Origin of the sequence: Salinivibrio sp. ES.052 (assembly GCF_900141775.1) — a bacterium.
In the GTDB taxonomy this organism is placed as follows: Bacteria; Pseudomonadota; Gammaproteobacteria; order Enterobacterales; family Vibrionaceae; genus Salinivibrio.
In genome coordinates, this window is the sequence record NZ_FSRI01000001.1 from 748,773 (window position 1) to 806,443 (window position 57,671).

General features: G+C 49.1%; 53 protein-coding genes (2 of these 53 cut by a window edge). 31 read left to right on the top strand and 22 right to left on the bottom strand.

The window, feature by feature from the left end; all coding sequences use genetic code 11:
* On the top strand, nucleotides 1-1,070 hold the 3' portion of the coding sequence (locus BUQ98_RS03520; protein WP_074212516.1) for a sugar metabolism global transcriptional regulator Mlc. The gene continues 145 nt to the left of window position 1, outside the view; 1,070 of the gene's 1,215 nt are visible here — the last part of the coding sequence; its start codon lies off the left edge, out of view; the stop codon is at nucleotides 1,068-1,070.
* A gap of 99 nt (nucleotides 1,071-1,169) precedes the next feature.
* Here the strand turns inward: BUQ98_RS03520 and sstT are convergent, their stop codons facing one another.
* The 4 genes from sstT to BUQ98_RS03540 form a co-directional block, all read right to left on the bottom strand.
* Complete coding sequence (sstT, locus tag BUQ98_RS03525) at nucleotides 1,170-2,387, bottom strand: serine/threonine transporter SstT (RefSeq protein ID WP_074212517.1); 1,218 nt, start codon at nucleotides 2,385-2,387, stop codon at nucleotides 1,170-1,172.
* 306 nt (nucleotides 2,388-2,693) lie between these two features.
* Complete coding sequence (locus BUQ98_RS03530) at nucleotides 2,694-3,365, bottom strand: ChrR family anti-sigma-E factor (RefSeq protein ID WP_074212518.1); 672 nt, start codon at nucleotides 3,363-3,365, stop codon at nucleotides 2,694-2,696.
* Entirely contained in the window at nucleotides 3,362-3,931 is a 570-nt protein-coding gene (locus BUQ98_RS03535) for a sigma-70 family RNA polymerase sigma factor (protein WP_139294705.1), read from the bottom strand. The genes BUQ98_RS03530 and BUQ98_RS03535 overlap by 4 nt, the downstream gene beginning before the upstream one ends.
* 126 nt (nucleotides 3,932-4,057) lie before the next feature.
* Nucleotides 4,058-4,627, bottom strand: coding sequence for an LON peptidase substrate-binding domain-containing protein (locus BUQ98_RS03540; RefSeq protein WP_074212520.1), 570 nt, complete (start codon nucleotides 4,625-4,627; stop codon nucleotides 4,058-4,060).
* Nucleotides 4,628-4,781: 154 nt separating this feature from the next.
* Here BUQ98_RS03540 and BUQ98_RS03545 point away from each other — a divergent pair, with 154 nt between their 5' ends.
* From BUQ98_RS03545 to BUQ98_RS03560, 4 genes are all read left to right on the top strand, one after another.
* Complete coding sequence (locus BUQ98_RS03545; protein WP_074212521.1) at nucleotides 4,782-5,579, top strand: MetQ/NlpA family ABC transporter substrate-binding protein; 798 nt, start codon at nucleotides 4,782-4,784, stop codon at nucleotides 5,577-5,579.
* A 174-nt stretch (nucleotides 5,580-5,753) separates the two neighbouring features.
* The gene (locus tag BUQ98_RS03550) at nucleotides 5,754-6,968 is read left to right on the top strand and encodes a multidrug effflux MFS transporter (RefSeq protein ID WP_074212522.1); all 1,215 of its coding nucleotides are present in this window, start codon (nucleotides 5,754-5,756) and stop codon (nucleotides 6,966-6,968) included.
* Entirely contained in the window at nucleotides 6,965-7,507 is a 543-nt protein-coding gene (locus tag BUQ98_RS03555) for a GNAT family N-acetyltransferase (RefSeq protein WP_254813869.1), read from the top strand. Before BUQ98_RS03550 ends, BUQ98_RS03555 begins: the two co-directional genes overlap by 4 nt.
* 131 nt (nucleotides 7,508-7,638) lie before the next feature.
* On the top strand, nucleotides 7,639-8,061 hold the full coding sequence (locus BUQ98_RS03560; RefSeq protein ID WP_074212523.1) for a VOC family protein: 423 nt from the start codon (nucleotides 7,639-7,641) through the stop codon (nucleotides 8,059-8,061).
* Between the two features lie 82 nt (nucleotides 8,062-8,143).
* Here BUQ98_RS03560 and BUQ98_RS17125 read toward each other — a convergent pair whose 3' ends face one another.
* The 3 genes from BUQ98_RS17125 to bioA form a co-directional block, all read right to left on the bottom strand.
* Nucleotides 8,144-8,494 (bottom strand): hypothetical protein, encoded by a 351-nt coding sequence (locus tag BUQ98_RS17125; RefSeq protein WP_254813908.1) that lies wholly within the window; start codon nucleotides 8,492-8,494, stop codon nucleotides 8,144-8,146.
* A 550-nt stretch (nucleotides 8,495-9,044) separates the two neighbouring features.
* Nucleotides 9,045-11,645: a hypothetical protein gene (locus BUQ98_RS03575; protein WP_371515104.1), complete on the bottom strand. Its 2,601-nt coding sequence runs from the start codon at nucleotides 11,643-11,645 to the stop codon at nucleotides 9,045-9,047.
* 222 nt (nucleotides 11,646-11,867) lie between these two features.
* Nucleotides 11,868-13,142: an adenosylmethionine--8-amino-7-oxononanoate transaminase gene (gene bioA, locus BUQ98_RS03580; RefSeq protein ID WP_217693637.1), complete on the bottom strand. Its 1,275-nt coding sequence runs from the start codon at nucleotides 13,140-13,142 to the stop codon at nucleotides 11,868-11,870.
* A gap of 108 nt (nucleotides 13,143-13,250) precedes the next feature.
* Here bioA and bioB point away from each other — a divergent pair, with 108 nt between their 5' ends.
* The 4 genes from bioB to bioD are packed head-to-tail and all read left to right on the top strand — an operon-like array spanning nucleotide 13,251 to nucleotide 16,982.
* The gene (bioB, locus tag BUQ98_RS03585; protein ID WP_074212527.1) at nucleotides 13,251-14,303 is read left to right on the top strand and encodes a biotin synthase BioB; all 1,053 of its coding nucleotides are present in this window, start codon (nucleotides 13,251-13,253) and stop codon (nucleotides 14,301-14,303) included.
* 6 nt (nucleotides 14,304-14,309) lie between these two features.
* Nucleotides 14,310-15,524, top strand: a complete 1,215-nt coding sequence (locus BUQ98_RS03590; protein ID WP_074212528.1) for an 8-amino-7-oxononanoate synthase — start codon at nucleotides 14,310-14,312, stop codon at nucleotides 15,522-15,524.
* Nucleotides 15,521-16,315, top strand: a complete 795-nt coding sequence (bioC, locus tag BUQ98_RS03595; protein WP_074212529.1) for a malonyl-ACP O-methyltransferase BioC — start codon at nucleotides 15,521-15,523, stop codon at nucleotides 16,313-16,315. Before BUQ98_RS03590 ends, bioC begins: the two co-directional genes overlap by 4 nt.
* A complete protein-coding gene (gene bioD / locus BUQ98_RS03600; RefSeq protein WP_074212530.1) occupies nucleotides 16,308-16,982 on the top strand; it encodes a dethiobiotin synthase in 675 nt (224 codons plus the stop codon). The genes bioC and bioD overlap by 8 nt, the downstream gene beginning before the upstream one ends.
* Nucleotides 16,983-17,064: 82 nt before the next feature.
* Here bioD and BUQ98_RS17020 read toward each other — a convergent pair whose 3' ends face one another.
* The gene (locus BUQ98_RS17020) at nucleotides 17,065-17,238 is read right to left on the bottom strand and encodes a hypothetical protein (protein WP_175566281.1); all 174 of its coding nucleotides are present in this window, start codon (nucleotides 17,236-17,238) and stop codon (nucleotides 17,065-17,067) included.
* Nucleotides 17,239-17,744: 506 nt separating this feature from the next.
* On the opposite strand from BUQ98_RS17020, the gene htpX reads away from it, so the two are divergent.
* Complete coding sequence (gene htpX, locus BUQ98_RS03605; RefSeq protein ID WP_074212531.1) at nucleotides 17,745-18,623, top strand: protease HtpX; 879 nt, start codon at nucleotides 17,745-17,747, stop codon at nucleotides 18,621-18,623.
* A 37-nt stretch (nucleotides 18,624-18,660) separates the two neighbouring features.
* Here htpX and BUQ98_RS03610 read toward each other — a convergent pair whose 3' ends face one another.
* Nucleotides 18,661-19,584 (bottom strand): DMT family transporter, encoded by a 924-nt coding sequence (locus tag BUQ98_RS03610; protein ID WP_074212532.1) that lies wholly within the window; start codon nucleotides 19,582-19,584, stop codon nucleotides 18,661-18,663.
* A gap of 147 nt (nucleotides 19,585-19,731) precedes the next feature.
* Here BUQ98_RS03610 and BUQ98_RS03615 point away from each other — a divergent pair, with 147 nt between their 5' ends.
* Nucleotides 19,732-20,181: an Lrp/AsnC family transcriptional regulator gene (locus BUQ98_RS03615; RefSeq protein WP_074212533.1), complete on the top strand. Its 450-nt coding sequence runs from the start codon at nucleotides 19,732-19,734 to the stop codon at nucleotides 20,179-20,181.
* A gap of 62 nt (nucleotides 20,182-20,243) precedes the next feature.
* Here BUQ98_RS03615 and trxC read toward each other — a convergent pair whose 3' ends face one another.
* Both trxC and BUQ98_RS03625 read right to left on the bottom strand, forming a co-directional pair.
* Nucleotides 20,244-20,675, bottom strand: a complete 432-nt coding sequence (trxC, locus tag BUQ98_RS03620) for a thioredoxin TrxC (RefSeq protein ID WP_074212534.1) — start codon at nucleotides 20,673-20,675, stop codon at nucleotides 20,244-20,246.
* 139 nt (nucleotides 20,676-20,814) lie between these two features.
* The gene (locus tag BUQ98_RS03625) at nucleotides 20,815-21,951 is read right to left on the bottom strand and encodes a M14 family metallopeptidase (RefSeq protein ID WP_074212535.1); all 1,137 of its coding nucleotides are present in this window, start codon (nucleotides 21,949-21,951) and stop codon (nucleotides 20,815-20,817) included.
* A gap of 296 nt (nucleotides 21,952-22,247) precedes the next feature.
* Here BUQ98_RS03625 and BUQ98_RS03630 point away from each other — a divergent pair, with 296 nt between their 5' ends.
* From BUQ98_RS03630 to pgsA, 4 genes are all read left to right on the top strand, one after another.
* Complete coding sequence (locus BUQ98_RS03630) at nucleotides 22,248-23,699, top strand: NAD-dependent succinate-semialdehyde dehydrogenase (RefSeq protein ID WP_074212536.1); 1,452 nt, start codon at nucleotides 22,248-22,250, stop codon at nucleotides 23,697-23,699.
* 281 nt (nucleotides 23,700-23,980) lie between these two features.
* Nucleotides 23,981-24,625: a UvrY/SirA/GacA family response regulator transcription factor gene (gene uvrY, locus BUQ98_RS03635; RefSeq protein ID WP_074212537.1), complete on the top strand. Its 645-nt coding sequence runs from the start codon at nucleotides 23,981-23,983 to the stop codon at nucleotides 24,623-24,625.
* Nucleotides 24,626-24,655: 30 nt separating this feature from the next.
* Nucleotides 24,656-26,491, top strand: coding sequence for an excinuclease ABC subunit UvrC (uvrC, locus tag BUQ98_RS03640; RefSeq protein ID WP_074212538.1), 1,836 nt, complete (start codon nucleotides 24,656-24,658; stop codon nucleotides 26,489-26,491).
* 46 nt (nucleotides 26,492-26,537) lie between these two features.
* Nucleotides 26,538-27,098 (top strand): CDP-diacylglycerol--glycerol-3-phosphate 3-phosphatidyltransferase, encoded by a 561-nt coding sequence (pgsA, locus tag BUQ98_RS03645; protein WP_074212539.1) that lies wholly within the window; start codon nucleotides 26,538-26,540, stop codon nucleotides 27,096-27,098.
* 155 nt (nucleotides 27,099-27,253) lie between these two features.
* On the opposite strand, the gene BUQ98_RS03650 is transcribed toward pgsA, so the two are convergent.
* The 3 genes from BUQ98_RS03650 to BUQ98_RS03660 form a co-directional block, all read right to left on the bottom strand.
* Nucleotides 27,254-28,621 carry an ATP-binding protein gene (locus tag BUQ98_RS03650; RefSeq protein ID WP_074212540.1) on the bottom strand — a complete coding sequence of 456 codons (1,368 nt, stop codon included), beginning with the start codon at nucleotides 28,619-28,621 and terminating at the stop codon, nucleotides 27,254-27,256.
* Between the two features lie 3 nt (nucleotides 28,622-28,624).
* Nucleotides 28,625-29,299 carry a response regulator gene (locus BUQ98_RS03655; protein ID WP_074212541.1) on the bottom strand — a complete coding sequence of 225 codons (675 nt, stop codon included), beginning with the start codon at nucleotides 29,297-29,299 and terminating at the stop codon, nucleotides 28,625-28,627.
* A 101-nt stretch (nucleotides 29,300-29,400) separates the two neighbouring features.
* Nucleotides 29,401-31,080: an aspartate:alanine antiporter gene (locus tag BUQ98_RS03660; protein WP_074212542.1), complete on the bottom strand. Its 1,680-nt coding sequence runs from the start codon at nucleotides 31,078-31,080 to the stop codon at nucleotides 29,401-29,403.
* A gap of 528 nt (nucleotides 31,081-31,608) precedes the next feature.
* Between BUQ98_RS03660 and BUQ98_RS03665 the strand changes: the two genes are divergently transcribed.
* The 7 genes from BUQ98_RS03665 to BUQ98_RS03710 all read left to right on the top strand — a co-directional run bounded on the left by BUQ98_RS03665 (nucleotide 31,609) and on the right by BUQ98_RS03710 (nucleotide 40,007).
* Nucleotides 31,609-32,892: a hypothetical protein gene (locus BUQ98_RS03665; RefSeq protein WP_074212543.1), complete on the top strand. Its 1,284-nt coding sequence runs from the start codon at nucleotides 31,609-31,611 to the stop codon at nucleotides 32,890-32,892.
* A gap of 282 nt (nucleotides 32,893-33,174) precedes the next feature.
* Nucleotides 33,175-33,366: a hypothetical protein gene (locus BUQ98_RS03675; protein ID WP_074212545.1), complete on the top strand. Its 192-nt coding sequence runs from the start codon at nucleotides 33,175-33,177 to the stop codon at nucleotides 33,364-33,366.
* Nucleotides 33,367-33,793: 427 nt separating this feature from the next.
* The gene (locus BUQ98_RS03685; RefSeq protein WP_074212547.1) at nucleotides 33,794-36,868 is read left to right on the top strand and encodes a TrlF family AAA-like ATPase; all 3,075 of its coding nucleotides are present in this window, start codon (nucleotides 33,794-33,796) and stop codon (nucleotides 36,866-36,868) included.
* 531 nt (nucleotides 36,869-37,399) lie between these two features.
* On the top strand, nucleotides 37,400-37,852 hold the full coding sequence (locus tag BUQ98_RS03695) for a GNAT family N-acetyltransferase (RefSeq protein ID WP_074212548.1): 453 nt from the start codon (nucleotides 37,400-37,402) through the stop codon (nucleotides 37,850-37,852).
* Nucleotides 37,853-37,879: 27 nt separating this feature from the next.
* Nucleotides 37,880-38,521, top strand: coding sequence for a LysE family translocator (locus tag BUQ98_RS03700; RefSeq protein ID WP_074212549.1), 642 nt, complete (start codon nucleotides 37,880-37,882; stop codon nucleotides 38,519-38,521).
* Nucleotides 38,522-38,642: 121 nt separating this feature from the next.
* Complete coding sequence (locus BUQ98_RS03705) at nucleotides 38,643-39,131, top strand: GNAT family N-acetyltransferase (RefSeq protein WP_074212550.1); 489 nt, start codon at nucleotides 38,643-38,645, stop codon at nucleotides 39,129-39,131.
* A gap of 60 nt (nucleotides 39,132-39,191) precedes the next feature.
* Complete coding sequence (locus BUQ98_RS03710) at nucleotides 39,192-40,007, top strand: arylamine N-acetyltransferase family protein (RefSeq protein ID WP_074212551.1); 816 nt, start codon at nucleotides 39,192-39,194, stop codon at nucleotides 40,005-40,007.
* Between the two features lie 83 nt (nucleotides 40,008-40,090).
* Here the strand turns inward: BUQ98_RS03710 and BUQ98_RS03715 are convergent, their stop codons facing one another.
* Nucleotides 40,091-40,900: a sulfite exporter TauE/SafE family protein gene (locus tag BUQ98_RS03715; protein ID WP_074212552.1), complete on the bottom strand. Its 810-nt coding sequence runs from the start codon at nucleotides 40,898-40,900 to the stop codon at nucleotides 40,091-40,093.
* Nucleotides 40,901-41,014: 114 nt separating this feature from the next.
* On the opposite strand from BUQ98_RS03715, the gene BUQ98_RS03720 reads away from it, so the two are divergent.
* Nucleotides 41,015-41,815, top strand: coding sequence for an AraC family transcriptional regulator (locus tag BUQ98_RS03720; protein WP_074212553.1), 801 nt, complete (start codon nucleotides 41,015-41,017; stop codon nucleotides 41,813-41,815).
* A complete protein-coding gene (locus tag BUQ98_RS03725) occupies nucleotides 41,812-42,834 on the top strand; it encodes an alpha/beta hydrolase family protein (protein WP_074212554.1) in 1,023 nt (340 codons plus the stop codon). Before BUQ98_RS03720 ends, BUQ98_RS03725 begins: the two co-directional genes overlap by 4 nt.
* A gap of 95 nt (nucleotides 42,835-42,929) precedes the next feature.
* Here the strand turns inward: BUQ98_RS03725 and BUQ98_RS03730 are convergent, their stop codons facing one another.
* Nucleotides 42,930-43,196 (bottom strand): GrxA family glutaredoxin, encoded by a 267-nt coding sequence (locus tag BUQ98_RS03730; RefSeq protein ID WP_074212555.1) that lies wholly within the window; start codon nucleotides 43,194-43,196, stop codon nucleotides 42,930-42,932.
* Nucleotides 43,197-43,442: 246 nt separating this feature from the next.
* Between BUQ98_RS03730 and nfsA the strand changes: the two genes are divergently transcribed.
* Both nfsA and BUQ98_RS03740 read left to right on the top strand, forming a co-directional pair.
* Nucleotides 43,443-44,165 carry an oxygen-insensitive NADPH nitroreductase gene (gene nfsA, locus BUQ98_RS03735; protein WP_074212556.1) on the top strand — a complete coding sequence of 241 codons (723 nt, stop codon included), beginning with the start codon at nucleotides 43,443-43,445 and terminating at the stop codon, nucleotides 44,163-44,165.
* A gap of 254 nt (nucleotides 44,166-44,419) precedes the next feature.
* Nucleotides 44,420-45,013, top strand: coding sequence for an acetate uptake transporter (locus BUQ98_RS03740; RefSeq protein WP_074212557.1), 594 nt, complete (start codon nucleotides 44,420-44,422; stop codon nucleotides 45,011-45,013).
* A gap of 141 nt (nucleotides 45,014-45,154) precedes the next feature.
* On the opposite strand, the gene BUQ98_RS03745 is transcribed toward BUQ98_RS03740, so the two are convergent.
* The 4 genes from BUQ98_RS03745 to pabB all read right to left on the bottom strand — a co-directional run bounded on the left by BUQ98_RS03745 (nucleotide 45,155) and on the right by pabB (nucleotide 50,415).
* Nucleotides 45,155-46,516 carry an L-serine ammonia-lyase gene (locus tag BUQ98_RS03745; protein ID WP_074212558.1) on the bottom strand — a complete coding sequence of 454 codons (1,362 nt, stop codon included), beginning with the start codon at nucleotides 46,514-46,516 and terminating at the stop codon, nucleotides 45,155-45,157.
* 243 nt (nucleotides 46,517-46,759) lie between these two features.
* Nucleotides 46,760-48,028, bottom strand: a complete 1,269-nt coding sequence (locus tag BUQ98_RS03750; protein ID WP_074212559.1) for a serine/threonine transporter — start codon at nucleotides 48,026-48,028, stop codon at nucleotides 46,760-46,762.
* A gap of 249 nt (nucleotides 48,029-48,277) precedes the next feature.
* A complete protein-coding gene (locus BUQ98_RS03755) occupies nucleotides 48,278-49,018 on the bottom strand; it encodes an NUDIX hydrolase (RefSeq protein WP_083605186.1) in 741 nt (246 codons plus the stop codon).
* Between the two features lie 32 nt (nucleotides 49,019-49,050).
* Nucleotides 49,051-50,415: an aminodeoxychorismate synthase component I gene (gene pabB / locus BUQ98_RS03760; protein WP_074213569.1), complete on the bottom strand. Its 1,365-nt coding sequence runs from the start codon at nucleotides 50,413-50,415 to the stop codon at nucleotides 49,051-49,053.
* Nucleotides 50,416-50,671: 256 nt separating this feature from the next.
* Between pabB and BUQ98_RS03765 the strand changes: the two genes are divergently transcribed.
* Nucleotides 50,672-52,189: a fumarate hydratase gene (locus BUQ98_RS03765; protein WP_074212560.1), complete on the top strand. Its 1,518-nt coding sequence runs from the start codon at nucleotides 50,672-50,674 to the stop codon at nucleotides 52,187-52,189.
* A gap of 99 nt (nucleotides 52,190-52,288) precedes the next feature.
* Here BUQ98_RS03765 and BUQ98_RS03770 read toward each other — a convergent pair whose 3' ends face one another.
* Both BUQ98_RS03770 and BUQ98_RS03775 read right to left on the bottom strand, forming a co-directional pair.
* Nucleotides 52,289-53,917: an ABC transporter ATP-binding protein gene (locus BUQ98_RS03770; protein WP_074212561.1), complete on the bottom strand. Its 1,629-nt coding sequence runs from the start codon at nucleotides 53,915-53,917 to the stop codon at nucleotides 52,289-52,291.
* A gap of 652 nt (nucleotides 53,918-54,569) precedes the next feature.
* On the bottom strand, nucleotides 54,570-55,925 hold the full coding sequence (locus BUQ98_RS03775; protein WP_074212562.1) for a dihydroorotase: 1,356 nt from the start codon (nucleotides 55,923-55,925) through the stop codon (nucleotides 54,570-54,572).
* 204 nt (nucleotides 55,926-56,129) lie between these two features.
* Here BUQ98_RS03775 and hinT point away from each other — a divergent pair, with 204 nt between their 5' ends.
* The 4 genes from hinT to BUQ98_RS03795 all read left to right on the top strand — a co-directional run.
* Nucleotides 56,130-56,480 carry a purine nucleoside phosphoramidase gene (gene hinT / locus BUQ98_RS03780; protein ID WP_074212563.1) on the top strand — a complete coding sequence of 117 codons (351 nt, stop codon included), beginning with the start codon at nucleotides 56,130-56,132 and terminating at the stop codon, nucleotides 56,478-56,480.
* Nucleotides 56,481-56,523: 43 nt separating this feature from the next.
* The gene (locus BUQ98_RS03785; RefSeq protein WP_074212564.1) at nucleotides 56,524-56,901 is read left to right on the top strand and encodes a DUF1425 domain-containing protein; all 378 of its coding nucleotides are present in this window, start codon (nucleotides 56,524-56,526) and stop codon (nucleotides 56,899-56,901) included.
* A gap of 77 nt (nucleotides 56,902-56,978) precedes the next feature.
* Nucleotides 56,979-57,563, top strand: coding sequence for a hypothetical protein (locus tag BUQ98_RS03790; protein WP_175566282.1), 585 nt, complete (start codon nucleotides 56,979-56,981; stop codon nucleotides 57,561-57,563).
* On the top strand, nucleotides 57,550-57,671 hold the beginning of the coding sequence (locus tag BUQ98_RS03795) for a phosphotransferase (RefSeq protein WP_074212566.1). It continues 754 nt past the right edge of the window; only the first 122 of its 876 coding nucleotides appear in the window; it begins with the start codon at nucleotides 57,550-57,552; its stop codon lies beyond the right edge, outside the window. Before BUQ98_RS03790 ends, BUQ98_RS03795 begins: the two co-directional genes overlap by 14 nt.

The following is a 57,671-nucleotide window of genomic DNA, read 5'->3' on the forward strand; positions in this document are numbered from 1 at the left end:
TTGTGCGCGAACTGATGGACGCCCACCTTGTTAAAGAGACCCATATTCAGGGTACCAGTATGCGTGGTCGCCCGGCTGTTGGTTTGGTGCTCGATAACGAGGGGTGGCAGTTTTTATCCATGCGTCTCGGGCGGGGTTATCTCACGATGGCATTGCACTCATTAAGCAGTGACATATTGATTCAAGAGCGACATGAATTAACGGTGATGGCACAAGATGCGCTCCTGACAACGGTCGTTGAATACGTGAAATCCTTCTTTTCTCGTCACCAAGAGACCGTTGACCGAGTCACCAGCATCGCGGTGTCTTTGCCTGGCTTGGTCAACAGTGCCCAAGGCACAGTGATCCAAATGCCACACTTTGATGTTGACCATATGCCTTTGGGGCCGGTGTTACATCGTGAGACAGGGCTGCCGGTGTTTGTTGGCAATGATACGCGTTCATGGGCACTGGCCGAAAAGTTGTTTGGTAACGCAAAGGAAGTGGATAGCGCGGTGTTGGTTGCTGTTCATAATGGTGTAGGGGCAGGGATCATGCTGGAGGGCAAAGTTCTTCAAGGACGCGTTGGCAATGTGGGCGAGCTAGGGCACATCCAAATTAAGCCTTTCGGTAAACGCTGCTTTTGCGGAAATTATGGCTGCCTTGAAACGGTAGCAAGCCTGTCTGCCGTGTATGAACAGGTTCAGACGCTGCTCAACGAGGGCCACCCGAGTCAGCTGCATGGCAAACCGTTAACCATCGAAGGAATTTGTGACGCTGCTGTAGCAGGCGATGGATTGGCACATCAAGTGATCACTGAGCTTGGCCATCACTTGGGGACAGCGATTGCTATCGTGGTGAATTTATTTAATCCAGAAAAAATATTGTTTGGTGGTGAGTTTAATCGCGCTAAACCTGTGCTTTACCCTGCGATGATGGAGTGTTTAAAAACGCAAACTATTCCTTTGTATAGTCAGCATTTAACTCTGGAAGAAAGCTATTTTTATACGCAAGCGACTATGCCAGGGGCGGCGATGGTGAAGCAAGCGATGTATGACGGTAATTTATTAATGAAAGTACTGGAAGGCTAGTCGCTAACGGAGTGTATTAGAAGCGCTTGAAGTGACGAAGACAGTAAAACAAAAAGCAGGTGGATATCCACCTGCTTTTTTTTGTTTAGAGGTCGCGGCTTAATTGCTTTTGCGCTCTTCACCTAAGCATGCTGCTGCGGTGAAGACGACGTCTGTTGAGCTGTTTAGCCCCGTTTCGGCTGAATCTTGTAAGACGCCGATGGTGAAGCCAATCCCAACCACTTGCATAGCAATCTCTTGTGGGATACCAAACAAGTTACAAGCTAGAGGGATCAACAGCAGTGAACCACCGGCCACCCCTGATGCACCACAAGCAGATACAGCGGCAACAATACTCAATAGGATTGCCGTTGCAATATCGACTTGGATCCCAAGTGTGTGAACAGCCGCCAGGGTTAAAACCGTAATCGTGATAGCTGCACCACCCATATTAATGGTTGCACCAAGTGGAATAGAAACCGAATAGGTGTCTTCATCAAGATCGAGGCGACGGCACAGTTGCATATTCACCGGGATGTTAGCTGCTGAACTACGGGTAAAGAAGGCGGTTAAGCCACTTTCACGCAGGCAGCGGAAAACAAGAGGGTATGGATTTTGACGCGTTTTGTAAAAAACGATCAACGGATTCACGACTAAAGCGATGGTTGCCATGCTGCCGAGTAGTACCCCAAGTAGGTGCAAATACCCCATGAGGGCATCAAAGCCACTTTTAGCTAACGTGCTTGCCACTAAGCCAAAAATACCTAAAGGAGCAAAACGGATCACAAAGCGCACGATCATCGATACCCCCTCGGACACATCCGAGAAGACACGTTTTGTCTCGTTAGAGGCATGATGCAGGGCAATTCCCAAGCCGATAGCCCAAGCTAAGATGCCAATATAGTTCCCGTTCATCAATGCATTTACGGGGTTATCTACAATGTTGAAAAGTAGGGTGCTTAATACTTGGCTGATCCCTTCTGGCGGTGTAATGCTAGCATCAGTAGCTGCAAACTCTAGCGTGGTTGGGAATAAAAAGCTCATCGTTACCGCCGTCAGCGACGCTGCGAGCGTACCGATAAGATAGAGGCCGATGATTGGGCGCATATTCGCACGCTGGCCTTGTTTCTGGTTAGCGATGGAAGCAGCAACTAAAACGAAAACCAAAATGGGTGCGACTGCTTTCAAAGCGCTGACGAACAGTTGCCCGAGCAATCCGGCGGTACCGGCCAGTTCGGGTGATAGATAGGCTAAAACGCCACCGGCAAGGATACCGATGAGGATTTGAAGTACCAACGAGTTGCCTCGGCTGACACTGGCGAGTTGTGTTTGACTCATGTGATTCTCACTTCACTGTGTTTATTATCAATGGCTGTTAATGAATCGTTAGAAGTGACGAATTAAACCAGTTTGATTCACCCTCTGTAAAGGGATAATTACTACTTTGCACTAGTTATGTAGGACTGAGCCGGAGAGTTGTCATTAAGTAAAGGTTTACCAGGTGTAATTATTCTGTTATCGCGACGAGATTAATGGCGATAACGGGGGACATAGCCGAGTAAATGCACGCATTCCTTTGCCTCTATAGCATAAAAAAAGGCGGCTTCGCAGCCGCCAGAAGGATAACAACTAACACAGAAACCTTTAATAAATCGCATGTCCCACGGTATTTAGCAATTTGCTCATACCTTTCGTGAAATAAAGGGGGGCGTTGGCCACCGTATAGCACAGACAACCTTCTTTTGTCTGTGGAGTATGATGGTGTCGGTTGTCTAACAAGATAAAGTCACCGGGTACGTACCGGCCACTTTCGTCTTCAAACGTTCCATCCAACAACAATGTTAATTCATAGCCTTTGTGGGTATGAGCGGGCACTGACCCGCCTTCATCGATATGAAGGAAGCTTGCTCGTGTTGCTCCCTCGTCAAGGTTCAGCCGTGCTCTTTGCACTTTACCGAAGGACGCCCAAGTCGATGTTCCAAAACGTTGCAATGCACGAGGTAGTGCGTAGGTTTTGTCACCCACGGTGATCTGAGATGACCGTGGCTCACTTTGCGTCATCACTTTATTATCGTTAGCTGCGGTATCTGCAAAGATCGCAGCAAGCATCTCGTGCTCAGCATCCTCATTCCACTCTGAGGGCACTGCGTCATCATTAAACGCATTCGCGGCTAATTTATCTTCCGCAACGGCAACATAGACTTGGCATTCCTGGCAGAGCTCGACATGAGCTGACAACGCAATCGCCATCGAGGTAGGCAGTTCGCCTGCAGCAAACGCATCAAGTAAATCGGTCGATGGGTGATATTTAATCATTGTTTAACCTCCAGGTGATTGCGAAGCTTTTCTAAACCTAAGCGCAATCGGGATTTTACGGTGCCAAGTGGCACGTTCAACTGTTCGGACAGCTCTTGGTGAGTCAGTTGCTTGAGATAAACACCTCTTACTACCTGCTGCTGTACTTCCGGTAATTCGTCAATGAACGTTAACAATTCCTGATCCATCATGTACTGAGCGCCGGGATCAACATCATTATCTTGTTGCCCTGATTCAAGAACTGGCCATATATCATCACTAAAGTTGTCTTCACGATTCGACTGAACCTTACGCAACATATCAAAACTGATATTACGCATGATGGTAAACACCCAAGTGGTCGCCGCACCCTTTTCAGCATTATACAAATGTGCTTTGCGCCAGATAACCAACATGGTTTCTTGGACTAACTCCATCGCTTGACCGTCAGCTCTTAGGTGTTTTGACCCATAAGAACGAATTTTGGGTCCAAAGAACCGAAACAAACGTTCAAAAGCCGCACGATCACGCTCTTCAGCAACTTTTAGTAATAACCCTGACAACTCTTCTTTCGTCACGTCAGTCATGCTGGCACGCGTATCCCGTCTGGAAATAGTGGTCTCAGTATACATGGTTTGTGGCGCAGTCATAGTTGAGTCCTATCTGTCTTAGCCGTCCATTTCATACCCAGTACGCGGAGCAAAGCAATTGGATCACTCCATTTCTTGTTCAAGCAACTGGCTGATAAATTGCTTTGCTTCTTCTGCTGACTCTTGAGCAATAAACCATTGTTTTTGCGCATTAGAAAGCGGCAAAATCTCGAGCCAGCGCTGACAGCTCCAGGTTAAATCTTCGAAATGAGGTGCCTCATATTGCTCAGCGTGTTCAGGGTGAGCGGCAAAAACATGCTCTAATCCCGAAGCGATGCGACCTTTGTTTTCCGGCTCACGATGATCAACAAAATCATCATGTGGCCAGTCACTGAGGACGCGTGTTTCACCGATCCATAATCTATCTTCTGCTTGCTCAGTTGATAAGATTTCCACCCGTTGACGGCCGGCGATGGTGATCCCCAATAAACCGTCGGACAGTGTCTCGAAATCAACGATGTCGACTAAGGTGCCGTACTTGTAAAGACGCTTTCCCTGGATCATTGCCAGCACAAATCCTTCTTGATTCGCTGAGCACTCACGGACGAGGCGCAAATAACGCGGTTCAAAAATGCGCAGTTTGGCTCTACCACCTGGTAATAAAAACAGGGGCAAAGGAAACAGCTTGGTCATATTCATGCCTCCTTTTATCGATTAAACATGCCCTCCATTACGCGTAGGACGATGGATGCGATCAAGCCAGGACCATATTGCGCCAATCATATTGACATTAAGAATCGTTATGGCACTCTGGACGTCTAAATGGCCAATTAGCAAGGTAAAGGGAATGAAGATAAAACAATTCAGCGCAAGTCTCGCGATACTTCTCGCGGCGGTATTCCTCTCAGGGTGTTCCGACCAAACTGAAACCATTAAAATTGGCGCAACGGTAGGTCCCCACGCGCAAGTGGTTGAATCGGTGGCTGAACAAGCGAAAGAAGAAGGGATTGATGTTGAAGTCGTAGAGTTCTCTGATTACATTTCGCCTAATGCAGGCTTAGCGGATGGCAGCTTGGATTTAAACAGTTATCAGCATCAGCCGTTTCTTGATAATTTCAACCAAAACCATGATAGCGAGCTGGTATCGATTGGCCGTTCTATTTTAATGCGGATGGGGATTTACTCTGACAAAGTCGACAAGGTCGAGGCGTTAGCGAATGGCGCACAAATTGCGATCCCCAATGATCCCACTAATGCCGGTCGCGCGCTGTTATTGCTGGAAGACGCAGGATTGATTACGTTGGCTGACAATGTTGGCTTTAAAGCCACGCTGCAAGATGTTCAATCCAACCCTAAACAGCTCGAATTTGTGGAAGTAGAAGCGGCACAACTGCCCCGCAGTTTGCAAGATGTCGATGCCGCGGCGATCACCATGAATTATGTGATGTCATCAGGGCTTGATCCGAGCGAGCAGGGCATTTTCTTGGAATCGAAAGAAGCGCCTCTCGCCGTTATGGTGGTGGCCGCACGCAAAGACGATCAAGATAATCCGACGTATCAGCGACTAATCAGGTTATTCCAGTCCGACAAAACGCGTCAGTTTTTGCAAGATACCTTTAATGGCACCATAGAGCCTGCATTCTAATCTGTTGTCACCCAGTGAAATCGGCCAGTGCAACGCTGGCCGATGGCCAAACGTCATTATTTGTTTACCACTCATACAGTTATTACTGTTACCATAATGATCTATCGGTGATCCACAATGTGCTAGGATCGCGACGTCTACCTCCCCACATCAATAAAACGCATAGGAAACTGGATGCAATCGGCTAATCGCCCATTTAATTGGTCGCCCGTATTGCTGGCATGCCTGACCGTCAGCATTGGGCAATTCAGCATGGGCTTAGTATTTCCGTCTTTGCCCTGGATCGCCCGAGACTTTAATCTCAGCATGGATGATGTCCAACTGCTGATCTCTGCCTATCTACTCGGCTTTGGACCATCACAGTTTATCTATGGGCCTATCTCAGATGCGCTTGGTCGCCGCCGCGTGTTGTTAGCCGGTGTGTTGCTTTCACTGATTGGCTTAACCGTGATGGTGAGTTTTAGCGCCAGCTTCATTGGCCTGGTCATTGGCCGCTGCATCCAAGGAATGGGAACCGGTTGCTGTGCCGTGCTCTCCCGCGCCTTTACCCGTGACTCTTATTCCGGAGATCAACTGCCGCAAGCCATGTCATATTTGATTATGGTGGCGTCGTTGACCCCGATTGTGGCGCCCGTTATTGGCGGGTTCGTTAACCACAATCTAGGCTGGCTGGCGATCTTTATTTTGCTGATGGTGTACACCAGCTTGGTGTGGTGCGTGCTGTTTTTCCTGTTTAAAGAAAGCATGCATACTCGTTCACCGTTGCCCAATGTGAAGGTGATCCTCGGCCGTTATGGCGCACTGCTAAAAACACCGTATTTTCTCTATTTCGCCAGTATTAGCTGGGTGAATTTTACCTTGGTGATCACCACGGTGTCGCTGATGCCATTTTTAATGCAAGAGCGCATCGGTATGACCTCGGATCAATATGCGCTGTGGGCGCTTATTCCGACCTGTGGCTTATTGTTGGGTAGCGCGCTAGTTTCGCGCATTCGTCCGCGTTTGGGCACCAAGCGCATGCTGCTGATGGCACCGGTGATGCAGCTCATCTCTGCGGTTTGGTTATGGCTCACTCCGATGGATCCTTTACTGTTGATGATCGGGCAGTTCTTTATGGTGTTTGGCAACGGGATTGCGCTGCCGTGCGCCCAGTCGCAGGTGATGCAACCTTACTCTAACCAAGCCGGCACCGTCGCTGCGCTCTCCGGTGGTGGACAGATGATTATTTCCGCGTTGATGAGTATGGCGCTATTGAGTTTGGGCGTTAGCGAAGCATGGCACCTTGGTGTGGTAGTAGGCGTGCTTGCGTTACTTTCTGTAAATAATATATTTCGCGGTTTTGCGGCACCGAAAGTCAACGTCGCCAGTACCCCGAGCGAGGCATCATGACAAATACAACACTGAAAACGGGCATGTTTCCGCTGACAACCCCACGCCTGAGCATGCGGCCAATGATCAAAGCAGACTGGCCGTTGTTCCACCGTCTACACACAGACAATGCCGTCATTGCACAATGTTTTGATCCTATGCCACTGGATGAGATTGAAACCCGTTTTGAGCAACGACTCACGCCGTGGTCTCCGGACGCCAAGCATTGGTTGTGTTTGGTAATCGTAGAGACGGCGACACAAACGCCAATCGGCGTCACCGGCTTTTTGCTTGAGCAGGATGTCGCGGAAGTCGGCTATTTACTGTTGCCGCCTTATCACGGGCGTGGTTATGGGACTGAGTCTTTGCAGGCTGTCACCGATTTTGCCATCCATCATGGTGATGCGCGAATCATCAATGCGACAGTGACCGCTGGTAATCTTGCTTCGGCGCGCGTGTTAGAAAAGGTAGGGTTTCAACTCAGCCGTATTGACCCTGATGCCTTTGCAATTGGCGGTGTTTGTTACGACGACTGGATCTACACCTATACCGCAGCATGATTTACATGTTTCCCCAGACCACTGATTTTTTTTTGTTCGTTGACCTCAAGTTATCTTGAGGTTTTATCCTAGCTCTCGATGTTTAGCTTTCCAAGCTCAGTTTTCGATAGCACGGATAAAGGGAATGAATGATGACAACAATCGAACACGTAAATATTACTGTGGTAGACATGGATGCGGCGTTAGCGTTTTTGGCGGTGGCTGTCCCCGATTTTAAAGTTCGCCAAGATGCCCAGTCGCCAAAAGGATATCGTTGGGTGCATGTGGGCAATGAGCACTGCTACTTTGCACTGCAAGAGCCCAACCCAAGTTCAGAGCCCAGCATACAGCCACGCAGTACCTATAAATCTCAAGGCGTGAACCATATTGGCCTGATCATTGATGACATCGATACCATCCGCGAACGCTTGCTTGAAAAAGGGTATCAGCCAAATGGGGCAATGGCGCACGAGACTCACCGCAAGCGGATGTACTTCTATGATAAAGCCGGCTTTGAGTGGGAATTGGTCGCTTACTCATCCGACAAACCGGAAGAAAGGTACCTCTACGAGTAACATACAAAGCCGCACTGCTCGCTTTCCCAAAGAGAAAAACACCGCCCATCTTCAACGGGGCGGTGTGTTTATCCTAGCTCTATTACATCATAGCTTTTACTATAAGAGATAGGCTAGGAACAAGAAACCATCCCCAGATTCCGATGCAGTTGACCCACATAAACAACCTAAACTTTTTAGATTTAGTTGTCACTCGATGTCTTATGAACGGGTAGGCTAGCCAGTAGCCAAATAATCTAGTCCCAATAGAATAGGACATTTGATAGTTCCATCTCATATAGCCTTTTTCGTCATAGTATTTATCTAGATTCTTGGCTAACTGCTTATCGATGAAAACAATTCTTTCAATGCTTCCTAGCGAGACCATTGCGCTCATAATTACTGCAGGAACAGACCATATGATCACATATGCAGCAAATATTCCTATAATAATAGTATAAGCGTGCTCAAAAAAGTTATTCAAAGCCAATCCTCTACAAACTAACTACTCAATTCTTTAAGGTCAACAACATTTTCATAAAGGATATTCTGCAACCAAAGCTATCGATAAGCCTCATGTTACAGGAATGGCGGCTAAAGCTATACCTACCCGAATTTACATGGCTATTTTTCATTAACCTAGGGCTACAATAATTTTGCTATAAGCGCTATACATAATGTTAAAAAAAACAACCAAAATCCAATGCAATTCAACCACATAAATGCATTAAACTTCCAAGAATAAACTTTCACTCTATAACGTATAAAAGGGTACTTTAAGCAATACACCATGAATCTTGTCAAGATATTATAAGACATCATATTCTGATAATCAGAGTGAAGTTTATCGACATCTTTTGCTAACTGTTTATCAATAAAAACAATGCGTTGAGGATCTCCTAAGCTCAATACGGCTCCCGATATAGCACCTACTACACACCAAATGACAAAGTACCAAAATATGACTATTGACAATAAGGCTAAAACTAATTTAAGAGTAATCATCAAAAACTTTCCTGAATGTCTTCGAGCTGCTCTTGCCCCCACTGATAAGCAATATAAATAACATCACCGACATTCTTTCCTATAGTAGAACCAGCGATACCACCTACAGCACCACCTGCAACAAAAGCCCCTATTGAAGCAATCGCTAAGATCGGAGCAGAAGTTACACCAACAACCCCTAAAGCTAATAGTGTCCCACCGACTGCAGCATTACCCATGAAACCTCCACCGTAAATTCCACCAAAAAATCCGGCTACTTCACGAGTAGTGACTTTGCCACATTCCCCTGATCCATCGACGGAGCAGGCGTCATAAATATTCTTCACGCCACTTGCGCCACCAAGCAACAGCCCCACATAGCCGACGCCACGGGAAGCTCCAATACCGACTGCGACATTTGCCATACGTTTACCTAAATTAGGTACGATGCCTTTTGCGATAATCTCATCGGCATGATGAACGACAGAGCGCGTGGATAGTTTGAGATTGCGCTTAATTTGTGTATAGACAGGGATTTTAACGCTACGTCGAGATAATGCAGCAAAGCTTCCATCTAGTTTTTGAAATAGTGAGGCTCGCTCAGCGACAAAAGAACCATAGTTAATACCACCAACACGGCTCGCCATCGCCACCTGAGAGACGTAGAGGTGGTTAATTTCCAAAAGTATGTTATTGATATTTTTTAAATGTTGCTCAATTCCTACAGCTACAGCACCAACTCCCATGGAAGCATAAGCATATAAATCACTTGGTAAGCCATCTTTGCCTACTTTTTTCATGGCTTCGTCAGCATAAAAATCTAGCAATTCAAAGTGACGATTAACGGTGGAAACTTGCTCTTCAGTTAATTTTGCTAACTCTGTACTTGCTGCTGTTGCTTCTTCAATAAGAGCCGACAGCTTACTTCTCTGTGCTTCAGTGGATGGCTCTTTGGTTAGTACGACTACAATTTCCCCTTGACGGACAGGATTGTTCAAATGTGTATTGTATTTCGTCAAAAGCTTCTGGGTGTCGTCACTTGTATCTGAGGAAAAAAGGTTTTGCCAATAGTCGTCGAGAGGCTGAGTTTTTTCTACTTGAGTGAAGCCAAGCTCAAATTCAGTTGCAACATCAGATACCTTTTTGATATTAACAACGGTCACCTCTTTTTGGACTAATTTTTTATGATTAATAGCGACTGTTGAAGTATCAACTAAACAGCGCTCTGTATAGTCATAGTAAGTGTTCAGAGGATGATTAAATGGCTTAGGGCTCTCAGGTGGTAGCTCATAAATAGATTTCTTTTCAATCTCTTGTGGTTGCGAACCCTTCACAGTTAGCAAATCACCTACCGCCAATGACATCGGTTCAGCGTCATAATGTGGGTTCAATTCCAACAGCTGCTTAGCGGACAAGCCATATTGTTCGGCAATAGCAGGCCATGATTCACGTTGGCGGGTAGTCGGATCAAACTTTACGGTATGGGTTAATGGTTGCGCTGAGTCACCAGTTTTGTCGCTATCCGCATCTGCCGGTGAGTTGTCTCGATCAGCAACGGCTTGCTTAGGGGCGGCGAGTAAATCGCTGATAGATAGCTTTACGCCGTTTTCTGCTAGCCATTCATCATCTAAATTATCGAGCTTTTCACGAGTAATTGCTTCTTTGAGATAGACGAGGTGTTGGTCCTCGACGTTTTTTCCACCCAATTTCCAATAAACCAAAATAGCACTCTGGTGCTTGTTAAGGCCTTGGTCATGATTGAGTTTTTCATGGGTAGAACGCGTGACATAAAACTGCCACTTGCCATTGCCTAACAGCTTATATTCTTGAACAAGGCGCTTTTGGTTGAAGTGGTAATAATATCCTTCGGTCGGTAGACCGAGTCGTTCACCTAACTGAATAGATGGTGTCACCGGAATGAAGGATTCTCGGATGATACCTGAACCAATCGGCTTGACCTGCACGGTCTCAGGCACGCTGATACCCATTGACGCTGATGCTATTTTGGCAACAAGCTTTTTGGGCTCATCAAATGCACTATATGTGGTGTACTTAGTGCCATGCTCAGTGGGTGCGGTCTGCCAATCACCTATGACACCTTCTTGTTGTGTTTTGGCTAATAGGAAAGCGCAACCTACCGTTTTACGGAATGTTTTGTCTGAGCTGGCGATTTCGAAACAGTATTCGTATTTGCGCGCTGGCGGCTCATTCGAGCGGTCAGGTTTAACCGGCTCAGGTTCATATGTTTCTTCGATATTTGTTGTCGCAGCTTGCGAGCGGTTACTCGCGCTACCCGATCCACTCGCTCCCGCTGCAACATTCCCAGATTGGTTCGCTCTTGCAGAAAGAGCCGATTGGGCTTGTGGTGAAAGCGTTGTGTTAGCGCTAGGCGCAACGGACCATATCTTGTTAACGCTGTCATGCACCATCGCTGGTCGCTTCGGCGCATCGGTCAATAATACAGACTCACCGCTATCAAGCTTTTCCTTAAATTGAGAAAAGCTCACGCCATCAGGGATGATACTGCTGACGTCACGCTCGTTTAGCGTGCTGATATCGCCCTCTACCTGACTAAACTCATACGCCATAAGTTCGGTCAATCGAACTGCTTTATACCCCACGTTTTTGTCCCGGCCACCATTCATGGCGACGCATTCTACGCGTCAAACCAAATTTTTGGATAGGTTTGTTGTCATGGTTACGTTAGCTCTGGCTAATTTGTGAAGTGTGTGCAAGAACTTTGGTTGACGTTTTCTTGAATCAAACGAAGAAATTCGTGCCAGTATACATGGGATTAGATGTCGCCCCTTATTCAACGGGGCGGTGTGTGCGTCATCGACTCTCTACTCATCAAAAAATTGCTTGATTGCGGTGATCATGCCTTGGGTGAGTTGGTGGAGTTGGTCGTCGCGGATGCAGTAGGGTGGCATCACATACACCAGTTTGCCGAAGGGGCGAACCCAAATGCCTTGGGCGGTCATTAAGGGCTGAATATCGGCCAGATTTACCGGGTCGGTCAGCTCTATTACGCCAATTGCGCCAAGCACACGCACGTCCGCCACACATTCCAATGCGCGAGCGGGGGCTAAGCCGGTTTTTAGCTGCTGCTCGATATGCGCGACGGTCTGCGGCCAGTCACTTTCAAGCAAGGTATCCATGCTGGCGCAGGCCACGGCACAGGCGAGTGGATTGCCCATAAAGGTGGGGCCGTGCATAAAACAGCCTGCATCACCGCTACAGACCGTATCGGCCACATGGCGGGTGGTTAGCGTGGCAGCCAAGGTCATGTAGCCACCGGTCAGTGCTTTACCGACGCAGAGTATATCTGGACTGATCCCCGCGTGGTCGCAGGCAAATAGTTTTCCTGTTCGGCCAAAGCCAGTCGCGATTTCATCCACAATCAGCAGCACATCAAACTCATCGCACAGAGCGCGCACTTGACGCAGGTATTCGGGATGATAAAAGCGCATACCGCCTGCGCCTTGCACGATGGGTTCTAAGATCACGGCGGCCAGTTGGCCGTGATGCGCGGTGAGTGCTTCGCGCATAGGGCGCATATCGCTAGGATCCCACTCACCGTCAAAGCGGCTTTGTGGGGAAGGCACAAAATGATGCTGGGGCAGAAACCCTTTGTAGAGTTTGTGCATCGAATTATCAGGATCCGTTACCGACATGGCGGCGAACGTGTCGCCATGATAGCCATGACGCAAGGTCAAAAACTGTGCGCGTGATTCGCCGCGTCCCTGCCAATATTGCATCGCCATTTTAAGCGCTACTTCTACTGATACCGATCCTGAATCGGCCAAAAAGACTTGAGTGAGCGGGGCGGGTGAATGCGCGACTAAGCGCTCACAAAGCGATACCGCGGGCTGGTGGGTAAGACCGCCAAACATCACATGCGACATCTTATCAATTTGCTGATGCGCTGCGGCGTTCAAAGCAGGGTGGTTGTAGCCGTGAATGGCTGCCCACCATGATGACATGCCATCAATCAGAACGGTGCCATCTTCAAGATGTAGCTCGGCGCCGCTTGCGTGTGAGACGGGCAAGCAAGGCAAAGGGTCGAGCGTTGAGGTGTAGGGATGCCAGATATGTTCACGGTCAAAATGGGTGTCAATGCTCATAAATAAAACAGATGTAAACCAGTGTTATCTTGTTGTGTTGACAGGTTAACGTCTGTGGGTAGACTAGCCAAGCATTAAAACGACAACAACGGGGAAAACCGCGTGGAAATAAGACACAACTGGACCGCACAGGAAGTGCAAGCATTGTTCGATAAACCCTTTATGGATTTGCTGTTTGAAGCGCAGCAAGTGCACCGCGAATATCATCCAGCTAACCAAGTGCAAGTCAGCACGCTGTTATCGATCAAAACCGGCGCGTGTCCAGAAGATTGCAAGTATTGTCCGCAAAGTGCGCGGTATCGTACCGATGTTGAAAAAGAACGACTGATGGAAGTGGAACAGGTGCTCGAAGCGGCAGAAAAAGCCAAAGCTTCAGGCGCGACGCGCTTTTGCATGGGGGCCGCTTGGAAAAACCCCAAGCAACGCGATATGCCGTATTTGCTCGATATGATCCAAGGCGTCAAAGGATTAGGGTTGGAAACCTGCATGACACTGGGCATGTTGGATGCGGAGCAAGCCAAGACCTTGTCCGAGGCGGGTTTGGATTACTACAACCACAATCTCGATACCTCACCTGAGTTTTACGGCAACATTATTACCACGCGGACGTATCAAGAACGCCTCGATACCTTATCCAACGTGCGAGACGCGGGAATGAAGGTGTGTTCCGGCGGCATTATTGGGCTGGGTGAAAGTGCCCGCGATCGCGCTGGTCTGCTGGTCGAGCTGGCCAATATGCCTGCTCACCCAGAAAGCGTACCAATCAACATGCTGGTTAAAGTAAAGGGCACACCGCTTGAGAACGTCGATGACGTCGACCCGTTCGATTTTGTCCGCATTATTGCGGTGGCGCGGATCATGATGCCCAAATCGGCAGTGCGGCTGTCTGCCGGCCGCGAAGACATGAACGAGCAAATGCAAACCTTGTGCTTTATGGCTGGCGCGAACTCGATCTTCTACGGCTGCAAGCTGTTGACCACACCAAACCCTGACGAAGACGCGGATATGCAGCTATTTAAAAAGCTGGGTATTAATCGCGAAGCGGTCAGCCAAAAGCCCGATCAAGTCACTGAGCACGACTTACTTGAGCAAGTGGCCGAGCGAGTCGCAGCGCGCCCGCAAGAGGGCGATTTGTTCTACGACGCCAGTGTCTAAATCCCCATGACTGATACAACATCAGCGCTGATCCGCCGTTATCAGGATGAACTGGCCGCACGTCAGCAACAAGGCTTATGGCGGCAAAGTGGTGACAATGCTGTCGCCGAGTCATGGCGCAACTTTGCGGGGAATGATTACTTGGGCCTTGCGCAAGACCCACGACTGGTGAAAAGGGCGCAGCAGCACCTTGAACGTTGGGGGGTGGGCGCAACGGCCTCGCCGGTGGTATCCGGTTTTACCGCGGCGCATCAATCCCTTTGTGATCAGCTGTGTGACTGGCTCGGTTACTCGCAAGCGCTACTGTTTAACAGTGGTTTTGCCGCCAACCAAGCCTTGCTCTTTACGCTGTTAGGTAAAGACGATGTCTTGTTTCAAGACAAACTCAACCATGCCTCCTTGATTGAGGCTGGCGTATTGAGCCCTGCCACACAGCGTCGTTTTCGTCATAACGACATGGCACACCTTTGCCAGCTGCTGGCCAAGCAGACTCATCCATCGGCATCGCTGATTGTCTCAGAAGGGGTATTCAGCATGGATGGCGATATATCGCTAACCGAAAGACTTGCCGCGATTGCCAACCAATCGGGGACGCTCTGGGCACTGGATGATGCGCATGGGATTGGCGTGTTAGGGCAAGAAGGTGAGGGCAGTATCAGTCGTGGCGCACGGCCGGATATTTTAATCGTGACGTTTGGAAAAGCCTTAGGTGTCGCAGGAGCGGCAGTGCTGGCCTCTCCCACCATTATTGATTATTTGCGTCAGTTCGCGCGCCATTATGTGTATTCGACCGCCATGCCACCTGCGCAAGCGGCACTCATTGAGGATGCGATTAAGCTGGCACGAACAGAGAATTGGCGGCGAGAAACACTCAGCGCCCATGCCGAACAGCTAGCGCAAGGCCTCCACGACTGGTTAGAGACGACGTCTGCTTTCGAACCGCACGCTGGTAATAGGCAGCCTTTACCGCAACTGCTCGCGACACCTAGCCCGATAAAACCGCTGATTATCGGCGATTTGGCAGCGTTACAGCAGGTGAATCACGCTTTGATGAAGGCGCACATTCGGGTGGGGGCGATTCGGCCTCCGACTGTACCTGCCAATACCGCACGCCTGCGGATCAGCTTGTCGGCACAGCATCAAAAAACAGATATCACCGCACTGATTGAGGCGCTTAAGCCGGTATTAGCATGTGACAAAGCGTGCGAGGTGACGCCATGACCGTCGCCGATAAACAAGCGATTGCCAGAGCGTTTGGCCGAGCCGCGCCCCATTATGATGACAGTGCGACGCTGCAGCGCCGAGTGGGTCAGCGCCTGATGGCGTTCGCCAAGCACGATCGGCGTGATATGCGTGAGGGGACCGTGTTGGATGTCGGCTGTGGTACAGGTTACTTTGCTCAGCGGTGGCTCACTCAAGCCAAGACAGTGATTGGACTGGATCTCAGTGCCCCCATGCTAGCCACTGCAAAAGCGCGCTGCGGTGATGCCATGCTAGGCCTACAAGCAGATGCGGAGCATTTGCCGCTGGCCGATAACAGTGTCGATCTGGCATTTAGCTCGTTAGCACTGCAATGGTGTGACGATTTGCACGTGCCATTGGCGGAGCTGAGTCGGGTCGTTAAACCCGGTGGGCAAATTTTGGTTTCAACCCTCCTTGCCGGTTCGTTGTGTGAACTCGACAGCGCGTGGCAACAAGCATGCGGTGCGTCACGGGTGAACCGGTTTATTTCGTTGTCGTCGTTACAGCAGGCAACCCAAACCGCTGGGCTTGCGCATGCCACTATTTATCAGCAGAGCGAGCAGCTGACTTTTGCCAATGCCCATGCGGTGATGAAAAGCTTAAAAGGCATTGGTGCAACCTACCGTCCGCAAGGCGTGGGGCAGCAAGGGCTGGCGACAAGAGCGCAGTTTAGCGCGGTAGAAAAGGCGTATCAGCGTTTTGCTCTTGCCGCCGACACCTTACCGGCGACCTATCAAATTGGCTACATAGTGATTCACCATCATGCATGACAGTTATTTTATTACCGGCACCGACACCGAAGTTGGGAAAACCTACGTTACTGCGGCGCTGTTGCAAGCTTTTATCGCACAGGGTCATCAAGCGGTGGGCTATAAACCTGTTGCGGCTGGTGCCGATTTAGCCCCCGACCACCAACTAAATAGTGACGCTGTCACTTTAAAGCGTGCCAGTGCGATTGCATTGCCGTATGCCGCTATCAATCCAGTGTTGTTAGAAACGCCGTGTTCGCCGCACTGGGCAGCTGCGTTAGCCAATACGCCGATTGATACCCAGACACTTAGCGACGGGTTAGCGCATTTAAAACAGCAGGCCAATCCGGTATTGGTAGAGGGCGCCGGCGGTTGGCAAGTGCCACTGAGTGAGACTGAAACGCTGGCCGATTGGGTCGTCGCGCATCAATTACCGGTGATCATGGTGGTGGGCATTAAACTCGGCTGCTTAAATCATGCCTTACTCACCGCCGAGGCGATTCGTGCGCGCGGGCTTACATTGGCAGGCTGGGTGGCGAATGCGGTTGACCCTGACGCGCAGCACAGCGAGGAAATGGTGCGTTATCTTGATGCGCATTTAGATGCGCCTTGTCTGGGATACTTACCGTTTGATGCCGAAGCCTCGCCAGAACAATGCGCGAGCTACTTAGATATTAAGCCGTTGTAAATATATTGCGAGAATGTAGCGTTCAAAAAAGCCAGCGCTGTGCTGGCTTTTGTCTATTCAGGTAGTCAGTGCGGGTAGACAATTACTTCTGGTCGTCTCGAACACCCATTAGGCTTTGCTGAACCTCGGCCATCTGGCGCGCTGCTGACGCGTCATCCGACGCTAACCCAAGCTCTGAGCAGGCTTCATCGAAGCTCATGCCGAGATGACAGGTTAAGATGTCGATAGCGACTCGGTAGTTTTCTTGCTCTGCCATGGTCTCACTCCATTGATAACGCGTTGCGTTGTTAACGATGCGCTTGTCACCTTTGGTGGTTGCAAGCGTGATAGTTGAAATGACGCTTTATTGTCCATCGGCCCATTGCTGTGTTGGCTCGTGTCGCGCAGCAGCGTCATAGTTTTAAACGGCTGCGCATAAACTAGCCTGAGTAAACGGCAATGGCAACTCGACCAAAGTCTATACTGGGTGGTTTTTGTCTTTTTTATTGGGCTTTTATGTCTCGATGATTGTTAAATCTTTGAATGGATTGTTAAAAATGGCACGTTGCGTTGCATCACAATTTATTTAGATCAGATAGGAATAACGTGCCACACTAACTGGTCAGCGGAGTCGCGTTGCGATCCATTCCCCGTGGGCTGATTCAATCATTTTATTCGTAACAAATTGCATCAAAGGATTGTTTTTATCTTTAATGCCCATACTATTTTTATCATTACAACAAATAAGCGCTAAACACTGGGTTTAAGCGACGGAGACACACCATGAAACGCATAGGATTATTTCTCGCTACCAACCTCGCGGTGCTGGTCGTATTTAGTATTGTGCTGAATATCATTTATGCCGTGACAGGCATGCAGCCGGGGAGTTTGTCTGGGTTGCTGGTACTGGCAGCGGTATTCGGTTTCGGCGGCTCCATCATTTCCTTATTGATGTCAAAATCAATGGCATTGCGCTCAGTGGGGGCGCAAGTGATTGAGCATCCACGCAATGAAACTGAGCACTGGTTGATGAACACCGTGAGTCAGCAAGCGCAGCGTGCTGGTATTGGTATGCCAACGGTAGCGGTATACAACTCGCCTGACATCAACGCCTTTGCCACTGGTGCGAAGCGCAATGATTCCGTGGTCGCGGTATCGACCGGCTTGCTACAAAATATGACTCGTGATGAAGCTGAAGCGGTACTGGCGCACGAAGTGAGCCACATTGCCAATGGTGACATGGTCACCATGACTTTAATGCAAGGGGTGGTGAACACCTTCGTGATCTTTATTTCTCGTGTGATCGCGGGCGCGGTCAGTGGCATGAACAATAATGAAGAAAGTGAAGGCGGCGGCAACTGGATGATGTACTTCCTCATCTCCTCGGTTCTGGAAATTGTGTTTGGCATTCTGGCCAGCATCCTGACCATGTGGTTTAGCCGTCATCGCGAATTCCGCGCCGATGCTGGCTCGGCGCAGCTGGTGGGCAAACAGAAAATGATTGCGGCGCTGGAGCGTTTAAAAGTCAGCCATGAGCCGAAATTGGAAGGCTCAATGATGGCATTTGGCATCAACGGTAAGAAAACGTTGAGTGAGCTATTTATGACTCACCCTCCGTTAGATAAACGCATTGATGCATTACGTCGTGGCGATCATCTTTAAACGCTACGTTGGGTGTGAATTTAACACTTAAACAATCTTAGGCGGCCTGTGGGCCGCTTTTTGTTTGTGCGCGACGCCACTTTATCCCTTCACTGGCGAGCACCGCACCCAATACAATCAATGACATTGCCACCACGGTAAGCGCACTGACGGTTTCCGAGAACACGGGGATCGCGATCAGTGCGGCCACCACGGGCGTGAATGCGCCTATTGCGGCACTCATTTCTGCGCCCAAACGGCGAATCGCAAACGCATAGCTGTAATTGGCAATGATCCCCACGCCCAAGCCTTGCGCCAGCACATGGTAGCCCAGCTCGCCGAGAGGGGCTTGGAGCAGGTTAAACGAGATAAGCCCGCTCATCGCGCCCACGGGCAGCAGCAAGACGGCTGACATCGCTAATACCGCCCCGGCTTCTGCGGCATTTAAGCCCGTGACACGCACGCCAATGGTAAACCACGCCCAACTGATGCTGGCTGCGAGCAAAATCAAATGGCCTTGGGTGACGCTCCACGGTGAGAAGAACAGCGAATGCCACAAAAACGCGCCAATGCCGATCACGATCAGCCCAATCCCTAATCGCCGTCCCACCGAGAGCGACTCGCCATAAACGCCCCAAGCAATGGCGGAGACAAACAGTGGCAAGATCCCAGGAATTAACGAGGCGCCATCGGCGACAGGGGCAAATTGCATACCTGTCGCGGCAAGCAGATAAAACGGTAAACCCGCCCCAAAAGCAATCGCAAACAGATAGCGTTTGCGCACGGCAAAAATATGGCGCACACGATGACGGCTCAGCCAACCAAATAGCAGGGCCGCAGGCAAAAAGCGCAGTAGGGCAATATCGCCACTGGTTAACACCGACTGGCTGGCTTGACGCAATGATATAAACAGGCTCGCCCAAATGGTCACAGTGACAAGCATGGCGGCGAGGCCTAATAAACGTTGAGAGGAGGCAGGCATGGTTGATTACTTCCTTGATAATGGATGCAGTTAGTGTGGCAGCGTCAAGGGAGGGATTGGTGGCAAATTAACGGGTAGTTTCATCCTCTATTAGTGGTTATCATCGGTTAATGGTAAATAATTGATGAAAATTACCAAGGAGAGGGTTTGGACAGTAAAGACAAAGCCATTCTGGCGCTGTTACAAGACGATGCGCGCCGCACCACGGCGGAAATCGCTGATGCCGTTGGGTTGTCGTTTTCGCCTTGTGCAAGACGAATCAAAAAGCTGGAAGCCGATGGGGTGATAGCGTCCTATCAGGTCACGCTCGACCGCCAACGGATTGGGCTTAACATGACCTTTTTTGTCAACGTGAGTTTGAGCAATCACCGAGAAGAGGCGATTGTTACCTTCGAGCACGCACTGGTGGAAATGGATGAAGTCATCAACGGCCACGTGATCTCAGGTACTTATGACTATCTATTGGAAGTGGTGACGCGAGATTTACCGCACTACGAAGCCTTTATGCGCCAGTTACAGACCCTGGCGATGGTTAAAGACATCAATACCAATGTGGCGATCCGTGCGGTAAAACAAGGCGCGGCGCTGAAGGTATAGCGCCGCGCTATTATTGTGAAATGATGGTTAGCGAATAGCGAATAGCGAATAGCGAATAGCGATTAGCTAAGGTGCTGGCTCAACCAGTCGCTAAAGGCATTTTGTGGCAGGGCACCGTTGAGTACGTCAACGCGCTCGCCGTTTTTAAATACCATTAGCGTCGGAATGCTACGAATACGATATTGCGCCGCCAATGCTTGCTGCGCTTCGGTATCGATTTTAACAAAACGTGCGCGGCCTTCTTCTTGCTCGGCCACTGCCGAAAAGGCAGGCGCGAAGCTTTGGCATGGGCCACACCACGGGGCCCAAAAATCGACCACGACAGGCACATCGCTATTTAGCAACGCGTTAAAGTTTTCGCTGGTGCCCTCAATCGGTTTACCGTCCAGCACATCCGACTGACACTTGCCGCATTTGGGCGCGTCATTTACCCGCTCGCTTGGAATGCGGTTCATGGCTTGGCAGTGAGGGCAGCGTGAGGTCAAGGTTGTCATTGGGTTTCCTCGTTGAATTATTTGTGTCTAATATAAGCGGGTGACGTCGCTCGCCCAAGTTGAAATTATCAATCACTCAAATAGAAAAAGCCGATGACAAGGCACCGGCTTTCATCACGCGTTATCGATTCAGTGCGCGCTAGAGTGCATCCACCACATTGAGGATGGCACTGAGCATATCGCGACCGAAGGCTTGGCTGCGCGCAGGTGACCAACCAAAATCCGGGTCCGGTTGGTCGTTATGATCTTTAAATGGCATTTCAACCGTGTACGACAAGCATTTAAAACGCTCACCAATCCAGTTTGAGCCCACGGTCAGATTGGCCTTGCCAGGTGCGTCTTTGTCATATCCGTGCTCGTCTTGGAACTCTGGCGTCACGGTGAGCAGGGCGCGCTTAAACCTGTCCTCTAAATCCGCCATACGCGCATCGTAAGAAGGGATCCCCTCGCAACCGGCCACAAAGTTATACGGAATCGCCTCATCACCGTGGATATCGAGGCACATTTTCACCCCTGTTTGCTCCATACGCGCACGAACATGATACACCTCGGGGCTGCGCTCAAGCGTAGGGGCTTGCCATTCTCGGTTCAAGTTGGCGCCCACCGCATTGGTGCGCAAGTGGCCGCGCACGCTGCCGTCGGGGTTCATATTGGGCACCACGTAAACGTCGGCCTTTTCCAACACCGCACGGGCAGTGGTGTCGGTGTCGTCAAGCAATCGGTCGAGCAGCCCCTCGATAAACCATTCCGCCATGGTTTCGCCTGGGTGTTGGCGAGCAATCAGCCAAATCGGCGTTTTTTCCTGCGCAGACTCACTGAGCTCTGAGCGGATTTTCAAAAGACTGATGTCACGACCATCCAAGGTCTGGCCGAGGGTTTCTAGCTGACATTGTGGATAGGTCTGCGCTTGGTGAATTAAATCCAGGTGGCGCTCATAGCTATACGGCGCGAAGTAGGCGAAATACATCGAACCATGTTGCGGCGTTACGTTAATGGTCAAGGTGTCGCCGTCAAATTCGGTGGGGACGCGGAACCAGGTATCGCGATCGTAAGAGGCAACGGCTTGATAATCGCTCCAACCTTCAGGATAGGCCGAGCCTGCCAGTTGCTGAATATGCAGTGTGTGAGCCTGATTGACTTGCGCCTCTAAGCGAAAGTGGAACCACTGATAAAACTCAGACTGATTGTCGTGGTGAATGGCAAGTTGAATGTTGTTGATGTCGTCATCGTTAACAACGCGAATATTCCCGCTGTCGAACTGGCTAAAAATACGCATAGAGCATCCTTTATCGGTTTGAGAGGCCAGCTGTGTTTGCACCTGAGGGTCAGCCTTATGTTGTAAAACCGAGCGTGACTGTCTGATTAGCAACGAACCGAGTCACCCATTGTCTTCATTGACGAGCTCGCCACAGACTATCTAATCACGTAGGCAAGATGGCTTTACTGGCTTATTATTAACAGTATTGCGCCTTATCTTGTCGTACTGTGTCTTAGCTGGCAAGGTGCCCTTATCACGCTATGACCATCTTTTTCCTCAAAGATTATCTTTTCCTCAACAAATAAGGAGCCACTATGCATTTGCAGGATCCTGAGCTTTTAAAAACACAGGCACTGATCAATGGGAAGTGGGTCGATGCCGATAGCCAACAAACCCGCGCAGTGACTAATCCTGCGAACGGGGAGCACTTGGCGACGGTACCTAATATGGGGGCGGAGGAAACCAGCCGCGCCATTGATGCCGCGGATGCGGCGCTACCCGAATGGCGAGATTTAACCGCCAAAGCGCGGGCTGACGTGCTTTATCGCTGGTACGAGCTGATGCTCGAGCACAAGGATGATTTAGCCGCAATCATGACGGCTGAGCAAGGCAAGCCGTTAAAAGAAGCCGCGGGCGAGATCCAATACGCGGCCTCGTTTTTACAGTGGTTTGCAGAAGAAGCGAAGCGAGTGTATGGCGCGACCATTCCCGCGGAGCAAGCGGATAAGCGTATTTCCGTGATCAAGCAGCCGATTGGCGTGACCGCGGCGATTACCCCGTGGAACTTTCCAGCGGCGATGATTACCCGTAAAGCGGCCGCAGCATTGGCGGCGGGTTGTACTATGGTGGTGAAGCCTGCCAGTGACACGCCGCTATCGGCACTGGCCCTCGGTGAACTCGCGTTGCGAGCCGGTCTGCCAGCTGGAGTGATCAGTGTGGTGACCGGGGCGTCGGGCCCCATCGGTGATACCTTATGTGCTGACAGACGCGTCCGTAAGCTCTCGTTTACCGGCTCGACCGAAATCGGTGCACAGTTGATGGAAAAATGCGCCCCGACCATTAAAAAGCTTTCGCTGGAGCTGGGCGGCAATGCGCCTTTCATTGTGTTTAATGACGCCGATATTGATGCCGCGGTTGAAGGTGCCGTGGCGGCGAAGTTTCGTAACGCAGGGCAAACCTGTGTCTGTGTGAACCGCATCTATGTGCAAGCGGGTGTGTATGAAGCCTTTGCAGAGAAGTTTATTAAGGCGGTGAGCCAATTGCAGGTGGGTAAAGGCACCGACGACGGCGTAGATATCGGCCCGCTCATCAATAAGGGGGCAATGGACAAAGTGAATGCCCACCTGGACGATGCCAAGCAAAAAGGTGCCGCGATTGAGCTGGGTGGCGCGTGCCCTGAGCTGGGTGAAAACTATACTCAACCGGCGGTGATTAAATACGCGACCCCAGCGATGCGGATAGCCAAAGAAGAGACCTTCGGCCCCGTGGCACCGCTGTTTTCTTTTGAAGAAGAAGCGGACGCCATCGCCATGGCCAATGACACCGAATTTGGGTTAGCGTCTTACTTTTATGCCAAAGACATCAGCCGGGTGCACCGTGTTGCCGAAGCGCTGGAATATGGCATGGTAGGGATCAACACTGGCCTGATTTCGACCGCGGTCGCGCCTTTCGGTGGAGTGAAGCAATCGGGCCTTGGCCGTGAGGGCTCACACTGGGGACTCGATGAATACCTAGAAATGAAGTACTTATGCTTAAGCCTGTCTTAGTCTGTGTGTTTGCCCCGCGAAGTGTTAAGAATTTCTGACACGTAAAGCGGGTTTTACGCTGTTTATTGCAGTCAACTTGCCTCGAACGTCACCAAATTGGTGATAATTCAGTCAAGTTGGCTGTTTTTTGGCGGCTTAGTGTATGAATATTTGCATTTGCACACATCTGCTCTGTTGTTGGCTTTTCATCCGTGGTAAAACTCAAGTAATATGCGTAAGAGAAGTCCAACCGTTGCCTTGATGCAGCATGTTGGCGAACCAAACCAAGTGGAGATACAAGTTTGATCAATGTGTTCCTTGTAGATGATCACGAGCTGGTTCGCACAGGGATTCGACGTCTTTTAGAAGACGTTCGTGGCATAAAAGTGGTAGGGGAAGCCGACAGCGGTGAAGCCGCACTCAAATGGTGCCGGCAGAATCACGCCGATATTGTCCTAATGGACATGAATATGCCAGGTATCGGGGGGTTGGAGGCCACACGTAAGTTGCTTCGTTACTCGCCGGATGCCAAGATTATTGTGCTCACGATCCATACAGAAAACCCGTTCCCCACCAAGGTGATGCAAGCGGGAGCCGCGGGTTATTTGACCAAAGGAGCCGGTGCCGATGAAGTGGTGAATGCAATCCGCATGGTCAATAGCGGCCAGCGTTATATCTCACCGGACATTGCCCAGCAAATGGCGCTTAGTCAGTTCTCTGCCTCTTCTGATAATCCTTTCAAAGAGCTGTCAGAGCGCGAATTGCAGATCATGCTGATGATCACCAAAGGGCAAAAAGTGACTGATATTTCTGAGCAGTTAAGTCTGAGTCCGAAAACGGTGAACAGCTACCGCTACCGATTATTTAGTAAACTGGATATCAACGGTGATGTGGAATTAACCCACCTTGCTATTCGCCACGGCATGTTAGATACCGAAACGCTTTAACATGGCGTAAAAGTAGTACGAGATCGCGCAGTGCCTAACTCCTTCGATGCTAAAAGTTTTCTGAAAACGGTGCCTCACCAGCCGGGTGTTTATCGCATGATGAACGCGGCGGGTGAGATCATCTACGTGGGTAAAGCTAAAGATCTTAGCAAGCGTTTGGCGAGCTATTTTCGGATACAAGTGTCGAGCGAGAAAACCAAAGCATTGGTTCGTCACATTGCCGATGTGGAAGTGACGGTGACTCACTCAGAAACCGAAGCACTGATCCTTGAGCACAACCTAATTAAGCAGCATCTGCCGAAGTATAATGTGCTACTGCGCGATGATAAATCCTATCCCTACATCTATCTGAGTGGGCACGAACATCCACGTTTAGCTATCCACCGTGGCGCGAAAAAGAAAAAGGGCGAATATTTTGGCCCCTTTCCAGACGCCAATGCGGTGCGTAAAAGCCTGCACTTATTGCAGAAAATATTCCCCGTTCGCCAATGTGAAGACTCGGTATATGCCAACCGCAGCCGTCCTTGCTTGATGTACCAAATTGGTCGCTGCTCCGGCCCTTGTGTGCCAGGGCTGATCAGTGATGACGATTACGCCGAGCAAGTCAATTTCGCTCGTCTGTTTTTACAAGGCAAAGACCGCGAAGTGATCGACAGCTTGGTGACCAAGATGGAAACCGCCAGCCAACAGCTGCAATTTGAAAAGGCGGCGGAATACCGCGACCAGATTCAAGCGTTACGCCGCGTGCAAGAGCAGCAATTTGTCTCGCAAGACAGTGATGATGACATCGACGTTATCGGCTTTGCATTGGAAAACGGGGTGGCCTGTATTCATGTGCTCTTCCTGCGCCAAGGGAAGGTGCTGGGTAGTCGCAGCCATTTTCCCAAAATGCCGGCAGAAACCGACCCTGGTGAAGTGGTCTCCAGCTTTGTGAGCCAGTTTTACCTGGCGCAAGCGGAAGGGCGCACCATTCCAAGCCATATCCTGATTTCCGATGATATCGGTGACGACCTTGGCTGGCTGTCGAATACCTTGAGTGAAATTGCCGGTCGTAATGTGCGCCTACAAAGCCGACCACGCGGGGCCAGAGCCCGCTTTTTGAAGCTGGCCAATACCAATGCGCGCACTGCTTTGACCAGTAAGATCAACCATCGAATGACTATCCAGAATCGTTATCAAGCGCTGCAAGAAACCCTAGGCTTAGAGCCAGTTAAGCGGATGGAGTGCTTTGATATCAGCCACACTATGGGCGAGAAAACGGTCGCCTCCTGCGTGGTGTTCAACCCAGAGGGGCCGCTGAAAAAAGAGTATCGCCGTTACAACATTGAAGGGATCACCGGTGGCGATGATTATGCCGCGATGGCGCAGGTACTGACGCGCCGTTACAGCAAGCAAGTCGAGCCAGAAAAAATCCCTGATATTATTGTAATTGATGGCGGTAAGGGTCAGCTAAATCGTGCCTGGGAAGTGCTTAGCCCCTTAATTGCTGACTGGCCGATTAATCCCTTAATTCTGGGTGTGGCTAAAGGTACCAGCCGTCGGCCCGGGCTAGAAACTTTAATAAAGGTGTCAGGAGAAGAATTCTCGCTGCCGTCTGACTCACCAGCGTTGCACCTTATTCAGCATATTCGTGATGAAAGCCATGACCACGCCATTGCCGGACACCGTGCCGCTCGCGGAAAAGCGCGCAAACAAAGTGTACTCACTCAAATTGAAGGGGTGGGCCCTAAACGTCGTCAGGCCCTGCTGAAATATTTGGGGGGGATCCAAGAACTGAAAAATGCCAGTGCTGAAGAAATCGCCAAGGTCCCAGGGATCAGTGCCACATTGGCAGAGAAAATTCATTCCTCATTGCAAGGTTACTAGCAATGGGGCAACATAACCGGGTTAACCCTAAAATAAAAAGCTGAGCATGCGTCTAAATATACCTACTATCTTGACCTTTTTGCGCATTGCGCTGATCCCGGTCTTTGTGATTGCCTATTATCTTCCCTATGCTTGGGCACCGTTTGCGGCGGCACTGATTTTTATCATTGCGGGCGCGACCGATTGGTTAGATGGCTATTTAGCGCGTCGTCTTAAGCAGTCTACCCGGTTTGGCGCTTTTTTGGATCCGGTTGCAGATAAAGTGATGGTGGCGATCGCCATGGTATTGATCGTAGAGCATTATTCCTCGGTGTGGGTGACGATCCCCGCAGCGACTATGATCGCGCGTGAAGTGATTATTTCAGCTCTGCGTGAGTGGATGGCCGAAATCGGCAAACGTGCCAGTGTGGCGGTATCTTGGGTGGGTAAATTTAAAACCGGCTCGCAAATGTTCGCGCTGACTATGCTGTTATGGCATGGCGCGCCTTGGATTGAATGGTTAGGCTATATCGCGCTATATGCAGCGACAGGCCTCACTTACTGGTCCATGTATCAATATATGATGGCAGCCAAAGACGATTTGCTCGCCGACCCGGAAGAGGAATGAACCGCGGCGCTCAGCAAACGCATTCACGCCTGTTACGTACTCCTAAAAACGCAGCCACTATTTGGCTATTTGGGCTGCGTTTTTTGTTTGCTGCTGGTGGTCGAGCGAGACTATCTGTTTGTTGGCGTCGCGCTTAAGCTGACCGTCTGGCTTAGCTAGCGCTTGGGAATGGTCAGCACAAACGCCGCCCCTTGCAGCGGTGAATCGCTGGCGTGGATGTTGCCATCATAACTGGCAATGATTTCATCGCACACTGCTAACCCAATGCCGGTGCCGGGGTTGAGCTGATCGGCACGCACACCACGCTGGAATATGCTTTCTCGATATCGCTCTGGCACCCCGGGGCCGTCATCTTCAATCGCCAATTGCCACACTTCGCCGTGATCGTCGAGCCGAATTTGAACTGTTTCAAGGCAAAACCGATAGGCGTTTTCCAGTAAGTTACCTAGTAACTCCATCAAATCACTCCGATGAATGGGCAAGGATGCATTCTCATTAAACATTCGCACAACCGTGACAGGCTTATCCCGATAAGCTTTATCTAACATGCCTGTCAGGCTATCGATCGGTGCGGTCAGTGGGCTATCTTCACGTTTCAGTCCACATTGCCCCACCAATGCGCGTTTGAGCTGGTATTGCACCATGTCATCCATTTGGCTGACCTGCTCTAAAATCCGCTTATTCAGCTGCTCGCGCGACAGATGATTATCATCGAGTAGGGCATTGGTGGCGGATAAACGCGTTTTTAAGCTGTGCGCCAAATCATCCATGGCGTGGCGATAACGGGATTTTTGCTTTTCTCGTTGAGTGATCATCCGGTTAAGCGCCTGAGTCACATCTTGCAGCTCGTCAGGGTAATCATTGTCTAGCGTTTGTCGGCGTGACTCAGTAATCGCAATCAGTTCTTTCGCTAACCGGCGCAATGGCAAAAAGCTCCAATGACAGGCGGCCACCACCAATGCTGAAGCAGAAAAAAATAGCAAGCTGATATAAAACCAGGTCTCTGCTTCTAAATCGGCTAACTGTTGTTTTTGTTTGTCCACGTTGCGCAGTACAAATAAGCGATTATCGCTGTTGTCAGGCTGCTTATCGGAAGACAGGCGTTGAGCAACCACATTAAAACCGGCAATAGAAAGGTATTGCGGTTTTTTGGTCAGATCAGGCAACAGGGAGCAAATATCATCAATATCAAAGGCACGAACATCTCGCGACGTCCAAAGCGTATGTTTATCTTTAGTACAAAGAATAGACATATAGTCGCTGCTAGAGGGATCCAACGATTGGATCCACGCCGTGAGCTCGTCAGCTTGGATCAGTCCGTCTTTACTCAATTGTGCCATGACCATCGGAACCTGTGAGGCCAGATCCCGAGAGTAGGACGCCATTGAGTTTTGCTGATACAACTTATTAATCAACGCCGCGAGCGCAATCGAGAAAAGAAGAATAATGCCAATGGAGGTAGCGAGTACGCGCGTACGGAGCCGTGGCCGACAACGGCACAAGGTGATATGACTTAACTTCATGGTTTACTCAGCTTGAATGTCGAAAAGGTACCCTTGACCTCGCACGGTCGATATCGGGTTGTCATGGCCGGATTGGATCAGCTTTTTACGCAGACGACTGATCATCACCTCAATGGTGTTAGGGTCGCCATCTTGGTCATGATACAGCACATCGAGCAAGCGTTGCTTAGAGATCACTTCGCGACTGTGACGAATCAGGTACTCAAACAAATCGTACTCAAAGGCGGTGAGCTCCAGTGCTTGCCCGTTGACGGTGACCGATTTCGCCAACAAATCTAACTCGATATCGCCAGCGGTGATAGTGGGCTTCACAAAACCAGCACTGCGACGCACCAATGCGTTTAATCGCGCCACCAGTTCCGGTTTTTGAAACGGCTTTACTAAATAATCATCCGCGCCGGCATCTAAGCCCGTGACCTTATCTTGCCAGTTGGCGCGCGCGGTAAGCACCAAAATCGGCAGGCGCAGCCCTTTGGCGCGAATATCACGGATCAGGCTAATCCCATCTTGATCGGGTAAACCGAGATCAACAATAGCAATATCATTGGGGTATTGGTCAGCGTAATAAAGCCCTTCGCTGGCGGTGCTGGCACAGCGAACATGGTGGCCGAGTTCACTGAGTTCGGTGTTCAGGTGATGACTTAAAATCGAGTCATCTTCAATAATGAGTACCTGCATAAAAGCCCCTGTAAAACAAAAAAGCGCCCGAGATGGACGCCTTTATTATAGGTTTGATTAACTGAATTTTGGCTGACTCAGCGCTCGTCTCTCGCGTGACGTTACACCAAAATAATCATCAAGGTGCCAGCCAAGGTCAAAATAACGTTGGCAATCGCGTAAGTGCCGGCATAGCCCAGAGCGGGAATAGTACTGCGGGCATGCTCATTGATCATATCCATCGCCGGCGCACAGGTTCTTGCCCCGATGATCGCGCCAAACAAGAGCGCGCGGTTCATCTTCAGCAAATACGCACCAATCAAATAGGCGACAATCACCGGAATAACACTGATCACAATGCTGGCCAAGATCACCGAAAAACCCATGTCCGCGATGTAATCAAACAGCCGACTACCGGCACTCAGTCCAATGCCAGCCATAAAGGTCATGAGGCCGAGATCTTTCACCATATTCAGCGCCCCTTGGGGAACATAGCCGAAAGTGGGGTGGTTGGCACGTAAAAAGCCGAGGCTGATCCCCGCCAACAGCAAGCCAGCGGCATTACCCAGGCCAAAGGTCACTTGACCGAAGGTGAGGGTGATCATCCCCAAGCCCAGCCCCAAAATAAAGAAGCAGCAAAAGGCGAGCAAATCCGACATCTGGCTATGAATCGAAATAAAGCCGATGCGGTCGGCCAAGCCTTTTACGCGGCTTTTCTCACCACTGATTTGCAGCACATCGCCTTTGTTGAGGATAATCCCTTGGTCCATCGGCATCTCAACCTGAGCGCGCACCACTCGGTTTAAAAAGCAGCCGTATTCCGACAAGTTTAAATCCGACAGCTTTTTCTGCGCCACGCTGTCGTTTTTTACCACGATTTCTTCCTCGACAATGCGCAAGTCGAGCAGATCGCGGTCAAACACTTCTTTACCGTTACGGAAGCTCGGGTCCAGCCGCGCATGGCTGTCGGGATAACCCACCAAGGCAATCTCGTCGCCTTGCTGCAAAATGGCATCCCCATCAGGGTTAGCCAAAATACCGTTACGGCGAATACGCTCGATATAACAGCCGGTTTGGCGATAAATACCTAGCTCACGCAGGTTGCGGCCATCAATCCAATCGATCAATTCAGGCCCCACCCGATAGGCGCGAATAATGGGTAAATAGACCTTACGCTGTGATTCACTGCCCAAGCCGCGCTCAATCGCAATCTGTTGGGCGGAGTGCTCAAGGTTATGGCGCTGCAACTTCGGCATCAATTTCGCCAGCACAATCAAGCTCACCAGGCCGGTGAGGTAAGCCATGGCATAGCCGACACTGAGGTTATCAATCATCATCCCCAGCTGTTCGCCTTCCGCGCCGGTTAAGCCGGAGTTAAGCGCATCTTTAGCGCCGACCAATACCGGGGTGGCAGTGAGCGCACCGGCCATCATGCCGGTGGCAATGCTGATATCCAACCCCAAATAGTTTTGGAAGAACAGGGTTAAGCCAATGGCACTGAGTAACACCGCCAAGGCAAGCAATAGGTATGATTTTCCGTCACGGAAAAAGACGCCAAAAAAGTTCGGCCCCGCCTCAATTCCCACGCAGTAGATAAACAGCATAAAGCCGATGCTGAGGGTTTCGGGCGAGAAGGTGAACCCCGCGTTGCCAAAAATGATTGCGGTAAACAACACGCCGATGGATCCGCCGAGTTGCACACTACCAATTTTGATCTTTCCGACTGCGAGGCCGAGGGCGAGAACCACAAAAAGGAGTAAAATATCGTTTTGGAGCAGGAGGTTATTGACGTCTATATTCACAGCACAAATATCCAGCAGCGTGCGGAGGAGATTAAAGTGGTGAAAATTATACCAACCTTAATCACACTTTGTTGTACAAATTTGGTGAAATAAAGATTAATTTTGCGTAAAAAAACACCAGTTGCACGTTTTTTGGAAGCATCCACAAAAAATGGCAGCCCCGACTGGCTTTTTAGACCCAACCAACACGCCCGCAAGATCTCGGCCAAATCCTCGAAGCAATCTCACAGAATTAGCGCTAGCTAACATTTTGGACATTAGGGAATGAAAACGTTATCACGCCTCTGTTAGGCTAATCCTTACTACAAAAAGGGAAATGGCCTATCGGGTGCCCAAAACCGGCGGGCGGTAGCGTGGGGGGCAGTGAATCCGCCATGATAGGCAGCATGCACACTTTCGTAGAGAAGGAAACTATTTGATTGGTTGAAAATTTTCATATCAAATATTTAAGTATGAAAATTATTTTTGCCGGTTATAACAAACCGAGTGTTCCTACTAATACATTGTGATCCAGTAAATGAGGGAGTTATGCAAACAATCAGATCAAATCTGACTCGATTAAAAAGACTAGCCGAGAAAAATCTCCCAGAAGGAGATGATATATTTGGTTACTCCGGTATTAGTAAGTCTCTTATTATTGACTTCATTGACCATTCTTATGAATTAAGCTACGAGTTAGTCGATTTAGAACCACATTTTGAAATAACCGTATTAAAGCGGAAAGTTTCTAAATTAATAAGTGTTTGCAAGGACTATTTAAACGATGATGCAAAGGGTTTTTTGAAAGAAAAGAAATTTGATGCCTTTATTGATAGCCTGACTGAAATTAGAGATCAAGTGAGATTTACCTATATCGTTGTAGTTGACAAATCACTTCGAAAAGAAGCCGCTGCGGCAGAAATAAAAGAAAACTATGAGAGACTGAAGAAATCATATGAGGAGTTCGAAGATAGATTTAGAACGGTTGATCAATCCTTGCAAAGTGTAACTGAAAATCAAGAAAAAATTGAAGAAGTTAAGAACGAGCTTTTAGTTCTATTGGAAACCTCTAGAGGGAACTCAGATGATATATCCTCGTTTAGAGTAGAATGTGAGTCAAATAGCGAGTCAATTGAAAAGCACGAAGACGAAGCTAGATCGAAAAAGGAATTTTTAATTGAATCGTCCGAAAAGCTAAATAATCTAATAACAAAGTCTCAAGACTTGAAATCTGAATCTGACTCTATGTTGGGTACGATAAATTCCCTTTCGGAAGAGCTTAAAGAGCAGATCCAGTTGAATTCAGAAAAGCAAAAAGAGATACAGGATACACTAGGAAATGCTAATAGAGTTGGAATGGCAGGTTCCTTTAAGACTAGAAAAGAAGAGTTGAATAAACCTATTTTAATGTGGGGAGTGATATTCGCCCTAGCGATAGTGTTGATATTTAGTGTGGCTGTTTACTTTATTACTCCAGCATTAAAATCAGATGGAGATATTGCTTATTGGAGTATTTTCACTAAGTTGTTATTAGCTACTCCTTTTGTTTGGTTGGCTTGGATGAGTGCGAAACAATACGGTTATCTCTCTCGTATTAGAGAAGATTACGCTTACAAATACGCATCTGCTATGGCTTTTGAGGGATATAAGAAGCATGCTATAGAAGTAGAAGATGGATTACTTCATGAGCTTCTATCAATTTCCATCGCAAACCTCTCTCAAAATCCAATTAGACTTTTTCAGTCAAAAGACAATCATGCGAGCCCTATTAACGAATTGGTAAAAGAAGTTTTTGGAAGGGTATCTAAAAGTAATAGTGATAAGAATAGGTAGAAAGTCTACTAATCCACTCTACTTGCGCTTCATTTTAGTGGCTAGAGTATGAGAAATAAGCCGTTTTTTGTGAATTTTAGGGCACTGCTTTGACAGTGTTTGTAGTAGGATTTGGTCATCTGCATCGTTTGCATCACTATTGAATCTGTCTGTGTCGGGTGTGTTTTTGGAGAAATTCATTAGATCAGAGGGAGCGATGTGCATCTACCTCATTGTTTCAAAAAAGATTTATGAGGGGGTTCGCTAGAGCGCGGAGTTAGCTTACATAATGAGGTCCAGAGTATGAAGTTTTTGATTGATTATGAATGTAGAAATGGAAATGGTGTTTCGAATGAACAATTTGAGATCGAGTTGGATCATGAGCCTAATATGATGGACTCCGATTTAATTCTTGAGGCACTGAAAGATTCTACGAAATATCACCAAGAGGGTATTGGTGGTGTAAGTATTACTTCAATATCCTTGATTTTGTAACAAGCTCTGTATCTAAAATGTCTACTGATGGAATATTATTATGATTTGCAATAAACCACATAGGTATAACCAAGATTTTGAATTACTGCCAGATGACCAGAGCAAATTTAATGGACGTCATAAGTGCGTTGGTTGCGCTTATGAGCGAGGATTTGAATTAGGACTCGCTAGAGCGCAAACATTGAGCATAGATTACTCAACGTTACCTGACAGTCAAGCCGGAGCAGGAAGGCATAAAAGTGTGCAGGCCGCTTTTGCTGACGGGTATCGCCAAGGAATTTTAGCTTCGTACGATGTAAGCTAACAAAGCGCTGCTGGCGGACAATTTTTCCGCTGCACACCAAAATTGCCGCAGAGCGCGGCGTTACATGCTCTAAGTGCTTCACGCTTGTTGCCTCATATTGAATAAAAAGGAATAAGATCTTACATGATGGACAGAAATTACAATCGAGGGTCAGAGTGGCGAAAATGGGATCTTCATATTCATACTCCAGCTTCTTTCCATTGGGAGGGCCCACAATTTACCTCTAACGCAGATTCACCTGAGAACACCCAGATAGTTGATGAAATGATTCATGCATTAAATGCTGCCGAGCCAGCGGTGTTCGCCATCATGGATTATTGGACGTTTGATGGGTGGTTCGCATTAAAACGCCGTTTAGCTCAACCAGAAGCCCCAAGACTAGAAAAGACAGTTTTCCCTGGTATTGAGTTACGGTTGGTTGCTCCTATGGAAGGACGGCTTAATGCTCATGTTTTGTTCTCAGATAAAATTGATGATCAGGAGCTAAGGGATTTTCGTGCTGCGTTGCATGTTGCGTTAATCAATAGACCACTTTCCGATTTCTCACTGAAATCTCTTGCTCGCACTGTAGGAGAGGACTTTTTACGTACCAGAGGCTTCGATAAAAATGAAGTAGATCAGAGTGATGAGGTTGCGTTAAAAGCAGGTTCAACTGTCGCGGAAATAACATGCGAGAGCTACAAACAGGCGCTTCGCAGTGTGCCTAACGGACTGGCTCTTGGCTTTATGCCATTTAATACCAACGATGGAATAGCCGCTGTAGAATGGCAGGAACACTACGCTTATGTGCTCGAGTTGTTCGACACATCACCAATTTTTGAAACGAGGACCCCTGCTCTGTGGGCTGCTTTTGCTGGGATTGAGACTGAGGAAAACAAGAATTGGATAAGTAACTTTCAATACGCATTGGGAAATATACCTAGGCTTGCCGTATCGGGGAGCGACGCACATAGGTTCACTGGTGAGCTAGGGAAATGCAACCGTCGCGGTTACGGTGACTACCCTTCAGATAAAACCACGTGGATCAAAGCCAATCCAACATTTGAGGGGTTAAAGCAAGCCATTAAAGAGCCAGCTAAACGCTCATTTATCGGGTCAACGCCTCCGAAGTGTTTATTGGTTAAAAATAACCGAAGCCAATTTATTGATAAACTGGAGGTTATAAAGAACAGTGATTCGCCGACTACTGACCCATGGCTTGATGGAACAGAACTGGCCCTAAATTACGACATGGTTGCCATTATCGGGAATAAAGGGAGTGGTAAAAGTGCGCTCGCAGATATTACCGCACTACTTGGAAACTCAAAGCAAAGCCATCACTTTTCTTTCTTAAAAGAAAATCGTTTTAGAGGAAAAACCGGCGAGCCTGCCAAAAATTTCAAGGCAAAGATTACTTGGGTTGATGAGCAAGAGCTAGAAAAAAGTCTCAACGAAAATCCTGCTACTGAAAATGTCGAGCTCGTTAAATATATCCCTCAGGGCCATTTTGAAGAGCTCTGTAACTCCCATGTTTCGGGCAAATCAAGCGCTTTTGAAAATGAATTGAGGTCTGTGATTTTCTCTCATGCCGATGAGTCAATTCGTTTAGGTGCTTATGATTTCGATCAACTTATTGAGCAACAAGAAAGCTCATTAAGAAGCAATTTAGAAAGCCTACGTAGCGAATTACATAAGATTAACTGGCAGATAGAGTCAGTTGATAACCAGATGACCGACGAGGTGCGTAAAGGTATAGAAGAGCAGCTAAATCAAAAGAAAAGGTTGCTTGAAGAACATTTAAAGAATCGACCTCCTGAAGTTCCTGAGCCAACAGATAAGCTTTCCCCTGAACAGCAAAAAGCAGCAGAAAATTTGGCTTCTATTTCTACAGAGCTTGAAGATATAAAAAATAAGCGAAAAGAATATCAAGAAGAAGTTGCCAATCTTGCTGCCAAACGAAAGGCATGTAAAAGCATCAAAGAAGGACTTGAGGTTGTTGAACGAGCGGTTAAGCAGTTTAGTTCAGAGTTTGATATCGACCTTGAGCTGTTAGGTTTAGAGGTTAGCAATCTCATTAAATTCCAAGTCGATAAACATTCAATATCTGACATCGAAAAGTCGACATCTGCTCGCGATGTTGAGTTAAAAGCCGGCATCCAAAAACTAGAAGCTGATGAAAAGGCACTTGAAAACAAGAGAGCGTCTTTAAATGCTCAATTAAATGCTCCTCAACAATCACACCAGAAATATTTGGATCAACTAAAACTTTGGGAAGAAAGAAAATTTGAATTAGAGGGCAGTAAAGAGGCACCTGATTCTCTTGAAGGTCTCAAGAATAGAAAGGAACAATTAGAGGAGCTTCCTATACGAAGAGATAGGCTGAAAGATGAAAGAATATTGCTAGCAGGAAGAGTTTATGACATCTTGGAAGAACAAAGAAAGAAACGCGAAGCTCTATTTGAACCTGTTCAGTCACTCATTCAAAATAATTCTCTGATACGTGATGAGTATAAATTACAGTTTAGTGCGGAGCTGAGCACAACTATTGATCAGGTATCAACGAAGCTATTCTCCTTTATAAAGCAAGCATCTGGTGAGTTTAGGGGAGAGTCGGAGAGTTTGTCTGTGATAAAGGATTTAATTGATAGGCATAACTTTGACGATAAAGAATCAGTGCTTTCGTTTGTATCTGAGTTAAATAATAAACTTGAAGCAGCATCAAAAAATGAAGCTGGAATTGCATCAATCTTACGCAAAGATCGAGATGCACATGAGGTATATAATTTTATTTTTAGCTTGGAATACCTTGAACCAAGATACACTTTGACGTTTCAGGATGCTCAAATTGAGCAGCTTTCCCCGGGTCAGCGAGGAGCATTGCTTCTTATATTCTATTTGCTTGTAGATAAAGGCAATAACCCAATAATTCTAGATCAGCCGGAAGAGAATCTAGACAATGAAACAGTTGTTAGCTTGCTTGTTCCAGTGTTAACAGAGGCAAAACAAAAGCGGCAGATAATCATGGTAACACATAACCCAAACCTTGCGGTTGTATGTGATGCTGAGCAAATAATTCACTGTGAATTTGATCGGAGAAATGGACACAGGATCACATATACCCCGGGGGCGATTGAATGCAGTGTAATGAAAAATAGAGTTGTTGATGTGCTAGAAGGAACGATGCCTGCATTTGATAACAGAAGGGTTAAGTATCACTAACGAGATGTAACAACAAATTATTGGAGAGTGAATCTTGAAATATTTAGTTTATAATACTGATGGTAGAGCCCATGGAAAGATTTATAAATCCATCAGAGAAGGCGCATTTTTTGATCTTGATAAATCTCAACATGGCTGGGAGTGTTTTTCTAGAATAAAAAAGGAGATGTCTTTTTTGTTATTAACGGAAACCGACGTATAGCGGTTGGATATGAAGTAATCCATATTGAGGAAACGGTTGTACTAGGTGACCACCCTAAAACTGGAGACAAGGTAATTGGCACTATTGGCGGTGATACTCGCGTGTTATTTGGCCGGCCGATAAAACGAGTAGATAAAGAATATTCCCTATTTGTTAAAAAAAAATAATATTGAAAGCTCTAAGTTAAACCCAGGAACGGGAAAGATGCGCCAAGGATTCAACTGTGCAGAGTTTTTTGACCGGGTTTATATTTGGAGGATTTTTCAGGATTGATGTCAAATTTTAGTTGAGTTTATCTTTAAAGCATCCAATTCAAACAAGGACGCGTTTTGAACACCATTAGAAAAGCTAACCCAAACGACGCACAGGCTATTTTTGATTTAAAAAGCCGTGCTATTTTAGCTAAGTGTTCGGCACACTATACGGAAGAACAGCTTTCACTTTGGGCGCACGGTAGCGTGTCTGAGCGTTTTATTGACGACGTGGTTGATACGTTTTATGTCTCTGAAATAGACGGGCAGGTAATCGGTAGCGGTAAGCTCAACACACAAACAGATGTAGTCGATGCCATCTTTGTTGAGCCAGATTACAGTGGCAGGGGCGCGGCGAAAAAGATGCTTCAGTTTTTAGAGCACCTAGCGAAAGAGCAGGACTTGCGATTGCTAACGCTCAATGCAGCGCCTTTTTATCGCGCATGCGGCTTCGTGGGCGATGAGGTATCAACGTATCACTCCCCAAAAGGGATCCGTTTGGATTGCGTGCCGATGGAAAAACCACTGTAAACACAACATCGATAATAAGGAGCAAGGATGACTGATGTTTTATCACTCGTTTCAATAGGGTTCGCATTTTTTGTTGTTGCGGTCTCCCCGGGGCCGGCGAACATCTCCAATGCAACCATCGCCATGAGTAAGGGGCGAAAAGTTAGCCTTGTTTACGGCGCAGGGTTATCCATTGGGCTGCTGTTTTGGGGCATTGTCGCCGCCAGTGGCTTGGGTGTGGTGCTACAAGGGTCGGTATATTTACTCATGCTGTTAAAAATCGTGGGTGGCGTTTATCTTCTATGGCTGGCTTACCTTTCTTTTAAATCATCCTTTAACGCCGCCGCGACGGTCTCTACAAACGATAGCCAAGAAGTGGGATACCGAAAGTGGTTTGTTCGTGGCGTGGTTTTAAATTCCTCTAACCCTAAAACCGTGGTGGCATGGATGGCGGCTTTATCGGTTGGGATGGGTTCAAGCAGCGATGGGCTATTTCTTGTCGCTGCGGTGCTGACTTGTATGCTGGTCGGCTTTTTGGTGAATGGGATGTACTCCCTGTTGTTTTCAATCAACGGCGTGATGAACGTCTACCAAAAAGTGGCGCATTGGGTTGAGCGGGTAGTGGCTGGGATCTTTGCGCTGGCAGGATTAGGATTGCTGCGCTCCGCCTTTAGCCGCAATCCTGCGTGAAGGCGTGACACACAAGGCGCTAGAGTAACGTGTTATTGCTAGGTGCGCGGGACTCAGCCCTTTGATAAAGAAAATTGTCGCGCTATTACTGACGTAATCATGAGTATCGGAACCTCAATAAATGACACTCAGAGCCTTCACTCAATCGGACTATGAGCGATTGATAAACTGGATCGACTCAGACGAATTAAACTACCAATGGGGTGGCCCAACCTTCGATTTTCCGTTAAACGCGCACCAGCTTAGCCAGCATTGTGCACAACCCGACGTGTGGCCTTTTATGTTTTCTGTCTCGGGGGAGAGCGCGGGATACGCAGAGTTGGTCAAAACCAGTGAGGATCACTTTCGCATTTGTCGTGTTTTTATCGCTAAGCCGTTTCGCGGTCAAGGCATCGCCAATCAAATGCTCTGCCAGCTTATTCAATTGGCCACGTCAGAATATCGTGCTGACGCGTTATCGCTCGCAGTGTTTGAGCACAACACCGCGGCTAAACGGTGCTATGAGTCATTGGGGTTTGTGGTCACTTCTCGAGAAAGCGGTATGCGTTCATTTCGCGGTGAGTCATGGGTATTGCTACGTATGGAAAAGTCGCTCTTATCATCCGATTAACGCTTTACCTCAACCTAACTTGAGGTGTTAATCTGGTGCCATTCACATAAGGAGTCGACGATGACATCAGCACCCATGATTGAACAGTATTTACACCGCCTCGCGTTGAGTGAGGCGAAGGGCGTGGCACTGGTCACTGAGCTCATTGAAAAGCACTTGGCGCGGTATGCGTTCTCTAGCCTTAATGCCTTGGCAGGGCAGTCGCTTTCTTTACAGACCGATGCATTGTTTGAACGGTTGGTGGTGAACCAACAAGGCGGCTATTGCTTTGAGCACAATAAAATTGCCTACCTTGCCCTGAAACATTTGGGGTTTGATGTGCGCAGTGTGCTGGCGCGAGTGATGCTTAATGGTAAACCTACCAATCCTCGTACTCACCGTATGAATGTGCTTGAGCTCGATGGCGAGACCTATCTAGTGGACGTTGGTTTTGGCAATAAAACCCCGCGCGGGTTACTCAATATCAACCAGAGCACCTGCACTATTGGGCACGATACCTATCAAATCACGCGCAATGGCGATGTGGTGACGGTGGTATTACACGAGCCCGATCAACCGCCATTAACACTGTACGAGGTTGAGCTTTATGACGTAGTAGAAGCCGACTTTGAAGTGGCGCATTTCTATTCTCATCAACACCCCGATGCGGTTTTCGTCAATAACCTCGTGGTGTCATTGATCACCGCTTCACACTGCTATTTGATTCGTAATCAGCAGTTTTTGGTCTGGGATGCGGCAGGGCAACTTGTCACCGATAAAAACATCGATAGCGTCGAGGCATTAACCCAGTTGGTTCACGAGGTGTTTTTATTGCAACCGCCCAAAGCGGTGTTGGAAACCGCGTTTGCACAGGTGGCGGCCAACGCGGCGGCGTAAAAAACGATACGCAACTTTGTGTATTAAGCCAAAAGCCAGCACATTGCTGGCTTTTTGGTTTGTGAATCGTTATCGGTTTGGCGTTAACCCTGCAAAACATGCATGAGCATTTTGATACTGAGCAAGAGGGATAGCACGCCTAGCGTCTTTTTCAGTTTATCGGCGGGCAAACGTGCAGCACAGGCTACACCCAGTGGTGCCGAGAAGTAACTGGCGAGCGAGAACAGCACCACCGAGGGAAGGTAAATATAGCCAAATGTGAGTTGCTCCGGTGTAGTGTTTTCCCAGCCGTTGAGCAAATACCCCAAGGTGCCCGTGATGGCGAGTGGAAACCCAATCGCTGCCGAGGTGCCAACCGCGTTTTTTACTGCTAAGTTTTGGCCGATTAAATACGGGACGATCATGCCGGCGCCGCTGACTGAGACGAGGGCAGAAATGGTGCCAATCAGTGTGCCAACCGCGACATTACCTGCCGGTCTGTGAGGCGTTAAGTTGGCTTGTGGGCGTTTGGGTTGGAACATTTTGTAAGCCACATAAAGCATAAACAGACTAAAAAAGAGAGCGAGTGCCACACCGTTGACGGCCGCGGCTATGGTGGTGGCGATAAAGGTGCCGGCCATCACACCGATCGCCATGTTAGTGGCAAGTGATGTATGGACATGGCCTTTGGCATAATGGGCACGCATACTACTGAAGGTGGTGAACACCATCGCGGCCATTGAGCTCCCGAGCGCCATATGGACGACGTGTTGGTCGCCAATCCCTTGCGCGGCAAACAATAAGGTAAAGGCTGGCACTGTTAACCCACCTCCTCCCACACCCACTAAACCGGCAATAAAGCCAACGCCGACCCCTAATAACGCGTAATAAATGGCGAATGTTACGTCGATCATCGACCGTTCCTTTTTTTGCTAACCACAAGGCTTCACTGTAGGGTGTTATTGCATTGGCATGTTAATGCGCTTTGGCCTAATAATAATGAAATATGGCCAAGCAGGGAGAGCGGTATGGGCGTTTGGGAGACAAGTGAGAGAGCGTCAGGCGCGGCGCTGATCACCTGTTCGTGGTCACGTGAGGCTGATAATGGTAAAAGAGACACAAAGCGCTATCACTGGCACAGGCACCATAGAGGGCAGCTTTTATGTGTGCAATCGGGGCTGGTGCAGATAAAAACGGCCGAGGGCACATGGGTGTTGCCGCCGTCACGCGCTGGCTGGATCCCGCCCAACGCGAAACATAGTGTGCTTTTTTGTAATGCGGTGAGCGGCTATTCGGTGTTACTTTTGCCTGCCGTATGCCAATCGTTGCCGAATCGCCCCCAAGTGGTCGGGTTGAATCAAATGCTGGAGTCGATGGTGATACGAAGCGCGGGATGGGATCAAGCGCAGCTCACTGCGGAGAACCGACGCATTGCTGATGTGATCATTGATGAAATCCGCACTGCAGAGGCTGAAGCGCTTTATCTACCGATGCCAACCGATCCGCGATTAGTGCGTGTTGCCGAGGCGATTTTACGTCAGCCCGATAGTAAAAATACCGCGGAGCAGTGGGCCGAAGTGGGAGCATTGTCAGCCCGAACACTGCGACGTTTAATGCCGGCCGAAACCGGCCTGACTTTTGTGCAATGGCGACACCAAGCGCAGTTGAATCACGCATTAGCACTATTGGCGCAAGGTGAACGGGTGGGCGATGTGGCCTTTGCATTAGGTTACGCGACCCCAAGTAATTTTATCGCCATGTTTAAAAAGGCAATGGGGCATCCCCCGGCCTATTATTTTTCTGGCTCACAGCGTAAGGACGTGCGATGAATATAAAACGATGGTTTACGGCAATGGTTGGGCTGGCATTGTCCTTCACTGTGAGTGCCAAGGAGTTTGCAACCAGTGGTTTGGCTTCACAGACGGTGTTTAACCCCGAGCGTGAATCGACGATCGAGGTGGATATTTGGTATCCCACCACATTGGATTCAACCCATTTTGAGTTCGGCAAAAACAAAGTATTTGTAGGGACGAAAACCAACCTAAATGCGCCGGTTGCGTCGGGCAAACACCCTGTTGTGCTATTGGCACATGGCGGCATGCGTGCAGCGCCCTTCCACGCGGGGTGGGTGGCGTCCGGTTTGGCCAAAGCGGGATTTATCGTGGTGGTGCCGCAGCAAGTTGGGTTTTCGGCCGCGAATGTTACGTCGGCACCCAGTGAGTTGTGGTTGCGGCCGAGCGATCTATCAATCAGTTTGACGCATCTCATAGATACCGCGCCGTTTAAGCAGGCTATCGACACTGACCATGTGTATGGGGTTGGGTTTTTCTTAGGCGGCACGTCCATGCTGTCACTGGCAGGGGCGAAGTTTGATCCGGCGCTTTACAAGCAATCTTGCACACAGGAAGGGGTGAATATTGATTGCCAATGGCTCCAGAAAAACCAGGTGGATTTGAGCAAGGTGTCTGAGCCCATGCTTGGCCGCTCCAATCACGATGATCGAATCAAAGCCATTGTGGCGATTAATCCTGAATTAACCAAAACATTGGATGCACAGAGCCTTGGTGACATCAAGGTGCCCGTGAAAGTAATGGATATTCGTGGCCGTCATGCTGCGCTGCCGGAACTGGAGGTGGCCGAATCCATCGCCGCGATTCCGAATATGACGTCAATGACAACGCCGCATACCACTATTTTTAGTGCGTTTAGTCGGTGTACGGAAAAAGGTGTGCAGATATTAGCATTGGAAGGGGAAGGCAATCTTTGCCAAACGTCAGCGCAACAACCCCGAGAAGAGGCGCACAGGCTGATTATGAACGCGATTACCCGCTTTATTGATCACCAATGACGGGCTGACTGGTGCATATGTGCAAGGTCGTCACGAACACAGAACACAAAAAAACCAGCCAATGAGCTGGTTTTTTTAATCGGTCACTCGGCAGATTAGTCTTGGAAAAGGCCGAGGTTTTCTTTGGCGTAGGCTTCAAATTCGGTAAAGCCGCCAACGTGCTCTTGATCAACAAAGATTTGTGGCACGGTTTCAACCGGCTTGCCGACCGTTTTTTCTAGGTCGGCTTTGCTGATACCTTCTGCGTGAATATCAACGTAGCGATAGTTAAAATCTTCACGGTTTGTTTTCAGTTCTTCAGCCAAATCTTTTGCGCGAACACAGAACGGGCAGCCAGGGCGACCAAAAATCACGACCAACATATTCATCTCCTTTAGCGTTAATGGCGATACTATGCCTGATGGGCGAGCGTTAGAAAAGACGAATTTCCCTTTTGCACCAATAGGAAAAACCGATGATAAGGCCTAATGCGTGCCAGGGCAGGTGGCTGTACGTTTGCCGGTTAAACGCGATGGAAGACGTAGGGCCGGGTGATTGCTTCGCTGTGTATAAAGGTGTAAAACCATCAAGTCCCGCTTTTACGGCTCAACGTCAAATAAGGAAGCACAATGAATCCAACGATTGAGACACTTCTTTCTCACCGCTCTATTCGCAAATTTACTCAAGATGCCATTTCTCCCGAGCAATTAACCCAGGTTATTGATGCGGCGCGCGCGGTATCCAGCTCAAGCTTCTTACAGTGCACCAGCATTATCCGTGTGACGGACAAAGAAAAACGACGCTTATTGGCGGAATACGCGGGCAACCAAGCGTATGTGGCCGATTGTGCGGAGTTTTTAGTGTGGTGTGCGGACTTCCATCGCCACGAGCAAATCAACCCTAATGCTAAATTAGGTTTTACCGAGCAGACGTTAATTGGGGCGATTGATAGCGCGCTCATGGCGCAAAATGCGATGGTGGCGGCGGAGTCGATGGGCCTAGGCGGCGTGTATATCGGCGGCTTACGCAATCAGCCGGAAAAGGTGGCCGAGTTGTTGGCGATGCCGAATCACGTGATGCCTTTGTTTGGTATGTGCTTGGGTGTGCCGGCGCAAGATCCCGAACCCAAGCCTAAATTACCTGCACAGCTTTTGGTGCACGAAAACAGCTATCAAGCCATCGATGAGGCGGCGCTAAGCGACTATGACAACCAAGTGCGCGAGTATTATCAAACGCGCACGGGCGGCAATAAAGACATGAGCTGGAGTGAGCAGATCTCCGCCACGCTAGAAAAAGAAGCGCGCCCGTTTATGAAAGACTTTTTGCACAGTAAAGGCTTTAGTACCCGCTAAAGTGTTGCGACGTATCGCTTGAATAAAAAAGCAGCGTTTTGCTGCTTTTTTATTGTTATAAATCCTGTTTTGCCCAATTTTGTTGGCTGTTTTGACTCCCTTGTTTGTGAAAACCATGCTAAGCGCTAAAAGTTATTTACATCTAGTCTGTAACCCGTAATATTGCCGCGTTTTTGCGCGTGAGAATCACATTATCAGTGATGTTTGGCGCGCATTTTTAATATTTAAATGTTTTTTAAACAAGTAGGGCACTGATGGAAAACAAACTGGCAAATCCTGCCCCTTTAGGGCTGATGGGTTTTGGAATGACCACGGTATTATTGAACATTCATAATGCAGGGTTTTTCCCGATTGATAGCATGATTTTGGCGATGGGGCTGTTTTATGGTGGCTTAGCGCAAGTGATTGTCGGCATCATGGAATTCAAAAAAGGCAATACGTTTGGAACCACCGCGTTTACCTCTTATGGTTTGTTCTGGTTGACGCTCGTTGGCCTGATTGTGATGCCTAAAATGGGGTTAGCTGATGCAAGCCCAGCAGGCTTTATGGGTTGGTATTTGTCTCTGTGGGGCGTGTTTACTGGGTTCATGTTTATTGGTTCATTGCGCTATTGCCGAGCGAAGCAGTTTGTATTTGGTAGCTTGACCGTTCTCTTTTTCTTACTTGCCGCGCGTGATTTCACCGGTAGCACGGTGATCGGCACCATCGCCGGTTTTGAAGGCATTGTGTGTGGCTTAAGTGCGATGTATTTTGCGATGGCGCAAGTGTTGAATGAGGAATATGGGCGCACTGTGCTGCCTGTGGGTGAGCTAACGCAAAAGCCGGCCATGGCGACCCAAGCGGCTTAAATCGCATGCTGTCGTGATTGGCCTGTAATCGAATGGGTCTGTACAAACTGTTTTGATGACGGTGTAAAGCAGAGCATAAAAAGCCCGGCTACGTAATGTAGCCGGGCTTTTTCATTTAGGTGTGTCCGTTATGGTGCTTGATTAGCACATCACTTTCACCGCGAGGCCCCCTTGTGAGGTTTCGCGATATTTGGCGTTCATGTCTTTACCGGTTTCCATCATGGTCTCGATGACTTTATCCAACGAAACGCGTGGCTCGGAGGAACGTTGTAGCGCCATGCGTGAGGCATTGATCGATTTCACCGCGGCAATGCCGTTGCGTTCAATGCAAGGGACTTGTACTTGCCCAGCGACTGGGTCACAAGTGAGTCCTAAATTATGCTCCATGGCAATTTCAGCCGCCATACACACCTGGTGCGGGTTGCCGCCCATTAATTCGGCGAGGCCAGCGGCGGCCATGGAGCAGGCAACGCCCACTTCGCCCTGGCAACCGACTTCGGCGCCAGAGATAGAGGCGTTTTGCTTATACAGGCCACCAATCGCGCCAGAGGCAGCAAAAAATCGGGTGTAGATTTGCTTATCAACCGGTTCGATAAACTTGTCGTAATACGCGAGCACGGCAGGAATAATGCCACAAGCCCCATTGGTGGGGGCCGTGACCACGCGGCCACCGGCCGCGTTTTCTTCGTTGACCGCAAAGGCAAACATATTGACCCAATCGACCACTGACATGGGATCAATGTTGTATTTTTCTGTGGTTTTGAGCTGGTGGTGTAACGCGGCGGCGCGGCGAGGGACGCGCAGCGGGCCAGGTAACACCCCTTCGTTTTCCATCCCGCGGTCCATACAGGCCTGCATGGTTTGCCAAATGTTTGCGAAATAGGTATCGATTTCTTCTTGGCTGTGCATGCTTCGCATGTTGGCCATTACCAAGCCGCTGATCGAAAAACCGGTTTCTTGGGTGAGTGCCAGTAGGCCGTCAGCGCTATTAAAGTCGTAAGGGACTTGCACCGCTTGCATAGCAGGCTGACCAAATTCGGCTTCTTCAACAATAAAGCCACCGCCAATCGAGTAATAGGTTTTACTCAGCACACAGTCATCGCCCTGCCAGGCATGGATTTGCATGCCGTTCTCGTGCAGTGAGAGGTTAGAGGTATGAAAGTTCATCCCTCCATCACGTGGAAAGGCGACGGCGTGTTGTTGCTCACCCAATGGCAATTGCTCTGTCTCTTCTACCCGTTTAATAAAGCTGGGAATCGAATCGATATCAACGGTTTCTGGGCTGTTGCCTGCTAAGCCCATAATCGTGGCGATGTCGGTGTGGTGGCCTTTACCGGTGAGTGACAATGAGCCGTATACGTCAACCGTGACGCGATCGACGTCGGTTAAACGCTGACTGGCGGTTAGCTCATCAACAAAGCACTTGCCTGCTTTCATTGGGCCAACCGTATGAGAACTGGATGGGCCAACGCCAATCTTAAAAATGTCAAAAACACTGATCATGTGTCTACCTCAGTCAATGCCCTAAGGGCAATGGATTTAGTGTTTACGCCATCCGTCCATGGTATTGACTGTGATGGCAAGCGCACGCTCGCCATAATGAAAAGGAGCAGCCTTCACTGCTCCTTGTTAGCCGCAAACATCGATGGATGCGGAGGGCATAGAGCCCAATGCAGCAGTCCTATAGCGCCTGCTGCGCGCGCTGTGTCCGATTAAGCAAAACGGCTGATTCTGAATCGTTAGTGATTAAGAGATCATGCCGTACGTAATCGCTGAAATTGCCACCAGCCCCATAATCAGAACAAAGGCGTTGCTGATTGTACCTGAATATTTCTGCATTGCTGGCACGTTTTTCACGGCATACATTGGCATAATAAACAGGATGGTGGCAATGATTGGGCCGCCAAGTGATTCAATCATCCCCAAAATGCTTGGATTTAGGGTGGCGACTAACCAAATGGTCAAGATCATGAAGACCACGGTGAACACGTCGATTTTTTTGCGATCAACCGGTTTACCCATGCTGCGTAGTGCTTTGGTAGCAATCCCGTTCAGACCTTCACGTGCGCCCAGGTAGTGACCAAAGAACGAGGACACAATGGCGACAAAGGCGACCAATGGACCCAAGAAGGAAATGAACGGGCTTTCATGCTTGTTGGCCAAGTAAGAAAGAATTGCGATATTTTCCGCTTTTGCCGTTTCTAAATCCGCTGGCGTCAGTGACAGCACGCAAGAGAACACAAACAGCATCACGAAACCTACCAGCATGGCGGCTGAGCGCATCAGGATCTGGCCGGACTTGTATTCTGCATCGTCGCCGTGGTCACGGCGCTGTGCCAATGAGAAAGACGAAATGGCCGGGCTGTGGTTAAACGCAAAGACCAGTACCGGAATAGAAATCCAAAGGGTAATGGCAAAGTCACCTGCGGACGGCACTTGCGATAGGGCAGCGGTGTTCCACTCTGGGATCAGGTAGATGGACATAAAGACCAAGATCCCAACCAGCGGATAGACCAAACACTGGGTGACACGCAGCATCATTTTTTCGCCCAGAAGCATGACTGACATCATACCGAGAATAAGCGCTAACGAGAGGATCGCACGTGGCGGCGACGCCATGCCAAGCTGGTTGACCAAGAAGGAGTCGACGGTGTTGGTGATCCCCACGCCGTAGATCAACACAATCGGATAGATTGCAAAGAAGTACAGCAAGGTGATCAGTTTGCCCGCGCCAACACCAAAGTGTTCTTCAACCACTTCGGTAATGTCGCTGCCCGCATTTTTAGAAGATAAAACAAAACGAGAGAGCCCGCGGTGGGCAAAGAAGGTCATTGGACCAACAAGCAGGGTCATGACTACGAGTGGCCAGAAGCCGCTCATGCCTGCGTTGATAGGAAGGAAAAGAATACCCGCGCCAACCGCGGTGCCAAAAAGGGAAAGCGCCCAGGTTGTATCTTGTTTGGTCCAGCGCGGGCGCGACGTTGCACTGGTACCAGTCGTCGAGGTTGTTTGCATAACAATACTACTCACATTGTAGGGAACAGGAATCAGGGAAGGCGAATTCTGGCGATTTCTACACAGAAAACCAAGAGCTAGATCGCTATATGAAAAGTAGTGCGCCGACTATTGCACTAAAGTGTGACGATTATCAATAACGGAGCAGGGAATGTTGGTCTAAATGGGCAGCATTGTATGGCTTTTAGTTGAGTAAATATGCATCAATATGCGCCAAAAACCCCTCTATGTGAGGGGGTATTGGTGGTATTAGCCGTGAAAGTGAGACAAGGTAAGCTGACTGATCAGTGCTCTTAGTAGTTGTGCCGTTGCCCCCCAAATGAGCCGGTTTTGATGGTAAAATGCGCAAACAGGGTGCCATTGTCCGTATATTAAAAACGACTGTTCGCGAATATGCGCGGGGTGACACAAGGTCTTTAGTGGCACTTCAAAGCAGGCCGTCACTTCGTTGTGATCGAGGCAAGTTTGGTAGTTTGGGTCGACCCAGGCAAGCACCGGGTGAATGTAATAGCCGGTGACAGTGGGCAGTGGACATAACTGACCAATAATGGCTTCTCGCGTGACCTGGATACCGGTTTCTTCCCACATCTCGCGCGTGGCAGTGGCAATATTATCTTCGTCGGAGGGTTCACGCTTCCCACCAGGAAAGCTGACTTGACCCGGATGGTGCTTTAGGTGCTCCGCACGTTGTGTCAACACCAGTTGGATCCCGCTTGCGCGTGGCACCAGACCAATCAATACCGCGGCAGGCTGAAAGTCGGCACCACCCAGGATTCGAGGGGCTAGGCGCACACGATTAAGAATACGACTGTCATGGCGCGCCAAGGGAGTCAGCGAAAATGCACGTATCACGTCGGTTGGTGAGAGAGCAGGGGGAGTGCCGTGCATAGTTTGATAGCGCACACTAGGCGCTAGCCATGACGTCGCTTCCGTTCGCAACGCACAGCTAATGGGAGGGAAATACGCATTTTCAGGGGCGAATAACGTCATGCTTTCTCCGTCGAATCAGTCAAAGGCACTCCCTAGGTTTCATCGTTTGCAAGCACAGGAAGAATACGGCTCACTTTGTCGAGAGTTTCTTGATACTCCGCGTCTGCCTGGCTATCGGCGACCAATCCACCGCCTGCCCAAACATGCAGCTGGCCTTGATGACCAACTAAGGTACGAATAGTAATACTGGAATCCATCCTGCCGCAGCGACTGATATAAGCAAAGCTGCCGCAGTACACGTGACGCCGGTGCGGTTCGAGCCCTTCAATGATTTCCATTGCACGTACTTTAGGCGCGCCGGTAATGGAGCCGCCTGGAAAGGCCGCACGTAGTAGATCGAGCCCTGTTTTTTCTTTAGGTAAGGTTCCTATGACGGTGCTCACCATATGGTGGACGGCAGGAAAACTCTCTATCTCAAAAAGTTTAGGCACAGAGACCGAACCTGGCGAGGCAACACGGCCAATATCATTACGTAGTAAGTCAACAATCATCAAATTTTCGGCACGATCTTTTTCGGCTGATTGTAATGACTGAGCACTGTCAGCATCTTGTTGCGGATCAGAATGACGTGGGCGCGTACCTTTAATGGGTTTGGTTTCGATATGGCGATCGTGCACCGATAAAAAACGTTCCGGAGAGACGGACAAAACAGCGCTGTCTTCTAAGCGAATAAAGCCAGAAAAGGGCGCGCCGTTGTGAGTGGCCAGTTTGCGATAGGCTTGCCACTCATCACCGTCATAGTGGGCAGAAAAACGCTGAGCAAGATTGATTTGATAGCAATCTCCTGCATGCAGATAGGCCTGCACTTGAGAAAATTTTTCCGCATATTGCTCTGCGGTCATGTTGGCATGCCAGCGCTCTGTTAGCGTGAAGGGAGTGTTGCCTGTTGGCGCAGTCTGTTTCATTAACCATTGCCATCGCTGGTTGCTATTTGGGGCAATCACAACGGCGTGTTGCTGGTGGTGATCAATCACCACTGCCCAGTCATAGAGACCAACCGCCATATCGGGCACGTCCAGCTCGTCTTTAGCCAGCGTCGGTAAGCTTTCAACACAGCGCCCTAAGTCATAGCCAAAATATCCTAAGGTGCCGCCGGTAAATGGCCATGGCTCCATCGCGGGGACGACAGGCAATAACTGTGCTTGTAATTGCGCGACCCACTGAAAAGGATCGCGACGTTCAGTGGTGGTGTGGCCATCGGGATAACGCGTGGTCACTTGATTGTTGCGTGCGGTCATGGTGGCGATAGGATCGGCGACCAATATATCGAAACGGCTATCTGGGTGTGTTCGCGTCGCGGAATGAAGCAGCATCGCCCAGGGTTGATGCGCAATACGATCAAACAGGGTGACGGCGAGTTCAGGCGTATAGTCGATCGGCGTGGTAGTGAGCGTCATGGCGTTTTGTGGCTGCATTGTTCTTTTTGTGATCACGGTTGAAGCGCCGTGTGGCGCACGAATAGCGCTAAGCGTATCATAGCTAGGCCTTTTCCGGCACGGGCGACGATAAATAACAGTACGATGGTGTTGCTACTATCGGCTTCTATAATCATATTGCGCAGCGTGGCTGCGTGCCAAACGATAATAACGAGGGAAAGGCTCCCCCAACACTGGATACCCGCTTTGGGTCCTGCACATGACACCAGAGGCAATGATGACCACAATTAAACAGCAAGACGTGATCGAAAGTGTTGCAGATGCCCTGCAATATATCTCTTACTACCACCCCCTTGATTTTGTTCAAGCCCTCGAAAAAGCCTATCACAAGGAACAAAGCCAGGCGGCGAAAGACGCCATTGCGCAAATACTGATTAACTCGCGCATGTCGGCCGAAGGCCAGCGACCAATTTGCCAAGACACGGGCATTGTGACCTGCTTTGTGAAAGTGGGCATGGGTGTGCAGTGGGATCGTCATGATATGACGGTACAACAAATGGTCGACGAAGGGGTGCGACGTGCCTATACCAACCCAGATAACCCATTACGTGCCTCTGTGGTCGCGGATCCGGCCGGTAAGCGCCAAAATACCCGTGATAACAGCCCCGCGGTGGTCCATATTGATATGGTGCCGGGCAATGCAGTGGATATTCAGATTGCCGCCAAAGGTGGTGGCTCTGAAAACAAAACCAAAATGGTAATGCTCAATCCCTCTGATGATGTGGCGGAGTGGGTAGAAAAAACCTTGCCTGCAATGGGCGCGGGTTGGTGTCCACCGGGCATGCTGGGTATCGGCATTGGCGGCACGGCAGAAAAAGCCGCGGTGTTAGCCAAAGAGTCCTTGATGGAGCATATCGACATTCAAGCGCTTATCGAGCGTGGACCAGAAAACGCTGATGAAGCGTTACGCTTAGATATTTTTGATCGGGTTAACAAACTCGGGATTGGTGCCCAAGGTTTGGGCGGTCTGACAACCGTGGTGGATGTGAAAGTAAAAACGGCACCGACGCATGCGGCGTCTAAGCCTGTCTGCCTGATCCCGAACTGTGCTGCTACCCGCCATGTTCATTTTACCCTCGATGGTTCGGGGCCCGCCGAGCTTGAACCGCCCAAGTTGGATGAGTGGCCGAAAGTGACATGGGAAGTGGGTGATAATGCGCGTCGTGTCAACCTGGATACGGTCACCAAAGAAGACGTGCAAAGCTGGCAAACCGGTGAAACGGTACTTTTATCAGGCAAGATTCTGACTGGACGCGACGCCGCACACAAACGCTTGCAAGAAATGCTGCGCAATGGCGAAGGCCTGCCAGAAGGCGTCGACTTTAACGGTCGCTTTATCTATTACGTGGGTCCTGTCGATGCGGTAGGCGATGAAGTGGTTGGCCCTGCAGGCCCTACCACGTCGACCCGTATGGATAAGTTCACCGATATGATGTTGGCGGAGACCGGACTAACGGGCATGATCGGCAAGGCTGAACGTGGCCCTGCGGCGGTGGAGTCAATCAAAAACCATAAAGCTGTCTACTTAATGGCGGTCGGTGGTGCTGCGTATCTGGTATCAAAAGCGATTAAAAAAGCCCGTGTGGTGGCATTTGAAGATTTGGGAATGGAAGCCATCTATGAGTTTGAGGTGGAAGATATGCCGGTAACAGTGGCTGTCGATGCAAGAGGACAAAATGCCCATCAGATCGGCCCTGATACTTGGAAAGTGAAAATAGCAGAAATGGAAGATTAATTAATCCTCTGTCTTCTTACCTAAAAAATGCGCCGATAGGCGCATTTTTTATAGTAACCGAGTGGCGGCCTCGGTCAGTGTGCGATAGCCAATAGTGTTTTATGCCACTTCTTCATCGAGATCAAACGAGGCAGCGATAAGATTACGCGTGTACTCGTTTTGTGGATGGTGGAAGATCTCGTCTGGCGTACCGGCTTCCATGACCTTTCCATTTTGCATCACCATGACGCGGTCTGAGAGTGCACGCACAACACTTAAGTCGTGGCTGATAAACAGATAGCCAATGTTGTGGCGTTGCTGGATATCTTTCAACAAATCAATCACGGTGAGCTGCACCGAACGGTCTAACGCAGACGTTGGTTCGTCGAGCAGGATAAATGCAGGGTTGAGGATCAATGCGCGCGCGATAGCGATACGCTGACGTTGGCCGCCAGAAAATTCGTGCGGATAGCGGTTAATGGCAGAGCTATCGAGGCGCACTTCATACAATGCATCTTTTACGCGATCAAGGCGCTCGGATTTACTCAATTCAGGGAAGTGAGTGCGCAAGCCTTCTGCGACAATTTCACCCACCGTCATACGGGGTGACAGTGAGCCAAATGGGTCTTGAAACACCATCTGCATATCGCGACACAGGGCTTTGTTCTCACTGTTTTTTATGCCATGAATGTCTTGGCCTCTAAAACAAACCCGTCCCTCAGCGACGGGTAAAAGGCGCATAATGGCGCGGCCTAGTGTGGATTTACCTGATCCCGATTCACCAACAATACCCAGCGTCTCGCCTCGGCGCAGTGATAAACTAATGTCGCTGACTGCTTCGAAGTAACGTTTGTTTCCGCCAAAAAAGTCTGCACCGAGAAAGTACTTTATCGTGACATTGTCGACGCTCAGTAAGTTCTCAGCTTCATCGTTGACGGCGTCTTTGCGGCCGTGTGGTACCGCGTTGAGCAACATTTTTGTGTAATCTTGTTGTGGGTTGCCAAACAGTACCTTGGTATCGTTGGTCTCAACCACTTCCCCTTTACACATCACTACCACACGATCGGCTAGGTGTTTTACGACACCTAAATCATGCGAAATAAACATGATCGCCATGCCCATCTTCTGCTGAAGCTCGCCAATCAAATTGAGTACTTCGGCTTGAACAGTGACATCCAGTGCGGTGGTTGGTTCATCGGCAATCAGCAAATCGGGTTCATTGACTAATGCCATGGCAATCATAATCCGTTGTAGCTGGCCACCGGAAAACTCATGCGGGTATTTTTCCAATGCACTGGTTGGATTAGGGAGATGAACCAAATTAAGTAGTTCGATAATCCGTTGTTTTGCTTTTTCTGCTGTCGTACGGTGATGGCACTGAATGGCTTCAGTGAGCTGCTCTCCGACACGCATATACGGATTCAGTGAGGTCATTGGTTCTTGGAAGATCATGGCAACACGATCGCCGCGCATTTTCTGAATTTGCTTCGTCGACAGCGCGAGGATGTCGGTGTCGTTAAAGCTGACTTTAGATTCCGGTTTGACGATTGCGTTATTGGGTAATAGCCCCATGACAGCGCTGCTAGAGACTGATTTTCCTGAGCCTGACTCCCCAACGATAGCCACGGTTTCACCGGGCATGATGTCAAAGCTAACATTCTTAACAGCATCGATCATGCCGTCATTGGTGGTAAATGACACGCTCAGGTTTTGTACGCTAAGTAGTGGCTTAGAAGCAGATGAAGACATCATCACCTCACTGGTTGATTATTCGACGTCACGAGCTTGTCAATTGGACGAATACACGGAGATATCTCTCGTGGTATTGGCGCAGACAAGCACTCGATGATTTGGATTAACGTCTGCCGTTATTGTGAGCAAACGTCAGTCATTCGTGTTGGGTAGATTATCGCTAAACGATGGCTTAACAATCTAAGCGATGGTTCAACAATACATGCCCTGATGCGGATATCAGCCAGCTGGTGCGTTTCATCAATGGCTTAATCAAAGTCACGATGAACGGCTTGCGCCAGTGGAAGAGGTAGGATACGAGTGTCGCGATAACCGAAAGACGCTTAAGGTTACCTCTCCTTGCGAACACAGCTTTTCAACATCATCCGGTGTTGAAACCAAGCAGCGTGAATATCCATATATCACCCACACAATATACGATTCGGATATAAAAGCAAATCGTTATTGGGCGCAAGGATTATGATGTCAGAGTTTGACCGCGCAGACAAAAACACCCGTGTTGACTCTTTCAACAGTGAAATATATGTCGAGGACACCGTCATTCGATGAAACACACGCATGGACGTTGAGTGGGAGCAATCGGGAGTGATGGCTAGGAAGCAACACCCACGCGTGCTACCTAATTTGATAGCACGCGCGGGGTCGGGGGTTAGTGACGGTCGAAGGTGAGGCGTGTTGAAAAGCGTTCTTCGCTATGTTGGCCGTGCTCGAAAGCGACGTGACCATTGACGATGGTCATATCGATGCTGGAGCCGAAAGTGTGACCGTCAAACGGTGACCACTGGCATTGATAAAAGAGGTTATCTTTGCCCACGGTTTGCGTCTGATTGAGATCGACCAGCACTAAGTCCGCCCAGTAACCTTCACGAATAAACCCACGCTCTTGCACTTGGTAACGGACGGCGGGCGCATGGGCCACTTTTTGCACCACCAAAGGCAAATCGAGTATACCGCGGTGATAGAACTCTAAAGCGACCTGCAAGGCATGTTGCACCAATGGGAGACCTGCTGGCGCCTTGAAGTAGGTATTTTGCTTTTCTTCAAAGGTATGAGGCGCATGGTCGGTCGCAATTACATCAATGACTCCGTCTTTCACGGCTTGGATCAGTGCTTGCTGGTGGTGTGCCTCTTTTATGGCGGGGTTACATTTGATCAGCGTGCCTTTGCTCGCATAGTCGTCGCGATTAAAAAACAGATGGTGAACACAAGCTTCTGCAGTGATCTGCTTTTGCTGTAAGGCTTCTAGCGTTTTCGCTGGTTCAAACTGATAGAGTTCATCTTCAGTGGTGAGGTGCAACACATGCAAACGCGTACCATGTTTTTTTGCTAGGTTGACGGCCAGTTGTGAAGACTTTAAGCACGCTTCTTTCGATCGAATATGGGCGTGTGCATCAATCGGTACGTCTTCGCCATATTTCTCCCGATAGATGTCCTCTAACTCATTGATCATTGGCGTGTCTTCACAATGAGTCGCAATTAATGTCGGGCAATCGGCAAAAATCGCGTCCAGCGTATCAGGATCATTGACTAACATGTTCCCAGTTGAGGCACCCATAAACACTTTTACACCGCAGGCGTTATTAGGGTCTAAGCGACGGATTTCATCAATATTGTCGTTGGTGGCCCCCAGGTAAAATGCATAGTTAGCATGGCTGGACTGCGCCGCTCGCTGATACTTTTCCTCGAGGGCGTCTAATGTCGTGGTCGGTGGATTGACATTAGGCATTTCCATGTAGGTGGTGATACCACCGGCAACGGCCGCTTTAGACTCGGTCGCAATGGTGCCTTTTTTAGGAAAACCGGGTTCACGGAAGTGGACTTGATCATCAATCATTCCCGGCAATAAATGTTTGCCCGTGGCATCAATGACGCGACTGTCAGCTGCCGCTGGGGCACTAATGTCGGGCGCAATCTGACTAATACGGCCATTTTCTACCAGTACATCAGTCTCAACAATTTGTCCTTCGTTGACAACTGACGCGTTTTTAAAAAGTAGGGTGGTCATGGTGTGATCCTTACATGCTCAAGGCGTTGGCATTATGGTAACGCAATCGATTACTTGATTCAGCCCCTGTTTTATCAGGGAAATTGACCGGCGTTTAACAGAACATTCACCGCATTGCGGTAGATTAGCCCAGTAAGTGTATTGCCCTTCATCCAGGGCTGCCGCATACTTGGCGCGTTAAACAACAATAAAAGGGAGTCAATCATGGCGGAAGAAACAATTTTCAGCAAAATCATTCGCAAAGAAATCCCTGCGGATGTTCTGTATCAGGATGAGCTCGTCACCGCCTTTCGTGATATTAACCCACGCGCCCCGGTTCATATCCTGGTGGTACCGAATAAATTGATCCCAACGACGAATGATGTGGTGGCCGATGATGAGCTGGCACTCGGGCGTATGATCACGGTGGCCAAAAAGCTGGCTGCTGATGAAGGGATCGCCGAAGACGGGTACCGGATCATCATGAATTGCAACCAACATGGTGGGCAAGAGGTTTACCATATTCATATGCATCTCGTCGGTGGACGTGCGCTTGGGCCGATGGTGATTGGCTGATTCTGTGATTCCGAGTGTTGTCGATGCTGAAAGGGGGTGACTGATGGGTAAGCTGTTGTGTTTACTGGCAGTCTTCGGCGTACTCTCCGGGTGCGCAACGAGTCAGCAATCACTGACCATTGCACCTGAACAATCTGTGGTGTTTGCGAACGGCGATCTCGCATTAGCGCTAGAGGTTAAACGGCGGGCATGCCCCAAAACACAATCGGTTAGGCAAACCTGTCTGACCTTAACCAACAGCAGTGACCATCAACACCGGGTTCGTTATCGTTTCCACTGGTATGATAATCAGGGGCTGCACGTCGAGGCGCCGCCATCTCAATGGCAAGTCTTGACGTTGCCAGCCAAAGCCTCAGAACGTATCGATATCACCGTGCCAGCGGCTCGAGCAAGCCAGTACCGTATGGTGATTCTTGATTAGCTCCCGTTCACCTCATGGAGAGTGCTCAATCGATGGGACGCTGACGCGGGGATAAAATGAAGGAAAATATGACAGGTATGAGCATCACTGCTGCACATCACGGCATCATGACGTTATGCCGAGTACGCTTACCTCAACTTTTAGTCGCGGCAGTATTACTGGCATTAGCAGGATGTGCGCCACGTCATCAGTCGGTTGAGCCGCTGCCTGAATCAAACAGGCCACCCGCAACATTAGAGACACAGGTGCTGCATGATAATATGGACCATGCAATGCGTGCGGCGGTTGATTCTTTGCTTGCGAGTGACCCGTTACGTGGATCGCCAGTGACGTTGGTTCAGTCAATTCAAAACGTGAGTGGTACCTATTTTCCAACCCCGGCTTATTCAGAGCAGTTACAGGCCGGTTTGGTCAGCTCTGGCCGAATAACGCCCGTCCCAGAGGCTAGAATTCAGGCCGTACGGCAGTCTTTGGGGTTAGGGCAGAACCAAACGCTAGTGGACCCCGCCACCGTTGTGCAATATGGCCGGATGCTGGGGGCGCAGTACCAACTCAGTGGAAAACTTTCTGGAAAGGGCCCGTATCGTCTGCACTTGCAGTTAATGGACTTACATTCAGGCGTGATCGCATGGCAGGACGCGGAACGGTTTGTCAGTCGCTGATTGGTCGTTAGCCCTTGAGCATCGGCTAGCGGCAGCACTCACTCGTTATTACGGTGAATCGGTAGCGATCACCTTGGTAGAGCCGCTTGCCTCTGGCCTGACGAACCG

Bases quoted from the DNA above. Each gene is read 5' to 3' on its own strand.
- sstT (WP_074212517.1), bottom strand. From the start codon at position 2,387: ATGAGTCAAACACAACTCGCCAGTGTCAGCCGAGGCAACTCGTTGGTA.
- BUQ98_RS03785 (WP_074212564.1), top strand. From the start codon at position 56,524: ATGGGTAAGCTGTTGTGTTTACTGGCAGTCTTCGGCGTACTCTCCGGG.
- BUQ98_RS03700 (WP_074212549.1), top strand. From the start codon at position 37,880: ATGACTGATGTTTTATCACTCGTTTCAATAGGGTTCGCATTTTTTGTT.
- bioD (WP_074212530.1), top strand. From the start codon at position 16,308: ATGCATGACAGTTATTTTATTACCGGCACCGACACCGAAGTTGGGAAA.
- BUQ98_RS03655 (WP_074212541.1), bottom strand. From the start codon at position 29,299: ATGCAGGTACTCATTATTGAAGATGACTCGATTTTAAGTCATCACCTG.
- BUQ98_RS03610 (WP_074212532.1), bottom strand. From the start codon at position 19,584: ATGCCTGCCTCCTCTCAACGTTTATTAGGCCTCGCCGCCATGCTTGTC.
- BUQ98_RS03725 (WP_074212554.1), top strand. From the start codon at position 41,812: ATGAATATAAAACGATGGTTTACGGCAATGGTTGGGCTGGCATTGTCC.
- BUQ98_RS03715 (WP_074212552.1), bottom strand. From the start codon at position 40,900: ATGATCGACGTAACATTCGCCATTTATTACGCGTTATTAGGGGTCGGC.
- BUQ98_RS03685 (WP_074212547.1), top strand. From the start codon at position 33,794: ATGATGGACAGAAATTACAATCGAGGGTCAGAGTGGCGAAAATGGGAT.
- BUQ98_RS03765 (WP_074212560.1), top strand. From the start codon at position 50,672: ATGACCACAATTAAACAGCAAGACGTGATCGAAAGTGTTGCAGATGCC.
- BUQ98_RS03740 (WP_074212557.1), top strand. From the start codon at position 44,420: ATGGAAAACAAACTGGCAAATCCTGCCCCTTTAGGGCTGATGGGTTTT.
- htpX (WP_074212531.1), top strand. From the start codon at position 17,745: ATGAAACGCATAGGATTATTTCTCGCTACCAACCTCGCGGTGCTGGTC.
- BUQ98_RS03675 (WP_074212545.1), top strand. From the start codon at position 33,175: ATGAAGTTTTTGATTGATTATGAATGTAGAAATGGAAATGGTGTTTCG.
- BUQ98_RS03530 (WP_074212518.1), bottom strand. From the start codon at position 3,365: ATGATTAAATATCACCCATCGACCGATTTACTTGATGCGTTTGCTGCA.
- BUQ98_RS03590 (WP_074212528.1), top strand. From the start codon at position 14,310: ATGACTGATACAACATCAGCGCTGATCCGCCGTTATCAGGATGAACTG.
- hinT (WP_074212563.1), top strand. From the start codon at position 56,130: ATGGCGGAAGAAACAATTTTCAGCAAAATCATTCGCAAAGAAATCCCT.
- BUQ98_RS03560 (WP_074212523.1), top strand. From the start codon at position 7,639: ATGACAACAATCGAACACGTAAATATTACTGTGGTAGACATGGATGCG.
- BUQ98_RS03770 (WP_074212561.1), bottom strand. From the start codon at position 53,917: ATGTCTTCATCTGCTTCTAAGCCACTACTTAGCGTACAAAACCTGAGC.
- BUQ98_RS03790 (WP_175566282.1), top strand. From the start codon at position 56,979: ATGAGCATCACTGCTGCACATCACGGCATCATGACGTTATGCCGAGTA.
- BUQ98_RS03665 (WP_074212543.1), top strand. From the start codon at position 31,609: ATGCAAACAATCAGATCAAATCTGACTCGATTAAAAAGACTAGCCGAG.
- BUQ98_RS03625 (WP_074212535.1), bottom strand. From the start codon at position 21,951: ATGCGTATTTTTAGCCAGTTCGACAGCGGGAATATTCGCGTTGTTAAC.
- BUQ98_RS03550 (WP_074212522.1), top strand. From the start codon at position 5,754: ATGCAATCGGCTAATCGCCCATTTAATTGGTCGCCCGTATTGCTGGCA.
- BUQ98_RS03540 (WP_074212520.1), bottom strand. From the start codon at position 4,627: ATGACCAAGCTGTTTCCTTTGCCCCTGTTTTTATTACCAGGTGGTAGA.
- BUQ98_RS03755 (WP_083605186.1), bottom strand. From the start codon at position 49,018: ATGACGTTATTCGCCCCTGAAAATGCGTATTTCCCTCCCATTAGCTGT.
- pabB (WP_074213569.1), bottom strand. From the start codon at position 50,415: ATGACGCTCACTACCACGCCGATCGACTATACGCCTGAACTCGCCGTC.
- BUQ98_RS17020 (WP_175566281.1), bottom strand. From the start codon at position 17,238: ATGGCAGAGCAAGAAAACTACCGAGTCGCTATCGACATCTTAACCTGT.
- BUQ98_RS03555 (WP_254813869.1), top strand. From the start codon at position 6,965: ATGACAAATACAACACTGAAAACGGGCATGTTTCCGCTGACAACCCCA.
- BUQ98_RS03535 (WP_139294705.1), bottom strand. From the start codon at position 3,931: ATGACTGACGTGACGAAAGAAGAGTTGTCAGGGTTATTACTAAAAGTT.
- BUQ98_RS03710 (WP_074212551.1), top strand. From the start codon at position 39,192: ATGACATCAGCACCCATGATTGAACAGTATTTACACCGCCTCGCGTTG.
- BUQ98_RS03545 (WP_074212521.1), top strand. From the start codon at position 4,782: ATGAAGATAAAACAATTCAGCGCAAGTCTCGCGATACTTCTCGCGGCG.
- BUQ98_RS03705 (WP_074212550.1), top strand. From the start codon at position 38,643: ATGACACTCAGAGCCTTCACTCAATCGGACTATGAGCGATTGATAAAC.
- BUQ98_RS03720 (WP_074212553.1), top strand. From the start codon at position 41,015: ATGGGCGTTTGGGAGACAAGTGAGAGAGCGTCAGGCGCGGCGCTGATC.
- pgsA (WP_074212539.1), top strand. From the start codon at position 26,538: ATGCGTCTAAATATACCTACTATCTTGACCTTTTTGCGCATTGCGCTG.
- nfsA (WP_074212556.1), top strand. From the start codon at position 43,443: ATGAATCCAACGATTGAGACACTTCTTTCTCACCGCTCTATTCGCAAA.
- BUQ98_RS03630 (WP_074212536.1), top strand. From the start codon at position 22,248: ATGCATTTGCAGGATCCTGAGCTTTTAAAAACACAGGCACTGATCAAT.
- BUQ98_RS03650 (WP_074212540.1), bottom strand. From the start codon at position 28,621: ATGAAGTTAAGTCATATCACCTTGTGCCGTTGTCGGCCACGGCTCCGT.
- BUQ98_RS03730 (WP_074212555.1), bottom strand. From the start codon at position 43,196: ATGTTGGTCGTGATTTTTGGTCGCCCTGGCTGCCCGTTCTGTGTTCGC.
- BUQ98_RS03775 (WP_074212562.1), bottom strand. From the start codon at position 55,925: ATGACCACCCTACTTTTTAAAAACGCGTCAGTTGTCAACGAAGGACAA.
- BUQ98_RS03745 (WP_074212558.1), bottom strand. From the start codon at position 46,516: ATGATCAGTGTTTTTGACATTTTTAAGATTGGCGTTGGCCCATCCAGT.
- trxC (WP_074212534.1), bottom strand. From the start codon at position 20,675: ATGACAACCTTGACCTCACGCTGCCCTCACTGCCAAGCCATGAACCGC.
- bioC (WP_074212529.1), top strand. From the start codon at position 15,521: ATGACCGTCGCCGATAAACAAGCGATTGCCAGAGCGTTTGGCCGAGCC.
- BUQ98_RS03750 (WP_074212559.1), bottom strand. From the start codon at position 48,028: ATGCAAACAACCTCGACGACTGGTACCAGTGCAACGTCGCGCCCGCGC.